The organism is Pseudomonas sp. NY11955, assembly GCF_048068035.1.
Classification (GTDB): Bacteria; Pseudomonadota; Gammaproteobacteria; order Pseudomonadales; family Pseudomonadaceae; genus Aquipseudomonas.
Genome location: NZ_JBLUPS010000002.1, coordinates 1 through 56,557, shown reverse-complemented (window position 1 = coordinate 56,557; position 56,557 = coordinate 1). Strand labels below are relative to the sequence as shown.

Below are 56,557 nucleotides of genomic sequence, written 5' to 3'. Positions count from 1 at the left end.
AACCACCGGCCGACGCCCTGATATTCGCCATTTCCACCGACAACAACGTGCGGCTACAGAAGCTGCGCGCCAACGAATGCCAGGTCGCGCTGTACCCCAAACCCGAAGATGTGCCGTCGATCAAGGCCGACCCCAAGCTCAAGGTCGCCGAGACCGAGGCCTTGGTCACCGGTTACATCGCCATGAATACCCAGCACAAGTACCTCAGCGATGTACGCGTGCGCAAAGCCATCAATATGGCGTTCGACCGCCAGACCCACATCGACCAGCTGTTCGGCAAAGGCAACGCGCTGGTAGGCGTGAACCCCTACCCGCCTTCCATGCCTGGCTACAACACCGCCAACCAGAACGCGCCCCACGACCCAGCCAAGGCTCGCGCACTGCTCAAGGAGGCCGGTGTGCCGGAAGGCACGGTCATCACCCTGTTCACCCGCAACGGTGGCGGTCAAACCAACCCCAACCCGCGTTTGTCCGCCGAGATGCTGCAAGCCGACCTGAAACAGGTCGGCCTGACGCTGGACATCCGCGTAATGGAATGGGCCGAAATGCTGCGCCGCGCGAAAAACGGCGAAGCCGACCTGGTATCCACGGGCTGGGCTAGCGACAACGGCGACCCGGACAACTTCCTCACCCCGCTGCTCAGTTGCGACGCCGCCAAAACCGGCGAGAACTACGCCCGCTGGTGCAACTCGAAATTCCAGGAACTGATTACCCGCGCCCGCGAGGTCATCGACAACGACGAACGTGCAAGGCTCTATAGCGAGGCATTGAAGGTGTACGATGACGACCAACCCTGGATCAGCATGGCCCACCCGAAGCTGTTCACCGCCATGCGTGACAACGTGGAGGGCTACGTGATCAGCCCTCTGACCAACAACAACTTCGCCACCACCAAGGTGAAGTAGAACAACAACGATCGCCGGCACCCCACACGGGCACCGGCGGCACCGCCGTTCCGGGCTGATCGCCCCACGGCCTGATGAGGTAACCCTGACAATGTTGAGTTTTATTGCCCGGCGCCTTGGCCTGCTGATACCGACCTTTTTCGGCATCACCTTGCTGACCTTCGCGCTCATACGCCTGATCCCCGGCGACCCGGTGGAAGTGATGATGGGCGAGCGCAGGGTCGACCCCGAAATGCATGCCCAGGCCATGGAGCGCCTGGGCCTGAACAAGCCACTGCCGGTCCAGTACCTGGACTACGTCGGCAAGCTGGCCCAAGGTGACCTGGGTGAATCGCTGCGCACCCGCGAAAGCGTGTGGAGCGAGTTTCTCACCCTGTTCCCGGCCACCCTCGAACTGGCCTTCGCCGCCCTGCTGTTCGCCGGCATCGTCGGCCTGCTGGCCGGGGTGATCGCGGCACTCAAGCGCGGTTCGCTGTTCGACCACGGGGTCATGGGCATATCCCTGGCCGGCTACTCGATGCCGATCTTCTGGTGGGGCCTGATCCTGATCATGTTCTTCTCGGTGAGCCTGGGCTGGACCCCGGTGTCCGGGCGCATCGACCTGCTCTACGACATCGAGCCGAAGACCGGTTTCATGCTGATCGACACCCTGCTCAGCGACGAAGAAGGCGCGTTCAAGGACGCGGTGATGCACCTGATCCTGCCGGCCATCGTGCTGGGCACCATCCCGCTGGCGGTAATCGCCCGCATGACCCGCTCGTCGATGCTCGAAGTGCTGCGCGAAGACTACATCCGCACCGCCCGGGCCAAAGGCCTGTCGCCGGCCCGCGTGGTGTTCGTGCACGGCCTGCGCAACGCCCTGATCCCGGTACTGACCGTGTTCGGCCTGCAAGTCGGCACGCTGCTGGCCGGTGCTGTGCTGACCGAAACCATCTTTTCCTGGCCGGGCATCGGCAAGTGGCTGATCGAAGCCATCGGTGCCCGTGACTACCCCGTGGTCCAGAATGGCATCCTGTTGATCGCCTGCCTGGTGATTCTGGTCAACTTCGTCGTGGACATCCTCTACGGCCTGGCCAACCCACGCATCCGTCATCAGCGCTGAGACCCTTGCCATGACTAGCCCGATTGCAAAATCCGTGTCGCCGGCCAGCCCGGTGGACCAGAGCCTGCTCTACCCCTCGCCGTACAAAGAATTCTGGCAAGCCTTCGCGCGCAACAAAGGCGCGGTGATGGGCCTGGCCTTCATGTGCCTGGTGGTGTTCTGCGCGCTGTTCGCGCCCTGGGTCGCCCCGCACGACCCGAGCGAGCAGTACCGCGACTTCCTGCTGACCCCGCCGGTGTGGCTGGAAGGCGGCACCTGGCAGTTCATCCTCGGCACCGACGAACTTGGCCGCGACCTGCTTTCGCGGCTGATTCAGGGCGCACGGTTGTCGCTGCTGATCGGCCTGTCGTCGGTCGTGATGTCGCTGATCCCAGGCATTCTCCTCGGCCTGCTGGCCGGTTTCTTCCCGCAACTGCTTGGCCCGTCGATCATGCGCCTGATGGACGTGATGCTGGCGTTGCCATCGCTGCTGCTGGCCGTGGCCATCGTCGCCATCCTCGGCCCTGGCCTGATCAATACGGTGATCGCCATCGCCATCGTGTCCCTGCCCTCCTACGTGCGCCTGACCCGCGCCGCCGTGATGGGCGAGTTGAACCGCGACTACGTCACCGCCGCACGCCTGGCCGGTGCCGGGCTGCCACGGCTGATGTTCGTCACCGTGCTGCCCAACTGCATGGCGCCGCTGATCGTGCAGGCTACCCTCAGTTTCTCCTCCGCCATCCTCGACGCCGCCGCACTGGGTTTCCTCGGCCTCGGCGTGCAGCCGCCTACCCCCGAGTGGGGCACCATGCTGGCTTCGGCCCGAGACTACATCGAGCGCGCCTGGTGGGTGGTGAGCCTGCCCGGTCTGACCATTCTGCTCAGTGTGCTGGCAATCAACCTGATGGGCGACGGCCTGCGCGATGCGCTGGACCCGAAACTCAAGAACGCCGCCTGAGGAGAACGCCATGTCACTGTTGCAAATCAACAACCTCAACGTGCGCTTCGGCGACGCCAATGCGGTACCGGTAGTCGACGGCCTGGACCTGGCGGTGGAAGCTGGCGAAATCCTGGCCATCGTCGGCGAGTCCGGCTCGGGCAAATCGGTCACCATGATGGCCTTGATGGGCCTGATCGACGCCCCCGGTCGCATCACCGCCGACACCCTGTCCTTCGCCGGCACCGACATGCTCAAGCTCAGCGGGCGCCAGCGACGCAAGGTGGTAGGCAAGGATATCGCCATGGTCTTCCAGGACCCGATGACCGCGCTCAACCCCAGCTACACCGTGGGCTTCCAGATCGAAGAAGTGCTGCGCCAGCACCTGGGCCTGAAGGGCAAGGCCGCGCGCCAGCGTGCCCTCGAACTGTTGAAAAAGGTCGAGATCCCGGCTGCGGAAAGCCGCCTGGATGCCTACCCGCACCAGCTGTCCGGCGGCATGAGCCAGCGTGTGGCGATTGCCATGGCGATTGCCGGCGAGCCCAAGCTGTTGATTGCCGACGAACCGACCACCGCGCTGGACGTGACCATTCAGGCGCAGATCATGGAGCTGCTGGTGAACCTGCAGAAGGAGCGCAATATGGCGCTCATCCTGATCACCCACGACCTCGCCGTGGTCGCCGAAACCGCCAGGCGGGTGTGCGTGATGTACGCCGGCCAGGCCGTGGAAGTGGGCCAGGTGCCTGAACTGTTCGACGTGCCTGCCCACCCTTACAGCGAAGCCTTGCTGGCGGCGATCCCCGAGCACAGCATCGGCGCCGAACGCCTGGCCACCCTGCCTGGCATCGTCCCTGGGCGCTACGACCGCCCCGTCGGTTGCTTGCTGTCGCCGCGCTGCCCGTACGTGCAGGACAATTGCCGGCGCCAGCGCCCGCCCCTCGACCCACAGGCCCACAGCCTGGTGCGTTGCTTCTACCCGCTGAACCAGGAGGTGGCGTGATGGCCGTCGTTCTATCCGCCCGGGAGCTTACCCGGCATTACGAAGTCTCCCGCGGGCTGTTCAAAGGCCACGCGCTGGTCCGTGCGCTCAATGGCGTGTCGTTCGAACTGGAAGCCGGCAAGACCCTGGCCGTGGTGGGCGAGTCCGGCTGTGGCAAGTCGACCCTGGCCCGCGCCCTGACCTTGATCGAAGAGCCATCGTCCGGCTCGCTGCAAATTGCCGGCACCGAGGTCAAGGGCGCCAGCAAGGCTGAGCGCAAGCAACTGCGCCGCGATGTGCAGATGGTGTTCCAGAGCCCCTACGCCTCGCTCAACCCACGGCAGAAGATTGGTGACCAGCTGGCCGAGCCACTGTTGATCAATACCTCGCTGAGCAAGGCCGAGCGCCGCGACAAAGTGCAGAAAATGATGGAACAGGTGGGCCTGCGCCCGGAGCACTACCAGCGTTACCCGCACATGTTCTCTGGCGGCCAGCGCCAGCGCATTGCCCTGGCCCGGGCGATGATGCTGCAACCCAAGGTGCTGGTGGCGGACGAGCCGACCTCGGCGCTGGACGTGTCGATCCAGGCGCAGGTGCTGAACCTGTTCATGGACCTGCAAAAAGAGTTCAACACCGCGTACGTGTTCATCTCTCATAACCTGGCGGTGGTGCGGCATGTGGCCGATCAGGTGCTGGTGATGTACCTGGGGCGGCCGGCTGAAATGGGGCCCAAGGAGGACATCTACGAAAAGCCGTTGCATCCCTATACCCAGGCGCTGCTGTCGGCGACACCGGCGATTCACCCGGACCCGCTGAAGCCGAAGATGCGCATTGTCGGGGAGCTGCCCAACCCGCTGAACCCGCCGGATGGGTGTGCGTTTCACAAGCGTTGCCCGTATGCGACGGAACGGTGTGCCAAGGAGGTGCCGGCTTTGCGGCTGGTGAGTACCCGGCAAGTGGCTTGCCACTATGCCGAGCAGTTTCTCTAACCTCTAGATGGCCGGGGGCGCTTTGCGCCCCATTCGCAGCACAAGGCTGCTCCTACAGGGGCGATCACAGGGGACATCGCGATCGCCCTTGTAGGAGCAGCCTTGTGCTGCGAATGGGCCGCGCAGCGGCCCCAGAATCTCAATGCATGAAGAACCAGATCAGAATGATCACCGGGATCGGCACCCCAATCATCCACAGCAGTATCGAGCGCATGGCCTTTCTCCTTGTTCGAGGTCTGGACTGGATCGGTGCAGCACCCATGCCAAATGTGTCAAAAAATGACATCGCCTCGAATCAAGGTCTTAGCAGCCAATCCCACCCACCCTATCGTGCAAAATGCGGATTCGCCCCATTTCGACAAGGGCGTTCTGCATTACCGCCTGCCAATACGAGCCCCGTGCTCAGGCAGGCTTGAGTTTGGCGAGCCTATCAAGCAGACCGTCCAACACCCCCGACAGCGCAATCGATTCAAGATGGCCTGTGCAGAAGCGATCCAACCTGACGTGATAAATCAGCAGCCTTCGTACTTCGCTCAGCGACGCATTGTTGATATGCCTGAGCGATACCGTCTTGCCCAGTGTGTCTTTATAAGCGCTCTGCCAATCGAAGGCTGCGACAAAACCCGTACCGTTCATGGCATAAAGCAGACGCTCGAGGCTCCTCGTCCACTGCAAAGACTGGGCACCTATCTCTTCCAGTGCCTTGGTATCGGGCTTGCACTCAAGAATGATGTCTACCATTGCAGAAGTAACCGCCGGTCTCAGGGGCATGGCCATTCACCTACAAATGAAGAAAGCGTGCTGCGGTAAGATTGGGTAAATCTTCACTCGACTCATAGACTTTATACACATGCCCTGGTAGCGGCCATTGCGTGCCCATGTCCACAAGGTCATACGTACTCATGATCAGATGCTGCATGCCATAATCGAACAATACTTCTTCTTCCTCTGGAAAGTCAGAAATCTCTGCAATTTCTTTTCCAACATGGCTACTCATGTAGAAACGAATTGCCATCGTTGAACCATAAATAGTCGAAACCTTTGACGTACTGGTATAGGCCAACTCATGGGTACTACCACCCACCCGGTACAGCGACTCAAAGCCCTCAAAAGGCCTAACACCTCGAAACAGACGCCCTCCCTCTTGCGACACAAAATTATTCAAATTCGCCAACCCTGTGGATATCGCTTCAAACATAGCCTGTAGCGCCAGATAATCAGGGTCCGTTACGTCGTCCCTGCGCAATGTTGAATTGATATGGCTTGAACTACGTGTGTACCTTTTAATAGCACCGAATTGCCTGTCGGTCAGGCCAAGCGCGTGGGCCTTGGGATAACGCTTTATTTCATGAGTTAGCCGCAAGCGCTTCTGCAGTTTCTTCAGATGTGCAGGGATATCGGGCGGAGCGATGTAGTCGCTCGTGAGCGATTCGAAAAGGGCCAGAGCCGCTGAGCCTTGGCTGGGTTCGACCAGGATATGGGCCTCTGGCAAAACCACGCGTGCAGCGCAACTGAGTGATGCAAAAAAAGCCTGCCTAAGCACATAGGTGAAGGCGACGTCTTGAGTATCGAACCCCAACAGCATTGCGTTGGCCACTGTAAAGTTGCCCACGCTACCGGCCCCCAACCGCGCAGTCTCATAAGCGGCCCAAACCAATCGACCGTCGAGCGCCTCTCGACCACACTCGAAAACCACAAGGCGCTTGAAAGGCTGGTTGATTAAAGGTGCAGATATCCAGCATGGCAGATGCGGATGCATATCGACGGCCCGCTGCGCATGCGCTTGTACAAGACTGACACCTCGATTCATCAGGTATTGAACGATTGGATACTGGTTTTCCGATGCGGCCTCATAATCCCCGGGCAACGTGACGACCAGCAGGTAATCAACAGAAAAATCAATATCGGAAAACTCGCTTTCTTCTAAACTCAGGTAGCGAGTATCAGCATGAACATGATCTACCGTTACTTGACCTAACCGGTTCATACCCAGTTCCCACCGTCGGACATTCAAGGATTGTAATTCGTCTGCTTACAGTCAGTAAGCCTATCGAAGCGCCACTACTTTTCAACTATCTGTTCTAACAGTTGACAAAGATGCTCAAACTCCCCACCCCATCTTTCAGCGGTCTTGAATGTTTTTTGAGGGTTCCGGTGACAGCCCGCGGGACAATGAAGCTGTTCGCGCTTGTCACGCCGCCCGATGCCCATGCACTATCCCTCCATGAGCCCAATAACCCACCACGACGGCCCGCAACAGACCCCGGTCACCGCCGACACCGTCATGCGCTATCACCTGTGCTGGAAGCTTCGCGACCTGGACGGGGTAATGGCGCTCTATCACCCCGACGTCCAGTACCACGACTTCTTCCAGAACCGCGTGCTCGGCTTCGGCGAGCTGCGCGACTACGTGCATGCCTGCCTGCCCCGCCAGGCCGGCGAAGACATCGTCCACAGCGACCGCATCCGCGTCGATGGCTGCACCGCGTTCATCCAGTACCAGGTCACGGTCCAGGGTGGCGACGGCCTGGTGGCTTTCCAATCCAGTGAGGCGATCACCGTGAAGGACGGGCTGATCTGGCGGGTCAACGAATACGCCACGCTGGTCCGCCAGAACGGCACAGGCCATGCCAGCAGCGGCCCGCGCCCGGCCACCAGCCGCCTTGGGCTGTCACCCCGGCAACTGTCGACCATGGCCCAGGACCTCGAACACTATTTCCAGCGCCAGTGCCCCTACCTGGACCCGGAGCTGGACCTGCAGCAAGTCGCCGATGCCAGTGGCTACAGCCGCAACCAGATCTCCTACCTGCTGAACCAGGTGCTGGGGCAAAGCTTCTACCGCTACGTCAACCAGGCCCGTCTGCAGCACCTGATGGCCAGCCTCGACGACGACCGCGTCGAGGCGACGATCGACGAGTTGGCCTTCAGCGCCGGCTTCAACTCGCTGTCGGCGTTCTACAAGTGCTTCCGTGAACACACCGGGCTCACGCCCAAGGCCTACCTGAAGCAAATTTCCCTGCGTGCACGCACGTAAGACAGCCGCCTAGCGACATCACTAGGATCGCCCACAGACCCTGACGGATGTGGAGCCGAACCCGATGCAACCCCTGCGCACCCTAAGCCTGTGGATGGACCAGCTCGACGAGCCGCTGTGCGCCCGCCCGGCCCTGCGCGAAGACCTGGCGGCGGATGTGTGCATCATCGGCGCCGGCTATACCGGTTTGTGGACCGCCTACTACCTCAAGCGCCAAGCGCCGCAGCTGAACATCGTGGTGATTGATGCCAACATCGCCGGTTTCGGCGCCTCGGGGCGCAACGGTGGCTGGTTGATGGGCAACCTGCTGGGCGAAGACCGCCTGCTCGCCACCCTGTCGCCGCAACAGCGCCGCGCCAGCATCGACCTGCTGCACGGCATCCCGGATGAAGTGCACAGCGTGCTGCAACGCGAAGGCATCGACTGCGACTACCGCAAAGGCGGCGTGCTGTATTGCGCAGCGCGCTACCCGGAACAGGAGCGCAGCCTGCGCGCCTACCTCGACGACCTGTATCGCCAAGGCATGACCGAGGACGACTACCGCTGGCTGCGCCCCGAGCAACTGGATGCCCAGCTGCGGGTCAGCAACGCCTACGGCGCCATCTACAGCCCGCACACCGCCACCATCCAGCCGGCCAAACTGGTGCGCGGTCTGGCCCGGGCAGTGGAAGCGCTGGGCGTACCCATTTACGAAAACACGCCGGCCATCGACTGGCAGACGGGTGAGGTGCGCACCCCACTGGCGCGGGTTCGCTGCCAGTGGATGGTGCCCGCCGTAGAAGGTTACGCCGCCAGCCTGCCGCCACTGGGCAAACACCAACTGCCGGTACAGAGCCTGCTGGTGGCCACCGAACCGCTACCGGAGAGCACCTGGGAGCAGATCGGCCTTAGCCAGGGCCAGGCCTTCAGCGAAAGCAGCCGCCAGGTCACCTACGGCCAGCGCACCGCCGACAACCGTCTGGTGTTCGGCGCCCGCGGTGGGTACCGCTTCGGTGGCCGCCTGCGGGAAAACTTCAACCTCGACGAACACGAAGTGGAGCTGCGCCGCTACCTGTTCAGTGAACTGTTCCCGCAACTCAAGCACGTGCGCATCACCCACTCCTGGGGCGGCAACCTGGGCATGGCGCGGCGCTTCCGCCCGCACATGCTGTGCGACCGCCAACGTGGAATCGCCTTGGCGGGTGGTTACGGCGGCGAAGGCGTGGGCGCCACCAACCTGGGCGGGCGCACCTTGGCGGCGCTGATCCTAGGCCAACACAACGAACTGACCGCACAGCCATGGGTCCTCGACAACCGCCCGGTTTCCAGCCTGGCCAGTTGGCCGCCCGAGCCCTGCCGCTGGCTGGGCTACAACGCAATCATCCAGAGCTTCGTCCACGAGGACCGGACCCTCGCCAACCCCGCCAGCGCGCCCTGGAGGCGGCGCCTGGCCAGCTCGCTAGCGGACTTCATGGAAGGCTTCATGCACTGATTCCCCTATCACTCGCACAGGATCCACCGGTCATGAGCATCACCCAGTTCAAGAACACCGACAGCGCCGTGCTGGACAGTTCCAACCCAGTCGCGGTGCCGCTCGGCGAACCCATTGCAGTGGCCTCGGTCACCAGCGTGGAGCGCAGCGATGGCGTCGAAACCGGCATCTGGGAATGCACCCCGGGGCGCTGGCGGCGGCAGATCGTGCAACAGGAGTTCTGCCATTTCATCAAAGGCCGTTGCACCTTCACCCCCGACGGTGGCGACACCCTGTTCATAGAAGCCGGAGACGCACTGATGCTACCGGCCAACAGCACCGGCACCTGGGACATCCAGGAGACCGTGCGCAAGACCTACGTGCTTATTTTCTGATCCGCTGATCGCCTGCCTTCGATAACAACAGACAAAGCAAGGTACCCCGACATGCGCACGCTCCTCCTCGCACCCCTGATACTGGCCGCCAGCGTGGCCAGCGCCGCCGAAACGGTGAAGATCTACAACTGGTCCAGCTACGTCGCCCCCGACACGCTGAAGAACTTCCAGCAAGCCAGCGGCATCGTGCCCACCTACGACGTGTACGACAGCAACGAAACCCTCGACGGCAAGCTGATGACCGGCAATTCCGGCTACGACGTGGTGTTCCCCTCCAACCACTTCATGGCCCGGCAAATCCAGGGCAAGGCCCTGAAACGCCTGGACAAGTCGCAATTGCCCAACTGGCACAACCTCAATCCAGTGCTGCTCAAGGCGCTGGAGGTGAACGACCCCGGCAACCAGTACGGCTTCCCGTACCTGTGGGGCAGTACCGGCATCGGCTACAACATCGACAAGGTCAAGGCAGTGCTCGGCGACAACGCGCCGCTGGACTCCTGGGACCTGATCTTCAAGCCCGAATACATGAGCAAGCTGAAAAGCTGCGGCGTCGCGGTGCTGGACAACGGCCCCGAGCTGCTGCCCATCGCCCTGCACTACCTGGGCCTGCCGCACCACAGCCAGAACCCGGCGGACTACGACAAGGCCAAGGCACTGCTGATGCAGGTGCGGCCGTACATCAGCTACTTCCACTCATCGAAGTACACCGGCGACCTCGCCAACGGTGATATCTGCGTGGTTGTAGGTTTCTCGGGGGATGTGCTGCAGGCGAAGAACCGTGCCGAAGAGGCGAAGAACGGGGTGAAGGTGGGCTATTCGATACCCAAGGAGGGCGCGCCGATGTGGTTCGACATGGTGGCCATGCCGGCCGATGCGCCGGATGAGAAGGCTGGGTACGCCTATATGAATTACCTGCTGCAGCCAGAAGTGATGGCCAACATCAGCAACCATGTGCAATACGCCAACGGCAACCTCAAGGCAGACGGGTTGGTGGACCCGGCGATGAAGGGCAACACGATGATTTACCCAAGCGATGAGGTGATGGGCAAGCTGTATGCGCTGGAGGCGATGCCGGCGAAGATCGACCGCATCAGGACGCGGATCTGGACCAGCATCAAAGCCGGAAACTAGCGCTTCACGCGATCCCTGTAGGAGCAGCCTTGCGCTGCGAAGAGGCCGGTGATAACTCAGAGCAATTGGGTGTTATCACTGGCCTCTTCGCAGCGCAAGGCTGCTCCTACAGGGCGCCATGGCATTCCAGGATCAGTGGTGCTCGCGGGTAGCGCGGAACTTGATGTCCGGCCAGCGCTCTTCCATCAGCGACAGGTTGACCCGGGTCGGCGCCAGGTAGGTCAGGTGCCCGCCACCGTCGATGGCCAGGTTTTCCATGGCCTTGTTCTGGAATTCCTCGAGCTTCTTCTTGTCGTCGCAGCTGATCCAGCGCGCCGACCACACGGTGATCGGCTCGTAGGCGCACTCGACCTTGTATTCTTCCTTCAAGCGGCTGGCGACCACGTCGAACTGCAGCACACCGACCGCACCGAGGATGATGTCGTTGCTACGCTCCGGGAAGAACACCTGGGTGGCCCCTTCTTCAGCCAGCTGCTGCAAGCCTTGACGCAGCTGCTTGGACTTCAGTGGGTCCTTCAGGCGTACGCGACGGAACAACTCCGGGGCGAAGTGCGGAATACCGGTGAAGCCCAGCGCCTCGCCTTCGGTGAAGGTGTCGCCGATCTGGATGGTGCCGTGGTTGTGCAGGCCGATGATGTCACCGGCAAAAGCCTCTTCCAACTGCTCACGCTCGGAGGAGAAGAAGGTCAGCGCATCGCCGATACGCAGGTCCTTGTTCAGGCGCACGTGGCGCATCTTCATGCCCTTCTCGTACTTGCCCGAGCAGATGCGCATGAAAGCGATACGGTCGCGGTGTTTCGGGTCCATGTTCGCCTGGATCTTGAACACGAAGCCGGTGAACTTCTCTTCCACAGGCTCGACGGTGCGCTCGTGGGCAACACGGCCCAGCGGGCGCGGCGCCCAGTCGACCACGGCATCGAGCACATGGTCGACACCGAAGTTGCCCAGCGCGGTACCGAAGAACACCGGGGTCAGCTGACCGTTGATGAATTCTTCCTGGTTGAACTCGTGGCAGGCGCCCTGCACCAGCTCCAGTTGTTCGACGAAGGAATCGTACTGGTCGCCCAGGTGGGCGCGGGCTTCGTCCGAGTCCAGCTTCTGGATGATCTTGGCTTCGGTACGCTCATGGCCGTGGCCCGGGGTGTACACCACGATGTAGTCACCGGTCAGGTGATACACGCCTTTGAAGTCGCGGTAGCAACCGATCGGCCAGGTGATCGGCGCGGCCTTGATCTTCAGAACGGCTTCGATCTCGTCGAGCAGTTCGATCGGGTCGCGGATGTCACGGTCGAGTTTGTTGATGAAGCTGACGATTGGCGTGTCGCGCAGGCGGCACACGTCCATCAGGGCAATGGTACGCGGCTCTACACCTTTACCGCCGTCGAGCACCATCAGCGCCGAGTCCACCGCGGTCAGGGTGCGGTAGGTGTCTTCCGAGAAGTCTTCGTGGCCGGGGGTGTCGAGCAGGTTGATCATGTGCTCGCGGTACGGGAACTGCATCACCGAGGTGGTGATGGAGATGCCGCGCTGCTTCTCCATTTCCATCCAGTCGGAGGTGGCGTGGCGGTCGGACTTACGCGACTTCACGGTACCGGCGACGGCAATGGCCTTGCCCATCAGCAACAGCTTCTCGGTGATGGTGGTCTTACCGGCGTCGGGGTGGGAAATGATTGCGAAAGTGCGGCGCTTCGCGACTTCGGCGGCCTGGTTGGTCATGGGAAATCGCCTGACTGGGGGATTCAAAAAGGGGCGATATCATACCTGAAGTTGGGCCCAGACCAAAACTTGCTGAACCAGTGACACCTGTTCCGGCCCTTTCGCGGGCACGCCCGCTCCCACAGGTTCTGCAAAAGGCTGAGGACAATAGGGAGCCCTGTGGGAGCGGGCGTGCCCGCGAAGGGGCCGGCACAGGCACAACAAATTCAACAGACAATCGCTTTATCACGACAGATGGCCACAGGGCAGTTATTTCAACGCCTACAGTGCATTAAGCCGCTGTTTTTTCTCGCCAAAAAACCCACCACCCAGTGATTAACGCTGGCCAAATGCCGCCTCAGATGGGAACCTTTACGCCCACGGAGACGTCCACTCCCCTGCAACCCGCTTCGGTTGGGGATTGGTTTCATCAGCATTTTCGGGCCCGACGGGGTTCGGCTCATGGCCTGATCGCAGCCTTCGGCATGCGTCACGCTGCTACTCGCGAACACACCATCCGCCGCCAGGACTGGCCGGCAAAAAAGAAGTGTGCTCGCCGACAACACAAGGAGTCCGCCTGTGGCTAAACGCTACGGTAAAGGGCTGTTGGGATGCGCCACCGTGCTCGTCATCCTGGCCCTGCTGATCCACTGGATCGGCATCGACACGATCGTGCGCTATCGCGACGATCTTGGGTTCTACCTGCAAGCGCACCTGGTACTGGTGCTGGCTTCGATGGCGGCGGCATTGGCCGTGGGCATCCCCGCTGGCATTGCGCTCAGTCGACCGCACCGGGTCGACAAAGCCGAGCGCTTCATGCAGTTCTTCAACGTTGGCAACACCATTCCCCCTCTGGCCGTTCTGGCCATCGCCCTGAGCATTCTGGGCATCGGCGCCGGGCCTGCGATCTTCGCGCTGTTCCTCGCCTCCCTCCTGCCCATCGTGCGCAACACCTACGAGGGCCTGAAAAACGTCCCCGCCTCGCTCAAGGAAGCCGCCACCGGCATCGGCATGACCCCGCGTCAGCAACTGTGGCAGGTGGAGCTGCCCAATGCCGTGCCGATCATCGTCGGCGGCGTACGCGTGGCCCTGGCGTTGAACGTAGGCACCGCGCCACTGGCGTTCCTGATCGGTGCCAACAGCCTGGGCAGCCTGATCTTCCCTGGCATCGCCCTGAACAACCAGCCGCAGCTGCTGCTGGGTGCCGCGTGCACCGCACTACTGGCACTGGTGTTGGATGCGGCGGTGAGTTTCTCCAGCAAGCGCTGGTTGGAACGTGGCCTGGCCCAACAAGGATAGGGAACCTATGAAGAAGAGAATCGCCTTGCTACTGGGCGCGGCCCTGCTGTTCGCAGGATTTGCCCAGGCAGCGGAAAAGCCGCTGATCCGCGTCGGCGCGCGGGTGTTCACCGAACAGACCGTGCTTGCCGAAATTACCGCGCAATATCTGCGCGCCAACGGCTTCGACGTGCGCGTTACCACCGGTCTTGGCAGCAACATCGCACGCCAGGCCCAGGAAACCGGCCAGCTCGACCTGATGTGGGAATACACCGGCGTGTCGCTGGTGTCGTACAACCATATCGACGAGCGCATGCCCAGTGCCGAAGCCACCTTCGCCAGGGTGAAGGCGCTGGACGCGAAGAAGGACCTGATCTGGCTGACCCCGTCGAAGTTCAGCAACACCTACGCGCTGGGCCTGCCCAAGCAAGTGGCCGAGGCCTACCCGCAGGTCAACACCATCAGCGACCTCAACCAAGTGCTGCGTGATGAAAGCCAGCGTACCCACCTGGTGGCGCTGGACACCGAGTTCGCCAACCGCCCCGACGGCCTGGTCGGTCTGCGCGAGATGTATGGCCTGCCGCTGGACCGGCGCAACATCCGCCAGATGGACGGCGGCCTGGTGTACACCGCCATGCGCAACAACCAGGTGTTCGCCGGCCTGGTGTACACCACCGACGGCCGCCTGAACGCCTTCGACCTCAAGCTGTTAGAGGACGACAAGCACTACTTCCCCGACTACACCGCCGCCCCGGTGGTACGCAAAGCCGTGCTCGACGCCAACCCGCAACTGGCCGGCCTGCTCAAGCCGCTGGCCGAGCAGTTGGATGACGAAACCATGCGCCAGCTCAACGCCAAGGTCGACGTCGAACACCAGAACCCGACCGCCGTGGCCGCCGCCTTCCTGCGTGAGCACCCACTGAACAGCGAGGGCCAGCCATGAACCTGATCGATACCTTCAACCACCTGGACTGGGCCCAGGTGCTGCAGTTGACCTGGCAGCACATCATGCTGGTGGGCATCGCAGTGGGCCTGGCGATTCTTGTCGGGGTGCCGCTTGGCATTCTCATGACTCGCTTTCCGGCACTTGCCGGTCCATTGCAGGCCAGCGCCACGGTGCTGCTGACCATCCCTTCCATTGCCCTGTTCGGCTTGCTGTTGCCGTTCTACTCCAAGTTCGGCCAAGGCCTTGGACCCCTGCCGGCGATCACTGCCGTGTTCCTGTACTCGCTGCTGCCGATCATGCGCAACACCTACCTGGCCCTGACCAATGTCGAGCCCGGCATCCGTGAAGCGGCGCGCGGCATCGGCATGACCTTCGGCCAGCGCCTGCGCATGGTCGAGCTGCCCATTGCCGTGCCAGTGATCCTCGCCGGTGTGCGCACCGCCGTGGTGATGAACATCGGCGTCATGACCATTGCCGCCACCATCGGCGCCGGTGGCCTGGGCGTGCTCATCCTCACCTCCATCAGCCGCAGCGACATGTCGATGCTGCTGGTCGGCGCCGTGCTGGTCAGCCTGCTGGCCATCATCGCCGACCTGCTGCTGCAAACCCTGCAACGTGCCCTGACTCCAGAAGGACTGCGCTCATGATCGAACTGAAGAACCTCAGCAAAACCTTCAACGTCAACGGCAAGGACGTCAAAGCCGTCGACGCGGTAAACCTCACGGTCAACGAAGGGGAAATCTGCGTGTTCCTCGGCCCCTCGGGCTGCGGCAAGAGCACCACGCTGAAAATGATCAACCGCCTGATCACGCCGACCTCCGGCCAGGTGTTCATCAATGGTGAAGACACCACCGGGCTGGACGAAGTGACCCTGCGCCGGCACATCGGCTACGTGATCCAACAGATTGGCCTGTTCCCCAACATGACCATCGAAGAGAACATCACCGTGGTGCCGCGCTTGCTCGGCTGGGACAAGCAAAAGTGCCACGAACGCGCCCGCGAGCTGATGCACATGATCAAGCTCGAACCCAAGCAGTACCTGCAGCGCTACCCACGCGAGCTGTCCGGTGGCCAGCAGCAGCGCATTGGCGTGATCCGCGCCCTGGCAGCCGAAGCGCCGGTACTGTTGATGGACGAGCCGTTCGGCGCGGTCGACCCGATCAACCGCGAAATGATCCAGAACGAGTTCTTCGAAATGCAGCGGGCGCTGAACAAGACGGTGATCATGGTCAGCCACGACATCGACGAAGCGATCAAGCTGGGCGACAAGATTGCCATCTTCCGTGCCGGCAAGCTGTTGCAGCTGGACCACCCGGACACCCTGCTGGCGCACCCGGCGGATGAGTTCGTCAGCAACTTCGTTGGCCAGGACAGCACCCTCAAACGCCTGCTGCTGGTGCGTGCCGAGGATGCGGCGGACAACGCGCCGTCGGCCAGCCCGGAAACGCCTGTGAGCGATGCGCTGGAACTGCTGGATGAACATGACCGCCGCTATGTGGTGGTGACCGATGCGCAGAACAAGGCACTGGGCTATGTGCGCCGGCGCGACATGCATCGCCAACAAGGCACCTGTGGCGACTTCCTGCGGCCGTTCAATGCCACGGCATCGCATGACGAGCATTTGCGCATCCTGCTGTCGCGGATGTACGAGTTCAACCGGGCGTGGTTGCCGGTGCTGGATGCCGAGCAGGTGTTCCTGGGCGAAGTGACGCAGGAGTCGATTGCGGCTTACCTGAGTTCGGGTAGGTCGCGAGGGGCGAAGACCAGTATTGTTTCGCCAGCTGAGGCGGTGGTTTCGTAGAAAGCCGGGGGCGCTTTGCGCCCCATTCGCGGGCCAAGCCCGCTCCTACAGGTTTTGCGCAGGCCTTGAAGTTAGCGCAGAACCTGTAGGAGCGGGCTTGTCCCGCGAATGGGGCGACGCGGTATCAGAACCCTACACTGGCCTGCACATAGAAGGTCCGCGGCTCACCCACATAAATGCCGGCATTGTTGTCGCTGGAGCGGGTGAAGTACTGCTTGTCGAACAGGTTCTTAACCCCTGCCGCCAGCTTCAGGTTGGACATTTCCGGCCCGAACTCATAGCCACCACGGGCATGCCAGGTCACGTAACCCGGAATGTCGCCAAACTGCCCATCAGCACTCGGCTCGGTGATGTAGTCGCCATTGAAGCTGCCGTCGGCATTGATCCCGGTGCCCGGCGCACGCTGCTTGGACTGGGCGTAGGCATCCAGGTTCCAGGTCCAGCGGTTGACCGCGTAACGCACCCCGGCAGTGGCCACCTGGCGTGAATAGAACGGCAAGTCCCGGCCCTTGAAGCCCGGAATGTCACCTTCATAGGTTGCACGGGTATAGGTGTAGCCACCACTCACCGACAGCCCGTCCAGGCGCGGGTCCAGCCCAGCCAGGTCATAGCGCACCGAGGCCTCGATACCCTGGTGCTTGGTCGCCCCGAGGTTGGTCCAGCCCACGTCGTTGCTGATGTACTGCAGCTCGTCATCGAAGTCGATGTAGAACGCGGTCAGCTCACCGGCAAAGCCGCCATCGTCATAACGCGTGCCGATTTCGTAGGTCTTGGCCTTTTCCGGCTCCAGGCCATTGGCCGTGTTGTTGCCGGTGCCGCCCTGGCCCAGCTGGAAGTACTGCAGGCTGCCGAACGAAGTCTCGTAGTTGGCGAACACTTTCCAGGCATCGGAGATGTGGTACATCACGCTCAGCGCCGGCAGCGGCTCGTTGCTGGTGATGCTGCGCTTCTTCTCCGGCACCGGGCGGTTGTTGGCATCCAGCACCGGGCGGTCGCGCCAGTCGGTGTTGATGTGCTCGAAACGGATGCCCGGGGTGATGGTCCAGTTGCCCACGTCGATCTTGTCGTCGATGTAGTAGGCGCTCGCCTCGGTGCCGCCGCTGCGGTCCTGGAACACGTGGCCATCGGAAGTCGGGGTATACGTCGGTACGTTGTCGATCAGTGCCAGACGTGTCGATTGCTCGCGCATCGCTTCTTTCAGGTAGCGATAACCCACGCTGACTTCCTGGGTGGTGGGGCCCGCGAAGAAGATCCGCGACACGCGGGGTTCGATGGCAAAGGTGTGGTAGTTGCGCGGGTACGACGACAGGGTCTTCATGTCCCGCGAGGCGATGGCGCTGCCGCGGAAGCTGTCGGTGTAGTAGGTCAGCACTTCGAACTGGGTGGCATCGTCGAGCTGACGCTGCCATTTGAACGACACGTCCTTGCGCCGGCCGGCAAAGTAGTCGTAGTCGCGCAGCGACTGGTACGGGTTGCTGTCGTACTGGGCCTGGGTCAGGCCACCGGGCATGTCGGCACGGCCATCGTAGTAATGGAAGTTGAGCCAGAACTCATCGACGTCGGTAGGCGCCCAGTGGGTCTTGAGGATGACGTCATCGATGTCGTTGCCGTTGTTGCTTTCGCGGTAACCGTTGCCGTTCACCCCGGTGTACAGCAACGCCACGCCCATGCCGTTGTCCGCCGTGCCGCCGACGAAGGCCGATTCAGTGTGTTTCCAGCCACCATGCTGGGAGGTTTCCAGGGTAGTGGACAGCTCTGCCGAGGCCTTTTCCGGAATCGCCCGGGTCACGAAGTTGATCACCCCACCGACGTTCTGCGGGCCATAGCGCACCGAGCCGGCACCACGCACCACGTCGATGCTGTCGAGGTTGCCCGAGGAGATTGGCGCCATCGACAGCTGCGGTTGGCCATACGGCGCAAAGGCGGCCGGGATACCGTCGATCAACACGGTGGAGCGCGGCGACAGACGCGAAGTCAGGCCGCGCACGCCCACGTTCAGCGACAGGTCACTGCCGCCAGTGCCGTTGGAATCCTGCACCTGCACGCCGGGGATACCACGGAGCACGTCGCGCACGTTCATCGCGCCCTTCTCCACCATCGCCTCGCGGCGTACCACGGTACGTGCGCCGGGGTGGTTCTGCACCACGCTCTGCTGAGCATCGCCCAACCAGTCACCGACTACCTTGATGTCGGTGGGCGCCAGCTCCAGGCTGCCGCTGCCCAGCTCAAGGGTAGTCGGCAGCGGCTTTACCACGACGGTGTCCTGGGACATCTCGAAGGTCAGCCCGCTGCCTTGCAGCAACTGTTGCAGCGCCTGCACCGGCGCCAGGTTGCCCGACACCGCCGGGGCCTGTTTGCCGGCGACCAGCTCGGGGCTGAAGAACAGCTGCAGGCTGGTCTGCTGGCCGAGCTGGTTCAGCGCCGAACCCAACGGCTGGGCCTGGATCTGGATGGTGTTGCCGGCGTCTGCGGCCTGGCTGTTGACGGCCACGGCACTGACCGCCAGGGCCAGCGCCAGGGCGCGGAAGCGTGGGAAAGGCTTGTTGTTGTTCACGTCGTCGAAACATCCTGGAATGCGAAATAAACGCTAACCGCATGCAAATGGAAATGCTTGGCAGTTGCAGCTGGCGAGGAAGACGAACGAGCGAAAAAAAACCTGAATCTATTTTGCGATTATTTCGCGGGAGCCATCTTCATGAGCCTTGATGGCCACCGGCAGGATGCTCGGCAAGGCCCGCAGCAGGGCGTCGGTATCGTCGGTACTGAAGGTGCTGGACAGGCGCAACTGGGCGACTTTGCCGGGGGCGACCCGCAGGGGCTGGCTGCGATAGCGCGAAGCTTCGGCCACCACTTCGGCCAAGGTGGCGTTGTCGAACACCAGCTTGCCCTGGCGCCAGGCCGTCACGGCAGCGGCATTGACTGCATAGGGTGCTGCCACCACGCCTTGTGCATCTATATGCGCACCCTGCCCGGCCGTCAGCTGTGCCAGCGAGGCGCCCTTGCCCTGCACCCGCACCGAACCCTGCTCCACCGCCACACGGGTGCTGGCTGGGTCCAGGCGGACATCGAAGCGAGTACCGGTCACGGTCACACTGCCTTGGGCAGTGTCGATCACAAATGGCCTGCTGCTGTCATGGGCGACGTTGAACATCACCTCACCGGCACTCAGGCGGATATGCCGCTGGCCGGCACTGAAGTCGACCTGCACCTGCGTACTGCCATTGAGCTCCAGCTGCGAGCCATCCGGCAGTTCGACTTGGCGGCGCTCATTGAAGGCCGTCTGCAAGCTGCCCTGGTGGTTCAGTTGCTGGTAGTGCCAACCGCCCCAACCCAGGCCCAGCGCCAATAGCGCGACACTGGCGGCCAAGGCCTGGCGCATGAAACGTCTACGTGGCAGCTGCCGCACCGGGTCTGGTTGGCACAGCGCTTCCAGGCGCTGGCGCGGAATGAAGCTGGCGGCCTGCCACACGCGGTTGAGGTGTTCGTACTCTTCCCGGTGACGTTCGTCGCTCGCCAGCCAGGCGCGCAACTGTTTCTGCAGCCCGGCATCCCGAGGCGCATCCTGCACGCGGGCAAACCATGCGGCCGCCTGCTCGCGGACGGTATCGGTACCGTGCTGTTTCATCGAAAAGGTCTCCTGACTCATCATGCCGACACATCCAGGTGCTCACGCAAATGCCGGAGCGTGCGGATCATATACTTTTCGACCATGTTCTTGCTCAACCCCATGCGCTCGGCGATCTCGGCCTGGGTCAGGCCCTCAAGCTTCTGCCAGATGAACACCTGCCGGCAGTTGAGCGGCAACTCGGCCAACGCCCGCTCGACGCTGTCGGCCAGCTCCAGGGCATGCACGTAGGCCTCCGGGTCGCCACTGCCGCTACTGCCCTCGTCGAAAGCGTCCAGCTCCAGGGCCTGGCGGCGGTCTTCGCGGCGGAAGCCATCCACGGCAATGTTGCGGGCGGTCTGGTGCAAGTAGGCGCGCGGCTGCTCAACCTGCTCGCGCGGGTTTTCCAGTACCCGGACGAAGGCATCGTGGGTGAGGTCCTCGGCCTGCTGACGACTGCGCAGTTTGCGCGTCCAGGTGCCGATCAGCTCATGGTAGTGGTCGAGGAAGCCTTTGTGTCCGGACACGGTCGGGGTCATCAGGGAGGCGGATAGGGTGCGAATAGTAATGTTTCTCATCAAAACCAGCAAATCCGCCAGTCGGTAACAAAAAATTTATCGTTACGTTCATGCACGTGAGTACCAGGAAATCGTGGCCATAAATATGAACACCTGCGGCGTTTTCGCGGGCGCGCCCGCTCCCACAAGAACCGTGTGATGCCTGTGGGAGCGGGCTTGCCCGCGAAGGGGGTGACGCGGTCCATTCCACAATTTTTTACGCTTGAAACACCCTGGGGAACATCAGCCGGTCACATGGGTCGGTTATTCAAATGGCTGGTCGTCGATCCACTTCGATCACGCCCGGATTGCCTGTTGATTCTGCATTCTTCACGCCCTAAAGTGCGCGCCGAACGTCCATGCTGGAAACGATCCATCCGGCTCAAGTACTGAGTAGGCGAACCAAAGTGGGGATACGGAGGACGTTCAGTTTGCAGCCACTTAATCTTTCAGTTTGCCCATGGAGTCCCTGAGCATGTCGATCCAGGTCGAAGACTATTTCGCGCGTGACACCTTCCAGAAAATGAAGGCGTTCGCCGACAAGCAGGAAACCCCGTTCGTACTCATCGATACCCAGATGATCAGCCAGGCCTATGACGACCTGCGCGCCGGTTTCGAATTCGCCAAGGTGTATTACGCGGTCAAGGCCAACCCGGCCGTGGAAATCATCGACCTGCTCAAAGAGAAAGGTTCGAGCTTCGACATCGCCTCGATCTACGAGCTGGACAAAGTACTGGGCCGTGGCGTCAGCGCCGACCGTATCAGCTACGGCAACACCATCAAGAAGTCCAAGGACATCCGCTACTTCTACGAGAAGGGCGTGCGCCTGTACGCCACCGACTCCGAAGCCGACCTGCGCAACATCGCCAAGGCCGCACCGGGTTCGAAAGTGTATGTGCGTATTCTGACCGAAGGCTCCACCACGGCTGACTGGCCGCTGTCGCGCAAGTTCGGCTGCCAGACCGACATGGCCATGGACCTGCTGATTCTCGCCCGCGACCTGGGCCTGGTGCCTTACGGCATCTCCTTCCACGTAGGCTCGCAGCAGCGTGACATCAGCGTGTGGGACGCCGCCATCGCCAAGGTCAAGGTGATCTTCGAGCGCCTGAAAGAAGAAGACGGCATCGAGCTGAAGCTGATCAACATGGGTGGCGGCTTCCCGGCCAACTACATCACCCGCACCAACAGCCTGGAAACCTACGCTGAAGAAATCATTCGCTTCCTGAAGGAAGACTTCGGTGACGAGCTGCCAGAAATCATCCTGGAGCCAGGCCGTTCGCTGATCGCCAACGCCGGTATCCTGGTCAGCGAAGTGGTGCTGGTCGCGCGCAAGTCGCGCACTGCCGTCGAGCGCTGGATCTACACCGACGTGGGCAAGTTCTCCGGCCTGATCGAAACCATGGACGAAGCCATCAAGTTCCCGATCTGGACCGAGAAGAAAGGCGAAGCCGAAGAAGTGGTCATCGCCGGCCCGACCTGCGACAGCGCCGACATCATGTACGAAAACTACAAGTACGGCCTGCCGCTGAACCTGGCCATCGGCGACCGCCTGTACTGGCTGTCGACCGGCGCCTACACCACCAGCTACAGCGCAGTGGAATTCAACGGCTTCCCGCCGCTGAAGGCTTACTACCTGTAATGCACAACGGGGCCGCAAGGCCCCGTTTTCATTTCCTCCAGGCCTACGCGGTCGCTGTAGGAGCAGCCTTGTGCTGCGAAGAGGCCATCACTGTCTTTCGCCATGCCGGCCTCTTCGCAGCACAAGGCTGCTCCTACAGAGACCGCGCTGCCCTGAAACATTTGTGGAGTCATGCCTCGCGCCGTTCGATCTCCTCGGCATACCGTGCCGCAAAGGCCATCAGCACCGGCCCCGCTTTCTGCAAAGTCACCAACGCAGCGCGCAAAAAGTTCATGTTCCCCTCAACCCGCGCCCGCTCCAGCCACTGACCTGCCTCGGCCACCTGCCCGCGCTCGACCAGCACCAGCGCTAGGCTGAACATCCCGCGAAAATCCCCCGCATCAGCCGAACGCCGATACCAACGCACCGCCCGCGCCGGGCTGGGCGCCGTGGCAATGCCTTGCTCCAGGTAACGCCCATACAGGTTCATCGACTTGGCATGCCCCATTTGTGCAGCCTTCTCATAGCACATCAGTGCCTGGGTTTGATTGGCCGGCACACCACGCCCGGTCGCCAGCAGGTTGCCCAGGTTGTACAGGCCCCAGTCCAGCCCGGCATCGGCTGCGCGGGCATAGTGAATGGCCGCCTGGGTCAAACTCGGCTCGCCGCCCCAGCCATGCTCCAGGCAACGCCCGAGCATGTTGTGCGCCATGGCGCTGCCGCCCTGTGCAGCGATGCCGAACCAACGCCGGGCGACGGTGGCATCCTCCTGGATACCACGCCCATCCAGCAGGATCTGCCCCAGCAGCAACTGCGCCTCGACCGCGCCCTGCCCCGCTGCCGCCAGGATCGCCTGGGCGGCCTTGCCCGGGCTTTCCTCGAGCATGGCCTGCAGCCCGGCCACATCCACCACTTCCTCACGTCGCAACTGGTAGGACACGGCTCAGACCTCGGCCCAGCGGCGCAGCAGGTTGTGGTAGGTACCCGTCAGCTGCAACAGCGAAGGATGGTCCGGCACATCGGCGGTCAGTTGCTGGATGGCGTTGTCCATCTCGAACAACAGCGCCCGCTGGCTGTCTTCGCGCACCAGGCTCTGGGTCCAGAAAAACGCCGCGTAACGCTGGCCACGGGTCACCGGGTTGACCTTGTGCAGGCTGGTGCCGGGGTACAGCACCAGGTCACCGGCGGCCAGCTTGACCTGCTGCACGCCATAGGTGTCCTGGATCACCAGCTCACCGCCGTCGTAGCTGTCCGGGTCGCTGAGGAACAGCGTGGACGACAGGTCGGTGCGCACCCGCTCCGGGCTGCCCTTGGGCTGGCGCAGGGCGTTGTCGATGTGGAAACCGAAGTTACCGCCTTCGCGGTAGCAGTTGATCAGCGGTGGGAACACCTTGTGCGGTAACGCCGCAGACATGAAACGCGGGGTTTTCCACAGGCGGTCGATCAATGCGCTGCCAATCTCCTTGGCCAGCGGGTGCCCTTCCGGCAACTGCAGATTGTGCTTGGCCTTGGCCGACTGGTAACCCGCCGTGACCTTGCCATCGGCCCAGTCGGCCTGCTCCAGCGCCTCGCGGATACGGGCCAGTTCATCAGCGTCGAACAGGCCAGGGATGTGAAGCAGCATGGCGGCAGCACCGTTAGGAAATGTAAAGGCGCCAATGATATTGATTCCCTTTTGCGCTACACAAGCCCCATTCGCCGCTTAAGACGTTTCAGCTGTATGAAACCGTAAAGGCAAATTGTAAAGATTGTAAATTCTTCACGAATGGTAACGACTCTCAATTGTTAGTCACAATTGCTTACATTAGTATCCGCCGCCTCAACACCTTGGGGAAGGTCCTTAGCAATGCGCCAGTACGTACCATCTGCTGTGAGTTCGCCACGCCTGCTTGCGTCCGCCATCGGCGTCGCCATCTCTGCTGCCTCGACTGCTCAATTTGCGCTTGCAGATGACCAGGCTGGTGATTCCGTCATTTCATTGGACGCAACCAGCGTCAACGCAGCGCAAGATGTCACCAGCTACAAGACCGACAGCGCCAGCTCCAAGAAATACACCGCGCCTCTGCGTGAAACGCCTAAAAGCGTGACGGTAATCCCGCAACAGGTCATTCGCGACACAGGCGCGACGTCCTTGGTGGATGCTCTGCGTACTACACCCGGCATCACTTTTGGTGCTGGTGAAGGTGGCAACCCGGCAGGTGACCGGCCCATCATTCGTGGCTTCAACGCCGAAAGTGACGTTTTTGTTGATGGCATGCGCGATGTAGCATCGCAGAGCCGCGAAATCTTCAACGTCGAATCGATCGAAGTCAGTAAAGGGCCAGGCTCCGCATTTACCGGTGCAGGATCGACTGGGGGTAGCCTGAACCTGGTTACCAAAACCGCAAAACTCGGTGATAGCTACAACGGCGGCTTCACCTGGGGCTCTGACCAGACCAAACGCACTACGCTGGATCTGAACAAGCAGCTGACCGACACTTCCGCGTTTCGCTTGAACCTGATGAAACACGAAGCCAACGTCGCAGGCCGTGATGATGTGGATGTGAGCCGCTGGGGTGTAGCGCCGTCGTTCGCCTTTGGTCTTGGCACCGATACCCGGGTCACCGTGGGTTACTACCACCTGAAAACCGACGACATGCCAGACTATGGCATCCCTCTGAATCGTAGTGCTACTCGCAGCAAGTACGATGTAGATGGCCCTGCCCACGTTGACCGTGACAATTTTTATGGTCTGAATGGGCGCGACTATCGCAAGACCAGTAACGACAGTGGCACCATTCGTATTGAACATGACCTTAACGACAACCTGACTCTGTCCAATAGTTTCCGGATGTCGCGCTCGACACTCGACTATATCGTCACCAACCCGGACGACAGTAAAGGCAACGTAGCCAACGGCACGGTCTATCGTTCCACTAAGAACCGTAACTCGACCTCCAAGGGCTGGGTCAACCAAACCGACTTGAGCGCCAAGTTCAATACCGGGTTCATCGAACATAGCCTGGTGACAGGTCTTGAGTTCACCTACAGCGACACTCATAACCGAGGTTACGTCATTACTTCGGCCGCAGGTACAGGCACCGTTTGCACCCCAGCCCTGCTTGCTTCGGGCGACTGCACCAGCCTCTATGACCCATCCCCGGATGACAGCTGGTCCGGCACTATCACCGATAGCCCGGCCTACACAGACACCGATACCAAAACCAGCGCTGCTTACGTCTTCGACACGCTGACGTTCAACGAACAGTGGTCACTGAACCTTGGTCTGCGTTATGACGACTACCAAACCAAATCGAGCGGTTACAGCACTGGAGGCCGTGGCTCGGTCGCCGGTGATTTCTCTCGCGAAAACAATGCACATCTGTGGAACTATCAGGTTGGCGTAGTTTATAAGCCATTGCCCAACGGTAGCATCTACGCCGCCTGGTCGACCTCCAGCAACCCATCTGGCGAAAGCAGCGGCAACGGCGGCCTGGAACTCGCGGTCAACAACAGCAACCTAGATCCAGAACGTAACCGCAACTACGAAATTGGCACTAAGTGGGACTTCTTCGACGACAACCTGTCGTTGACAGCTGCCTTGTTCCGCACCGACAAAACCAATGCACGCGTCACCGATCCTGACAACGCCACCTATCAAGTCCTGGACGGAGAGCAAAGGGTTCAAGGTGTTGAGCTGACCTACTCGGGCAACCTGACCAGCAAGTGGAAGGTCTACGGTGGCTACACCTACATGGAAAGCGAGATCGTGAAAACGTCTACCGCCGCTAACGAAGGCAACCACATGCCTAGCACGCCGCGTAACAACTTCACCTTCTGGTCGACCTACGACATCATCCCTCAGCTGACCGTTGGCGCCGGGGCTACTTTTGTTGACTCGCGCTTCGGTGATGAAGCCAACTCCGTCGAAGTGCCTTCCTACTGGCGCTATGACGCTATGGCAACCTATCGCCTGACGAAAAATGTTGATTTGCAATTGAATGTGCAAAACCTGACTGACAAACGTTACTTCGATCAGGTCTTCGCTCCGCATTACGCTCACGTGGCACCTGGTCGTACCGCACTCATGAGCGCCAACTTCCACTTCTAAAAAAGTTACCCCGAGCCCCGTTCACTCTTGTGAGCGGGGCTTTTGCGTATCAAGGCATAATGCATACCGCGCAGTCTGCGGCAGTAAGACAAGGTGATCGATGTGGTGAAGAAGACGCTGTTCCAATTGCACTGGTTCTTTGGCATCACCGCAGGCCTGGTGCTGGCCTTGATGGGCATTACCGGGGCCTTGTATTCGTTCCAGGAAGAACTGCTGCGCGCATTCAATGCCGACGTGCTCAAGGTGCAAGTGCGCGCCGAAGGCGTGCTGCCGCCAGCCGAGCTGGTCCAGCGCGTCGAGGCCCAGCAACACGACAAGGTGTCGATGCTGTGGGTCGACGTGCGTGAAGGCAACGCCGCACGCATCTTCTTCATGCCGCCACCGGGCGAACGCCGTGGCGAGCTGCGCTATGCCGACCCGTACACCGGTGAACTCAAGGGCGAAGTGGCCGGGCAAGGCTTCTTCAACCTCATGCTCAACCTGCACCGCTTCCTGGCCATGGGCGACACCGGCCGACAGATCACCGGTGCCTGCACCCTGATGCTGGTGTTCTTCTGCCTGTCCGGCCTTTACCTGCGCTGGCCGCGCAAGGCGCTGGACTGGCGCACCTGGCTGACCTTCGACTGGGCCAAGAAAGGCCGCGCCTTCAACTGGGACCTGCACGCCGTGGCCGGCACCTGGTGCCTGCTGTTCTATCTGCTGTTCGCCCTGACTGGGCTGTTCTGGTCCTACGAGTGGTACCGCGAAGGCCTGAACAAGCTGCTGGCCGACGCGCCCGCCGCCGGCCAGCAACAAAAGCGCGGCGAAGGCCGTGGCCGCCACGGGCCGCAAAAGGTCGACAAGAACGCCCCGCCGCTGGTGGTGGACTACGACGCCATCTGGGCCAGCCTCAAGGACGCCGCCGGCCCGGGCCTGGCCGCCTACAACCTGCGCCTGCCACCCGCTGGCGGCCAGCCGGCCAACCTGTTCTACCTGCAGGACAACGCCGACCACCCGCGCGCCTTCAACACCCTGGTGCTGGACCCGGCCAGCGGCCAGGTGAAAAGCCATGACCGCTACACCGACAAGTCCTTCAAGGCCCAGCTGCTGCAGAGCGTCTACGCCCTGCACGTCGGTGAATACTTCGGCCTGCCGGGGCGCATCATCGTCACCGTCGCCAGCCTGACCATGCCACTGTTCTTCGTCACCGGCTGGCTGCTGTACCTCGACCGCCGCCGCAAGAAGCGCCAGGTACGTGAAGCCCGTGGCAATGTCGCCAGCAACAGCGGCAGTGGCGACAGCTGGCTGATCGGCTTTGCCAGCCAGAGCGGCTTCGCCGAACAACTGGCATGGCAAAGTGCGGGGCAATTGCAAGCCGCCGGCCTGCCGGTGCAAGTGCGTGCCCTGGCCGAGCTGGGTGAAAACGACCTGCGCCAGGCCCGCCGCGCGCTGTTCGTGGTCAGTACCTTCGGCGATGGCGAAGCCCCCGACAGCGCCCGCGCCTTCGAGCGCAAGGTGCTGGGCCAGCCCTGGGCGCTGAACGACCTCAACTATGCCCTGCTCGCCCTCGGCGACCGCCAGTACCCGCACTTCTGCGGCTTCGCCCGCCGCCTGCAGGCGTGGTTGGGCGAGCGCGGTGCCAGCAGCGCCTTCAGCCCGGTGGAAGTGGACAACGCCGACCAGGCCGCCCTGCAGCAGTGGCAGCAGGAACTGGCGCAACTGACCGGCGCCCAGCCGGTGGCCGCGTGGCAGCCGCCAAGCTTTGGCAACTGGTCGCTGGTACGCCGCGAACTTTTGAACCCGGGCAGCCAGGGTCAACCGGTGTACCTGCTGGGCTTGCAACCGCAAGAGCCTGCCAGCTGGGAGGCTGGCGACCTGGTAGAGATCCTGCCGCTCAATGGGCAGCCACGAGTTGACGCGTTCCTGAACGGCATGGCACTGGACGCCGGGGCCAAGGTGCAGGTCAATGGCCTTGGCGAAACCCTCGCCCAAGCCCTCGCCGGTCGTCAATTGCCAGGCCGTCGTGATCACCTGATCGGCTTGCAGCCGCAGGCGCTGGTAGATGCACTGGTGCCGATCGGCAGTCGTGAATACTCGATTGCCTCCATCGCCAGCGATGGCGTGCTGGAGCTGATCGTCCGCCAGGAGCGCCATGCCGATGGCAACCTGGGCCTGGGTTCGGGCTGGCTGACTGAATATCTGCCGCTGAACGGCACGCTGAGCCTGCGCCTACGGCGTAACAGCGGGTTCCACCTGCCGGAGTCAGCTGCACCGATGATCCTGATCGGTAACGGCACGGGCCTGGCCGGCCTGCGTAGTCTGATCCGCGCACGGGTTAATGCCGGCGAGCAGCGTAACTGGCTGCTGTTTGGCGAGCGTAACCGGGCACATGACCTGCTGTGTGGCGGCGAGTTGCAAGGCTGGCTGGACCACGGCGACCTGGCACGGCTGGACCTGGCGTTCTCGCGGGATCAGGCCGAGAAGGTGTATGTGCAGGATGTGTTGCTGCAGCAGGCTGAGGAACTCAAGCGTTGGGTGGCGGATGGCGCATGCGTGTACGTCTGCGGCAGTCTGCAAGGGATGGCTGCGGGGGTGGATGCAGCGCTCAACGGCATTCTCGGTGAGGCCACTGTGCAGCAGCTGATCGAGGATGGGCGGTATCGGCGGGATGTGTACTGATCTGATATTGATGTAAAGGCTACTGGCCTCTTCGCAGCACAAGGCTGCTCCTACAGGTGTAGCGCATACCTTGTAGGAGCAGCCTTGTGCTGCGAAAGGGCCGGTACCGGCTGTCAGTGCAACTCGAAGGTATCGGCATCCAGGTTGGCCGGGAACTTGGCCCGGTACGCCGCCAGTTCCGCCGCACTCAACACAGCAGTAAACACCCCGTCCGCCTCCCCGGCACTGAGCAGGCTCTCGCCCTGGAAGTCCAGCACCTGGCTGTCACCCGAATACGCAAAGCCTTTGCCATCCGTGCCCACCCGGTTCACCGCTGCCACATAGCACAGGTTCTCGATACCCCGCGCCGGCAGCAGCCGGTTCCAGTGCTGGCGGCGCGCAGCCGGCCAGTTGGCGGTGTACAGCAGCAGGTCGGTGTCCTGGGCATCGCGGCTCCACACCGGGAAGCGCAGGTCGTAGCAGATCAACGGGCGAATTCGCCAACCTTTGACCTCGAACTGCACCTGCCGCTCGCCTGGGGTGTAATGCTTGTGCTCACCCGCCATGCGGAACAGGTGGCGTTTGTCATAGTGCAGAATCTCGCCATCCGGGCGCGCCCACAGCAAGCGGTTGCGGTGGCTGCCATCGGCGGCCTGGATGATCACACTGCCGGTAATCACCGCGTTGTACTTCTTCGCCTGGGCCTTCAACCATTTGTAGGTCGGGCCGTTCTCTGGCTCGCACAGGCTTTCCGACTGCATGGAAAAACCGGTGGTGAACATTTCCGGGAGGATCACCAGGTCCACCTCCCCCACCTGCTCCAGCAGCACCTCGAAGTGCGCATAGTTGGCCTCGCGGTCGTGCCAGGCCAGGGTGGTTTGCACCAGGGCGACTCTCAGGTTCGGCAGTGTGCTCAGATCGCGCATAGTCTTTCCGCTGCCTGACGCAGCGTCTCCTCTCGTTTGGCAAAGCACAGGCGCACCAGGCGTTGCTCGGGGATGGGGTGCTGGTAGAACACTGATACCGGGATGGTCGCCACGCCGTGCTCGCGGGTGAGCCACAGCGACATGTCGACGTCGTTCAGGTCGGGGCGGATCTGCGAGTAGTCCACCAGCTGGAAATAAGTGCCCGCCGTGCGGGTGAAACTGAACCGCGAACCGTCCAGCAAGCCGCAGAACAGGTCGCGCTTGGCCTGGTAAAAGGCCGGCAACTCATCGATATGCTCAGGGTGCTCGGCCATGAAGTCGGCCAGTGCGCACTGCAGTGGCGTCACCCCGCAGAAATTGACGTACTGGTGCACCTTGCGCAGCTCTGCGCTCAGCGCTGGCGGGGCGACCACATAGCCGGTCTTCCAGCCGGTAACGTGGTAGGTCTTGCCGAACGAGCTGACCACGAAGGCGCGTTGATACAGCTGCTCGTGGGCCAGCACGCTGGCGTGGCGAACGCCGTCGTAAACCAGGTGCTCGTAGACTTCATCGCTGACCAGGTAGATATCGCGGTCGGCAATCAGCGTTGCCAGCTGATCGAGGTCTTCACGGGTGATCAGCGCGCCACTGGGGTTGTGCGGCGAGTTGAGGATGACCATGCGCGTGCGCGGGCTCAGGGCATCGCTGAACTTCTGCCAGTCGATGCGGAAGTCGCCGTCGCTCAATTGCACATGCACGCAGCGGCCACCGGCCAGTTCCACCGAAGGCTCGTAGCTGTCATAGCACGGGTCGAAGACGATCACCTCGTCACCGGCATGCACCACCGCCTGGATGGCACAGAAGATCGCCTCGGTGGCGCCGGGGGTGATGGTCACCTCCTGGTCGGCATCCACCCTGGCGCCGTACAGGCGCTCGGCTTTGGCCGCCACCTGTTGGCGCAGGGCCGGCAGGCCGGTCATTGGCGAATACTGGTTATGCCCGGCAGCCACATGCCGGCCTACTGCATCGAGCAGCGCCTGCGGGCCGTTGAAATCGGGGAAGCCTTGCGACAGGTTGAGCGCGCCGGTCTGCACGGCGAGCTGGGACATGGTGGTGAAGATGGTCGTGCCGACATTCGGCAGTTTGCTGCGGATCATGGAGCCCTCTTTCCTGGGGTGTATCCGGCACGGGGTGGAGTCCGAGCATAGCGGATCGAGCGGTCAGGAAAAAGGTTGAAACAATGGGGGTATTGCGCTGGGTCAAAGGCCCTCTTCGCGGGCTCGCCCGCTCCCACAGATACTCCACAACGCTGGAGGGCTTTGCAGTAACTGTGGGAGCGGGCACGCCCGCGAAGAAGTCGACGCGGAATCAGCGCTTGTCGCGACGCTTCTTCTCGGCCTTCTTGTGGTGCGACATCAGGCGGCGTTTCTTGTTGACCTGGCGATCGGTGAGGGTGTTTTTCTTGCCCTCGTACGGGTTCTCGCCACCTTTGTACTCGATGCGAATCGGCGTACCGACCAGCTTCAGCACACGGCGGTAGGTGTTTTCCAGGTAACGCGAGTACGACTTCGGAATCTTCTCGGTCTGGTTGCCGTGGATCACGATCAGTGGCGGGTTGGCACCACCCAGGTGAGCATAGCGCAGCTTGATGCGGCGACCGTTGACCAGCGGCGGCTGGTGCTCGCTGACGGCATCTTCGAGGATCTGCGTCAGGCGGCTGGTCGGCCAGCGGGTGACCGCCGACTTGAACGCAGCCTGCACCGACTTGTACAGGTTGCCCACGCCCGTGCCGTGCAAGGCGGAGATGAAGTGGATGTCGGCGAAGTCGACGAAGAACAGCCGGCGCTCCAGCTCGGTCTTCACGTAGTCGCGCTCGCCCGGCTGCATGCCATCCCACTTGTTCAGGGCGATGACGATGGCGCGGCCGGCTTCCAGGGCGAAGCCCAACAGGTTCAGGTCATGGTCGACCACACCTTCGCGGGCGTCCATGACGAAGATCACCACGTTGGCGTCCTTGATCGCCTGCAGCGTCTTCACCACCGAGAACTTCTCGACTTCCTCGTGGATCTTGCCGCGCTTGCGCACGCCGGCGGTGTCGATGAAGGTGTACTTCTCGTCATCGCGCTCGAACGGGATATAGATACTGTCGCGGGTGGTGCCCGGCTGGTCGTACACCACCACGCGCTCTTCGCCGAGCATGCGGTTGACCAGGGTCGACTTGCCCACGTTCGGGCGGCCGATGATGGCGATCTTGATGCCATCTTTTTCGCTTGGGCCAGGGATGCGCACGGCCTCTTCGCCTTCGGCGACTTCAGCGTCCAGTGCTTCTTCGACCTGGTCACGCGGCACGTGGCCGAGCACGGCTTCCATCAGCGCGTTGATGCCGCGGCCCTGGGAACCGGCCACCGGAATGGCGTTGCCCATGCCCAGTGGCGAGAACTCGGCGCGGGCGACGTCGGCGTCAATGTTGTCGATCTTGTTGGCGACCAGAATCGCCTCTTTGTTGCGCTTGCGCAGGTGCTCGGCAATCATCTGGTCAGCGGCGGTCATGCCGGCGCGGGCATCGACCAGGAACAGCACATAGTCGGCTTCTTCGATGGCCATGAGCGACTGCTCGGCCATTTTCTCGTCCATGCCCACTTCGTCACCGGTGATACCGCCGGTGTCGATCAAAATGAAGGAACGACCCTGCCAGGTGGCGTCACCGTACTGGCGGTCACGGGTCAGGCCCGACAGGTCACCGACGATGGCATCGCGGGTTTTGGTCAGGCGGTTGAACATGGTGGATTTGCCGACGTTCGGGCGGCCCACCAGGGCTATTACGGGAACCATCGGCTCTCCACTCTCGAATTCTTGAAAATGCAAAGGCCGCTGCAAGGCAGCGGCCGGAGTACGGGCGGCGTGTCCTACGCCGCGGCTTGAAGCCCGCCAAGGCTTCAAGCATAGCTTCAGCGGACGGTCAGTGCCTCGAGCTTGCCGCTGTTGCCGAAGACATAGATGGTGTCGCCGACCACAAGTGGGCGGGCGCGCAGGCCATCGCTGTCGATGCGCTCACGGCCGACGAAGCGGCCATCGACCTGGCTCAGCAGGTGCAGGTAACCTTCGAAGTCACCTACCGCTACGTAGCTGGAAAACACTTCCGGCGCCGACAACTGACGGCGGGCCATGGTGTCGTTGGTCCACAGGGCGCTGGAAGTGCGCTCGTCGACGCTTTCCACGGTACCCGACGCTTCGCTGACGTAGACATTGCCGAAACCTTGGGCGACGCCCACGTAGCTGGAAGCATCGCGCTGCCACAGCACACGGCCGCTTTCCAGGTCCAGGCCCGCTACACGGCCCTGGTAGGTGCTGACGTACAGGGTTTCACCGGACAGCAGCAGGCCGCCGTCGATGTCCACCACACGGTCCAGCTCGGAACGGCCCTGCGGGATGGCCACGCGGCTTTCCCACACCGGCACGCCGTTGTTGATATCCACCGCGACCACCTTGCCAGTGGACAGGCCGGCAATGGCCAGACGGTTGGTGGCGATCGGCGCACCGGTGCCACGCAGGGTCAGTACGGCCGGGGTGTTTTCGTAGATCCAGCGGCGGTCGCCAGTGGCGGCATCCAGGCCGATCAGGCGGTCATCCTGGGTCTGCACCACCACCACATCACCGTTGTTGGCAGGCGGGGCCAGCACTTCGCTGGTCACGCGGGAGCGCCAACGCTCCTCGCCGGTGCTGGAGTCCAGGGCAATGACTTCACCCTTGAGGGTTCCGAGCATGACCAGGCCGTAGCCTACGCCGACAGCGCCGGAAACCTGCAGCTCCAGGTCCTTCTTCCACACCACGTCGCCGGTGATGCGATCGAGGGCGAAGACTTCGCCATTGACGTCGGAAGCGTAGATACGGTCGTTTTCGATGGCCGGTACCAAGGTGTTGTAGGTTTCACCCTGGCCGTCACCGATCGAACGGCTCCACTGCTTCTTCAGCACCACTTCTTCGGTGAACTTGGTCAGCTCGGCCGGGGGCAGTTCCTTCTTGCTGTTGCTGCTGCAACCTGCGGCCAGTACGGCCAGGGTCAGCACTGCTGCATGTTTCCAACCGATCACTTACGCGTCCCCTTTAGCCAGGTCATCCAGCTTCAATTGCAGGCCACCGACCGCCGCGTCATCGGACAGCGCAGCCTTGGCTTTTTCGTAAGCACTGTGCGCGTCGTTGGCGCGACCCAGCTGTACCAGCAGGTCACCCTTCAACTCTTCACGGCTGGCCAGGAAGGCTTTGTCGGCGTCGCCGTCGAGCAGCTTGAGGGCTTCCTCGGCCTTGTTCTGGGCGGCCAGCACACGCGCCAGACGCTGGCGCGAAATTTCGCCCAGGGTCACGTCGGCCGGCTTGTCCAGCACGCTTTTCAGCTCGGCGGCAGCATCGTCGAGCTTGCCGGTCTCGACCGCTACCTTGGCCACGAACAGGCTGCCGTATTGGGCATAGGCGGTGCCGCCGAACTCGCTCTTGAGCTTGCCGGCCAGTTCCGCGACCTTGGTGGCGTCTGGCTGGCCAGTCGGCGTCAGGCTGGTTTCAAGCAAAGCCTGATACAGCTGCGAGGCACCTTGCGACTGGTTGTTCTGGTACTTGTGCCAGGTGTTCCAGCCCAGCACCACCACGCCCGCCAGCAATGCGCCGGTCAGCAGCGGCTTGCCGTTGCGGTTCCACCAGTCCTTGACCCCTGCCAGGTCATCATCATCGGTACTCGACACCCCAATACTCCTTTTCGCCTATTCGCTTGTTGAACCGCGTTACGCCTGCGCGATCGCGGTTTCCAGGTGCTCTGCAAGAGCATCCCAGGCAATGTTCTGTTGTTCGCCCTGGCCACGCAGGGGCTTCAAGCCGATTTCTTGCTTGGCCAGTTCGTCGTCGCCGAGGATCAGGGCGAACAGCGCACCGCTCTTGTCGGCTTTCTTGAACTGGCTCTTGAAACTGCCACCACCGGCGTTGACTGCCAGGCGCAGGCCCGGCAGGCGGTCGCGCAGGCTTTCGGAAAGGCGCAGGCCAGCCAGCTCCGCCTGCTCGCCAAAGGCGCACAGGTAAACGTCGATCTGACGGCTGATGGACTCCGGTACCTTGCCCAGGGTTTCCAGCAGCAGGATCAAGCGCTCGATGCCCATGGCGAAGCCAACGCCCGTGGTCGGTTTGCCGCCCATCTGCTCGACCAGGCCATCGTAGCGGCCACCGGCACACACGGTGCCCTGGGCACCGAGCTTGTCGGTCACCCACTCGAACACGGTCTTGCTGTAATAGTCCAGGCCACGCACCAGCTTGGTGTTGATCACGAACGGAATGCCGGCGGCGTCCAGACGGGCCTTGAGGCCCTCGAAGTGCACGCGCGACGCTTCGTCCAGGTAGTCTTCCAGCTTCGGCGCGCCCACCAGCACCGCCTGGGTGTTCTGGTCCTTGCTGTCGAGAATGCGCAACGGGTTGCTCTTCAGGCGACGCTGGCTGTCTTCGTCCAACTGCTCCAGGCGCGCCGAGAGGAACTCGACCAGCGCGTCGCGGTAGCGTGCACGGGCCTCACTGGTACCCAGGCTGTTGAGCTCGAGCTTGACCGCGTCCTGGATGCCCAGCAGGCCCCACAGGCGCCAGGTCAGCATGATCAGCTCGGCGTCGATGTCCGGGCCGTCCAGGTTGAACACTTCCACGCCAATCTGGTGGAACTGGCGATAGCGGCCTTTCTGTGGGCGCTCGTGGCGGAACATCTGGCCGATGTACCACAGTTTCTGCACCTGGCCGTTGCCGGTGATGCCATGCTCGAGCACGGCGCGCACGCAGGCCGCGGTGCCTTCAGGGCGCAGGGTCAGCGAATCGCCGTTGCGGTCCTCGAAGGTGTACATCTCTTTTTCGACGATGTCGGTCACTTCACCGATCGAGCGCTTGAACAGCTCGGTGAACTCGACGATCGGCGTGCGGATCTGGCTGTACCCGTAGGTATCCAGCAGGCCGGCCACGGTGCCTTCGAAGTAGCGCCACAGCGGCGACTGTTCTGGCAGGATGTCGTTCATGCCACGGATGGCTTGCAGCGATTTGCTCACGAAAAGTCCTTACGAATTCTGTGTGTCAGCCACGGACGATCAGCGCCGCGTCGGCTTCGGCCTTTTCGGCCGCTTTCTGGCGGATGAGTTTTTCCAGCTCATCGACCAGGTTGTCATTGGTCAGCTTCTGCGCAGGCTTGCCGTCAATGTAGATCAGGTTCGGCGTACCACCGGTCAGGCCTACATGGGCTTCCTTGGCTTCGCCCGGGCCGTTGACCACGCAACCGATCACCGCCACGTCCAGCGGCACCAGCAGGTCTTCAAGGCGCCCTTCCAGCTCGTTCATGGTCTTGACCACATCGAAGTTCTGCCGCGAGCAGCTCGGGCAGGCGATGAAGTTGATGCCACGCGAACGCAGGTGCAGCGACTTGAGGATGTCGTAGCCGACTTTCACTTCTTCGACCGGGTCGGCCGCCAACGAGATACGAATGGTATCGCCAATGCCTTCGGCCAGCAGCATACCGAGGCCGACGGCGGATTTCACCGTCCCTGAACGCAGGCCACCGGCTTCGGTGATGCCCAAGTGCAGCGGCTGCACGATCTGCTTGGCCAGCAGGCGGTAGGCTTCGACGGCCATGAACACGTCGGAGGCCTTGACGCTGACCTTGAAGTCCTGGAAATCCAGGCGGTCGAGGTGCTCGACGTGGCGCAGCGCCGACTCGACCAGCGCGGCCGGGGTTGGTTCGCCGTACTTCTTCTGCAGGTCTTTTTCCAGGGAGCCGGCGTTGACCCCGATACGGATCGGGATACCGCGGTCGCGGGCGGCATCGACCACGGCGCGCACACGGTCTTCACGGCCGATGTTGCCCGGGTTGATGCGCAGGCAATCGACGCCCAGCTCGGCGACCCGCAGGGCGATCTTGTAGTCGAAATGGATGTCGGCAACTAGCGGCACGCTGACCAACTGCTTGATCTTGCCGAATGCCTCGGCGGCGTCCATGTCCGGCACCGATACCCGCACGATGTCCACGCCGGCATCGACCAGGCGCTGGATTTGCGCCACGGTGGCGGCCACATCGTTGGTATCGGTGTTGGTCATGCTCTGCACCGCGATGGGCGCATCGCCACCCACCGGCACATTGCCGACCCAGATTTTGCGGGATTCGCGACGTTTGATCGGAGATTCGCCGTGCATGACTTACTGTCCCAACTTCAGGCGAGCGGTCTCGCCACTGGTGAACGGGGCAACATCGACGGGCTGGCCGTTGTAGCTGACCTGGGCGCCACGGGCAAAGCCCAGGCGCACCGCGAACGGCGGCTTGCCGGTCAGCTCGAGGTTGTCCCCCTTGCGCTTGATGGCGCTGAACAGCACCTTGCCGTTGCCGTCGCTGACCTGGGTCCAGCAGTCGGCGGTGAACTGGATGGCGACCTTGGCACTGCCGGCCGGTACTGCCGCAGGCTCGGCGGCGGCCACGGTCGGCGCAGGTGCGGCGGGCGCAACGGCGGCCGGTGCTGCTGGGCTAGCCGGTGCTACCGAGGCAGGCGCAACAGCAGGTGCGGGTTGCACAGGTGGCTGCTGAGCCGGTACCGCAGCAGGTGCTTCGGCAACGGCTGGCGCCGAGCTTGCCGGCGCCTGTTCAGCCGTGGCGGCAGGCTGCTCGACAGCGCCCTGTTCCAGGGCCAACGGTGCGCTCTCGGCTTGCTGGCCTACGGAAACGGCCTGGTCTTCAGGCTCATCGAGCGGGTGAATTTGCGTGGTGCCGTCGGCGCTTTCGACCTCGACGTGCTCCAGGGCAATCTTTGCCAGGTCCTTGCCACGCAGGCTGCCCTGATCCTGCCACCAGACGAAGCCACCACCGACCACGGCCACCAGCAACAGCAGGCTGACGCCGCGCAGGATGTTGTGCGACAGGCGCACCGGCTCTTCGATACGGCCCAGCGAATGCACTTCGCTGCCTTTGGCGTGGGTACCGGTGTAACGGTCGAAGGCGTCTACCAGGGCGGCCTGGTCGAGGTCCATCAGCTTGGCATAGGCGCGAATATAGCCACGCGCGAAAGTATGCCCGGGCAGCTTGTCGAAGGCGCCGGTTTCCACGTGGTTCAACGAACTGACAGTGAGGTTGAGCTTGCGGGCCACCTCGGCTTGGGACCAGTCCCGTTTCTCACGGGCCAGGCGCAAAAGCTCACCGGGGTTCTGGCCAGGCGCTACGGCTACTTCGGGATGCGCGGCGTTCATCGTTGCTCCGACAGGTATTGCTGATATTCCGGCGTACCGGGATAAAGTCGTTGTAATTGCTGGCCCATTTCGGCCAGAGCGCCTTGCTCGTCGAACACCCTGGCAAGGCGGCTGCCCAGCAGCAGGCTACGGGCGTCGTGGTCGCTCAACTGGCTGAAACGATCGTAGTAGTCCCGGGCCGGCACATAATGCCTGTTTTCGTAGGACAACTCAGCCATTTCCAACAACGCTTTCGGTTGCCGCTGGTTGAGTTGCAATGCTTTCAACAAATACGCGTGCGCCTGGTCGCGGCGTTCAAGCTTCAGGGCGGTCAGGCCCAGGTTCTCGTACACGCGTGAGCGCTCAGGATACAGGGTATCGGCACTGGCCAGGCGAAACATCTGCTTGGCCTCGGCAAATCGCCCCTGAGCATAAAGGAAACTGCCGTAATTGTTGCGAATTCGCGTGTTGCCGTCGCTTATCTGCAGGGCCTTGCGAAAGTGCGCTTCAGCCAGCGACGGCTCGCCTTCGGCTTGAAACACCAGTGCCAGCGCGGCGTGGGCGTCGGCATCCTGGCCATCCAGCGCCAGGGCTTTGCCCAGCGGCGCCTTGGCCTGTTCGGTCAAACCCTGTTGCAAATAACCCAGGCCAAGCTGCACATAGGCCCGCCCCGCCTCCGCCCTGCCCTGGCGACTGGCCAGGGGATCGCCCGCGCCGCCCGACACGCAGCCGGCCAGCAGCGAAAGCGCAAGGATCGACAGCGCGGCGCGCAGGCTCATGGGCATGGTCCTGGTCAGTGGCTGGCGGCGCTGTCCTGCAGCTCGACGTCTGCGGATAGCTGGCGAACAGCGATGTAGCGCTCACTGCGGCGGGTGCGGTCGTTGACCTGGCCGACCAGTTGCCCACAGGCAGCGTCGATATCGTCGCCACGGGTGGTGCGGGTGGTGACGTTGAAACCACCGTGGTGCAACAGGTCCTGGAAGCGACGAATGGCGTTGTTGCTCGGCCGCTCGTAGCCCGAATGCGGGAACGGGTTGAACGGGATCAGGTTGATCTTGCAGGGAACGTCGCGCAGCAGTTCGATCATCTGCGCGGCATGCTCAGGCTGGTCGTTGACGTCCTTGAGCAGGGTGTACTCGACGGTGAGCACGCGCTTGCCGCCCAAGGTGGACATGTAGCCCATGCAGGATTCCAGCAACACCTTCAGCGGGTACTTCTTGTTGATCGGAACCAGCTGGTTACGCAGCTCGTCGTTCGGTGCGTGCAGCGACAGGGCCAGCGACACGTCGATGTGCTTGGCCAGTTCGTCGATCATCGGCACCACGCCCGAGGTGGACAGGGTGACGCGACGCTTGGAAATGCCATAGCCAAGGTCATCCATCATGATTTTCATGGCGGCGATGACGTTGTCGAAGTTCAGCAAGGGCTCGCCCATGCCCATCATGACCACGTTGGTAATGGCGCGGTCGACTTTGGCAGGGACGGTCCCGAAGGATTTGTTGGCAAGCCACACCTGGCCGATCACTTCGGCGGCGGTGAGGTTGCTATTGAAGCCTTGCTTGCCGGTGGAGCAGAAACTGCAGTCCAGGGCACAGCCGGCTTGCGACGATACGCACAGGGTGCCGCGATCGTCGGTAGGGATATAGACGGTCTCGACGCAGCTGCCAGAGGCAACGCGGATCACCCACTTGCGGGTACCGTCGGCGGAAATGTCTTCACTGACCACTTCCGGTGGGCGAATCTCGGCAACGGCCTCGAGCTTTTCGCGCAAGACCTTGCCTACGTTGGTCATGGCCGCAAAGTCGGACACGCCAAAATGGTGAATCCATTTCATCACCTGGCCGGCACGGAAGCGCTTCTCCCCGATAGAGTCGAAGAATTGTTCCATTTCCGGCTGGGTCAGACCCAACAGGTTGATTTTGCCAGTAGATGTCGTCATGGATTCACCCTCACCCGTAAGCTTTCGCTTAGCGAGTGGTTACCTCGGTAGCAGCGAAGAAGTAAGCGATTTCGCGAGCAGCGGCAGCTTCGGAGTCCGAACCGTGAACGGCGTTGGCGTCGATCGACTCGGCGAAGTCAGCGCGGATGGTGCCGGCAGCAGCTTCTTTAGGGTTGGTAGCGCCCATCAGCTCACGGTTCAGAGCGATGGCGTTTTCGCCTTCCAGAACCTGAACAACCACTGGGCCGGAAGTCATGAAGGCAACCAGGTCACCGAAGAAGCCGCGCTCGCTGTGCTCAGCGTAGAAGCCTTCGGCTTCGGCTTTGGACAGTTGCTTGATTTTCGAGGCAACGATTTTCAGGCCGGCTTCTTCGAAGCGAGTGGTGATCTTGCCGATGACGTTCTTGGCAACGGCGTCAGGCTTGATGATCGAGAAAGTACGTTGAACAGCCATGGAAAACTCCAGAATATGAGTGACACGAAAAATTAAACCCGCGAATTATACGCGGGTTCTGGGGGATTGCCTAACCTGCAAGTGACGCTTAGTCGGCTTCGTCGATCCAGGCAGCCTGGATGGCCTCGAGCACTTTCTCACCGCCGCGTGACGGATCGTCGCTGAACTCTGGCAATGCCAGCACCCAGCGGTGCAGGTCGACGAAATTCACATAACGAGGATCGACCTCAGGCTTGCTTTCTGCAAGCTGGATTGCGATCTCAAGTACATCAACCCATTTCAGACTCATGTACAGGCCCTCAGTGTGGTGCTTCGGCAGCGTGGTTGAGCGAATACTTGGGGATCTCGATGGTCAGGTCTTGGTCAGCGACGACCACCTGGCAGCCAAGGCGCGACTGCGCCTCCAGGCCCCAGGCCTTGTCCAGCATGTCCTCTTCCAGCTCGTCGGCTTCCTCGAGCGAGTCGAAGCCCTTGCGCACGATGCAATGGCAAGTGGTGCAAGCCTTGACGCCGCCGCAGGCGCTTTCCATCTCGATGTGATGATCGTGGGCCAGCTCCAGGATGTTGGTCCCGGTCGGCACCTCCACGGTCAGCCCTTCCGGGCAGAACTTCTCATGCGGCAGGAATGTCACCAGCGGCATCGATTACTCCTCGATCTCATTCAGGTTGCGCCCGGCCAGTGCGGCTTTGACCGTCGAATCAAGGCGACGGGCGGCAAATGCATCGGTCACCTGCGACAGACGCTTGGTCTGTTGCTCGATGGCAGCGCCATCGGTGCCGGCCAGCAAATCACGTAGTTCTTGCATCTGGAATTCGATGGCGTCGCGCTCGTCGCTGCTGAGCAGGCGTTCGCCATCGGCGTCCAGGGCGCCCTGTACCGCTTCGAGCAGGCGTTCGCCGTCCACCTGGTGCTCGCGCAACTGGCGGGCATGCTTGTCGGAACCTGCGTGTTCGAAGGAGTCCTTGAGCATGCGGGCGATTTCGCCGTCGGTCAGGCCGTAGGACGGCTTGACCTGGATGCTGGCTTCCACGCCCGAACCCAGTTCGCGGGCGGCGACACTGAGCAGGCCATCGGCATCCACCTGGAAGGTGACGCGGATTTTCGCCGCACCGGCGACCATCGCCGGAATGCCCCGCAGCTCGAAACGGGCCAGCGAGCGGCAGTCGCTGATCAGTTCGCGCTCGCCCTGCAGCACGTGGATCATCATGGCCGACTGGCCATCTTTATACGTGGTGAACTCCTGAGCGCGGGCCACTGGAATGGTGGTGTTGCGCGGGATCACCTTCTCCATCAGCCCGCCCATGGTCTCAAGGCCAAGCGACAGCGGGATGACATCAAGCAGCAGCAGCTCGCCGCCTTCGCGGCGGTTGCCGGCCAAGGTGTCGGCCTGGATGGCGGCACCGATGGCCACCACCTGGTCAGGGTCGATCGAGGTCAGCGGGGTGCGCCCGAACAGCGCGCCCACCGCTTCACGCACACGCGGTACACGAGTCGAACCGCCTACCATGACCACGGCACTGACTTCTTCCAGCTCGACGCCGCTGTCGCGCACGGCGCGGCGGCAAGCCTTGAGGCTGCGGGCGACCAGCGGCTCGATCATGGCTTCGAAGCCGGCGCGGCTGAGCTCGCCCTGCCAGGCGCCGTGGCTGACGCTGACAACGTCGGCGTCGGTCAGCGCTTCCTTGGCGGCACAGGCGGTTTGCAGCAGTGCACGCTGGGTGGCCGGATCGAGGTCGGACGACAAGCCAGCCTGCTCGATGATCCAACCGGCAATGGCGTGGTCGAAGTCGTCACCGCCCAAGGCGGTATCACCACCGGTGGCCAGCACTTCGAATACGCCGGCGGTCAGGCGCAGGATGGAAATATCGAAGGTACCGCCGCCCAGGTCATAGATGGCCACCACGCCCTCGGCGTTCTGGTCCAGGCCATAGGCTACGGCAGCCGCGGTCGGCTCGTTGAGCAGGCGCAGCACGTTCAGGCCAGCCAGGCGCGCAGCGTCCTTGGTAGCCTGACGCTGGGCGTCGTCGAAATAGGCCGGCACGGTGATCACCGCACCTACCAGTTCGCCACCCAAGGTCGCTTCGGCACGCTCGCGCAGCACCTTGAGGATATCGGCAGACACTTCCACCGGGCTCTTCGGCCCCTGCACGGTGTCGATGAACGGCATGTGCGACTCGCCGCCAACAAAGCGATACGGCAGCTGCTCGCCCAGTTGCTTGACGTCGGCCAGCCCGCGCCCCATCAGGCGCTTGACCGACAGCACGGTGTTCAACGGGTCGCTGGAAGCGGCATCACGCGCGGCCTGCCCCACTTCGCTGCGCCCTTCGAGGTAGCGCACCGCGGACGGCAGAATGACGTTACCCTGCGCGTCAGGCAGGGGCTCGCTGCGGCCGCTGCGTACCGCGGCGACCAGAGAGTTGGTGGTACCCAGGTCGATCCCCACCGCCAGGCGGCGCTGGTGCGGCTGTGGGCTTTGACCGGGTTCGGCAATCTGCAGTAGGGCCATGCTTATCTGAATACCTTAGGTGCCATCACGGGCAGCACCGGGTTAATCGTCGAGGCGCTCTTCCAGTTGGCGCACTTCTTGGGCGAGCTTGTCGAGGAACTGCATGCGGCGCATCAGGCGCTCGGCCTTGTCGCGCTCGCCTGGGGCATCCCAGCAGGCGGCAAAGTCCTCGTTCAGTGTGTCCTGGGCGGCCTTCAGGCGCTTCTTGAACACACCGACACCGTCAAGGTCGGCTTCGTCCTGCAGTTCTTCGAGCTCTTCGCGCCACTGCATCTGCTGCAACAGGAAGTCGGGGTCGTGGACCGTGACTTCCTGGGGCACTTCATGGCCACTGATGGCCAGCAGGTAGCGCGCACGACGCGGCGCACTGCGCAGCGTCTGGTAGGCGTCGTTGAGGGCTGCGGATTTTTCCAGCGCTATACGCTGCTCACGCTCGGAGGCGTCGGCAAAGCGATCAGGATGGACTTCGCGGGCCAACTCGCGATAGCGAGTGGCCAGCTTGTCGAGATCCAGACGGAAGCTTGGCTGGAGGTCAAACAATGCGTAATGACAAGGAGTACCCACAGCCAGCCTCAAACGTTGAAGCTTTCGCCGCAGCCACACTCACCGCGCACGTTGGGGTTGTTGAACTTGAAACCTTCGTTCAACCCTTCCTTGACGAAATCCAGCTCGGTGCCGTCGAGGTAGACCAGGCTCTTGGGATCGATGATCACCTTGACGCCGTGGTTCTCGAACACCTGGTCTTCGTCCGCCAGTTCGTCGACGAACTCCAGCACGTAGGCCAGGCCCGAGCAACCGGTGGTGCGCACGCCCAGGCGAATGCCCTCACCTTTGCCGCGCCCGTCGAGGGAGCGGCGAATGTGGTTGGCGGCGGCTTCTGTCATGCTGATAGCCATCAGAACTCCTTACCTCGCAGGCGACTTAGATCAAGCCTTTCTTCTGCTTGTAATCGCGCACGGCTGCCTTGATGGCATCTTCGGCGAGTACCGAGCAGTGGATCTTGACCGGCGGCAACGCCAGTTCTTCGGCCAGCTGGGTGTTCTTGATGGTTTCGGCTTCGTCCAGGGTCTTGCCCTTCATCCACTCGGTGGCGAGGGAGCTGGAAGCGATGGCCGAACCGCAGCCGTAGGTCTTGAACTTGGCGTCTTCGATGACGCCTTGCTCGTTGACCTTGATTTGCAGACGCATTACGTCACCGCACGCTGGGGCGCCGACCATGCCGGTACCGACATCCGGGTCCTCGGCATTCATCTTGCCGACGTTGCGTGGGTTTTCGTAGTGGTCGATGACCTTTTCACTGTATGCCATGGTGCAATTCCTTCCTCATCAGGGAGCCGCTCTTGCCGGCGACTGCTTAGTGGGCGGCCCACTCGATCTTGGAGATGTCAACGCCGTCTTTGTACATGTCCCACAGCGGCGACAGCTCACGCAGTTTGTTCACGGCCTCGCAGACTTTCTGCGCGGCGTAGTCGACTTCTTCTTCGGTGGTGAAGCGGCCGAAGGAGAAGCGGATCGAGCTGTGCGCCAGCTCGTCGTTACGGCCCAGAGCGCGCAGTACGTACGAAGGCTCCAGCGACGCGGAGGTGCAGGCCGAGCCGGACGATACGGCGATGTCTTTCAGCGACATCAGCAGCGACTCGCCTTCGACGTAGTTGAAGCTCAGGTTCAGGTTGTGCGGTACGCGGGCAGTCTGACTGCCATTGACGTACAGCTCTTCAAGGTCAGAAACCTGCTTGAAGAAGCGGTCGCTCAAGGCCTTGATGCGTGCGTTTTCCGCAACCATTTCCTGTTTGGCGATGGCGAACGCTTCGCCCATGCCGACGATCTGGTGGGTCGGCAGGGTGCCCGAACGCATGCCGCGCTCATGGCCACCACCGTGAATGATGGCTTCCAGGCGGACACGCGGCTTGCGGCTGACGTACAGCGCGCCGATGCCTTTCGGGCCGTAGACCTTGTGCGCCGAGAACGACATCAGGTCGACTTTGAGCTTTTGCAGGTCGATTTCGACCTTGCCGGCCGACTGGGCGGCATCGACGTGGAACAGGACGCCGCGCGAGCGGGTCAGCTCACCGATGGCGGCGATGTCGTTGATCGAGCCCACTTCGTTGTTCACGTGCATCAGCGAAACCAGGATGGTGTCGTCGCGCAGCACCGCTTCTACCATGGCCGGGGTGACGATGCCGTCTTCGCCTGGCTCCAGATAGGTAACCTCGAAACCTTCACGCTCCAGCTGGCGAGCGGTATCCAGGACCGCCTTGTGTTCGATCTTGGAGGTGATGATGTGCTTGCCTTTGGTCTGATAGAAGTGCGCGACACCTTTGAGTGCGAGGTTGTCGGACTCGGTGGCACCGCTGGTCCAGACGATTTCGCGCGGATCGGCATTGATCAGCTCGGCAACCTGGCGACGACCGTTCTCGACCGCTTCTTCGGCTTTCCAGCCGAAGACGTGGGAGCGCGAAGCCGGGTTACCGAAGTTCCCGTCGACCAGCAGGCAGTCGGCCATCTTTTGGGCCACGCGTGGGTCGACCGGGGTGGTCGCGGAGTAATCGAGGTAGATCGGCAACTTCATTTGTCTCTCCTATCAGGCGGTGGCGTCGCTCGTCGTCCCAAGGGGATCAATCGACGGCGGACGTCTCAATCTTGTCCAGCTGGGCGGTTCGGCCTGCGACACGACGCAGGTCCTGGCGCTGGGCGACTTCCTGCACCTCACGGCGCATGACGAGGTCGGCCAGGCTGATGCCGCTGAGGAATTCATGGATCTGCTGGCTGAGGTCGCACCACAGGTGGTGGGTCAGGCAGGTATCACCGGCATGGCAGTCCCCGAGACCCTGGCAGCGGGTGGCATCGACCGATTCGTTGACCGCATCGATGACCTGGGCCACCTGGATGGTTTCCATGCCCCGCGACAGCTGGTAGCCACCGCCTGGACCGCGCACACTGGAGACCAGGCTGCTGCGGCGCAGCTTGGCGAACAGCTGTTCCAGATAAGAGAGGGAAATGCCCTGGCGCTCGGAAATATCGGCCAAAGACACCGGCCCATGCTGCGCGTGCAACGCCAGGTCAAGCATGGCAGTCACGGCGTATCGGCCTTTGGTAGTCAGTCGCATGGCTATTGGGTACCACGGGAGTTTCGGGATGTGTGCGAGTATGCGATTCCCGAGCATTTAAGTCAACTATTAGACCTAGTGCTTTAGTCGGGTTTGCATCGGGGAGGCGGCCGCGATTGTAGCAGACGAGGGGCGTGAGCACACGCCCCGTATGTCACTATGATTTCAGCACGGCGCAATCAATGCGACTGAGTGTCGCGCTGGGCCACCTGGGCAACTTCGGTGAAGTCGTCTTCCGGCAAGGCCGGCAGCTCCTTGGCGCAGTAGTCACTGCCCATCTTGGTCAGTGCGCCACACATACCCTCCAACCGCTCGTCGACGGCCTGCAGGTGGTCGAGCATCTGGCCGATGGCCCGCGCCACCGGGTCGGGCATGTCGCCGCTGACACCGTAGGCATCGAAGCCGATCTTCTCGGCCATGGCCTTGCGCTTGGCCTCGACTTCGGTGTCCTCGCTCTTGACGATGATCCGCCCTGGGATGCCCACCGCCGTGGCGCCGGCGGGCACCGCCTTGGTCACCACCGCGTTGGAGCCGATCTTGGCCCCGGCACCGACAGTGAACGGGCCGAGCACCTTGGCCCCCGCCCCTACCACCACACCGTTTTCCAGGGTCGGGTGGCGCTTGCCCTTGTTCCAGCTGGTGCCGCCCAGGGTCACACCTTGATAGAGGGTGACGTCATCGCCGATCTCGGCGGTTTCGCCAATGACGATGCCCATACCGTGGTCAATGAAGAAGCGCCGGCCAATCGTGGCGCCGGGATGGATCTCGATGCCAGTCAGCCAGCGGCCAAAGTTCGACACCAACCGGGCCAGCCACTTGAAATCACGCTTCCACAGGGCATTGCCCAGGCGGTGCAGCCAAATGGCATGCATGCCGGGGTAGCACGTGAGCACCTCGAAGGCATTGCGCGCTGCCGGGTCACGGTGGAATACGCTTTGAATATCTTCACGCAGGCGTTCGAACATCTGTCAGTCCTTCCGTTTATGCGGCTCGCCCCGGACCACTTTCTGGGTCTCGGTGAGGATGCCGCGCAAAATGCTCATTTCCGAACGCTCGACCGCCACCCGCCCATATAGCCGGCGCAAGCGCGGCATCAGGTGCTTGGGCTTTTCCGGGTCGAGGAAGCCGATGCCCACCAGGGTTTTCTCCAGGTGGTCGTAGAACAGCTCCATTTCGTCCATGGTCGCCAGCTCGGTGGCGTCAACCTTCTCGACTTTTTCCGGTGCCTCGCCGGCAGCCAGCCAGGCCATGCGCACCTCGTAAGAGAGCACCTGCACGGCAGCGGCCAGGTTCAGCGAACTGAAGTCGGGGTTGGAGGGAATGTGCACGTGGAAGTGACATCGCTGCAGTTCTTCGTTGGTCAGGCCGGCGTGTTCACGCCCGAATACCAGGGCGATTTCCTCGCCACCATTGGCATGCTCCACCGCCTTGGCGCCGCACTCGCGCGGGCCGATCAACGGCCAGGGAATGCTGCGCTCGCGGGCGCTGGTGCCCATCACCAGGTTGCAGCCGACCAGGGCCTGCTCAAGGCTGTCGACCACCTGGGCGTTATCCAGCACATCGTCGGCGCCCGAAGCACGGGCACTGGCATCCACGGCGGGGAATTCTTTCGGCTGCACCAGCACCAGACGCGACAAGCCCATGTTTTTCATGGCACGCGCAGCGCCGCCGATGTTGCCGGGGTGGCTGGTATTGACCAGAACAACACGAATATTTTGCAGCAAGGTGTTGTGCTCACAGATGCAGGAATCAGGGCCTTCGATCTTACAGAACCGACAGACGTAACGCCATGAAAGCAAATGTGACACTTCTGCCGCCAAAGTTTTCTGCTAGAATGATCGGCTTTCTTCTTTAACATCTCCAGGTGACCCGCCCATGCAGCCTATGCTGAATATCGCCCTGCGCGCCGCTCGCAGCGCCAGTGAACTGATTTTCCGCTCCATCGAACGCCTGGATAGCATCAAGGTGGACGAGAAAGAGGCTAAGGACTACGTTTCCGAGGTTGATCGCGCCGCCGAGCAGAGCATCGTCAACGCCCTGCGCAAGGCCTACCCGAACCACTCCATCCAGGGCGAGGAAACCGGCCTGCACGCGGGTAGCGGCGAAGAAGGCAAGGATTACCTGTGGATCATCGACCCGCTGGACGGCACCACCAACTTCCTGCGTGGCATCCCGCACTTCGCCGTCAGCATCGCCTGCAAATACCGTGGCCGCCTTGAGCACGCCGTCATCGTCGACCCGGTTCGCCAGGAAGAATTCACCGCCAGCCGTGGCCGTGGCGCCCAGCTCAATGGCCGCCGCCTGCGCGTCAGCTCGCGCACCAGCCTGGAAGGCGCCCTGCTGGGCACCGGTTTCCCGTTCCGTGACGGCCAGATGGCCGACATGGACAACTACCTGGGCATGTTCCGCGCCCTGACTGGCCAAACCGCCGGCATCCGCCGCGCAGGCTCCGCCAGCCTGGACCTGGCCTATGTGGCCGCTGGCCGCTTCGACGCCTTCTGGGAGTCGGGCCTGTCCGAATGGGACATGGCAGCTGGCGTGCTGCTGATTCAGGAAGCGGGCGGCCTGGTGAGCGACTTCAACGGTGGCCACGACTTCCTCGACAAGGGCCACATCGTCGCCGGCAACATCAAGTGCTTCAAGGCCGTGCTGACCGCTATCCAGCCGCACCTGCCAGAAAGCATGAAGCGCTAAACGCTGATTGCTGGAATGCAAAAAGCACCCTTCGGGGTGCTTTTTTTGTGCCTGACAGTTTTGTAAAGCCTTCTGATCGGCGCCGCACCTGCGTAGGAGCAGCCTTGTGCTGCGAAGAGGCCGGCAAGGCTAAAGATCCTCTTCGCTGCAATGGCCCATTCGCAGCGCAAGGCTGCTCCTACACCGATTCCGAGCACGCCTTGATGGCTTGGCTCAGGCAACATCGATCACTGGCCAGCTTCACTCAGGATCAACTTGCCATTCTTGTCCAGCGGAATGGTGTAGGAGCAGCCTTGTGCTGCGAAGAGGCCGGCAAGGCTAAAGATCGTCTTCGCTGCAATGGCCTCTTCGCAGCGCAAGGCTGCTCCTACACCTATTCCGCGCACGCCTTGATGGCTTGGCTCAGGCAACATCCATCACTGGCCAGCTTCACTCAGGATCAACTTGCCATTCTTGTCCAGCGGAATGGTCGAGCCCGGCTCACGGTCCATCTTCACCTTGCCTACCTGGTCGCCAATGGAGTAGGTGACGTTGTAGCCCACCACCTTCTCGCTGATGTCGTTGACCGTGTTGCAACGGGTTTGTGTGGTGGTGTAAGTGTCACGCTCCTGCATGCCCTCCTGCACCTTGTTACCGGCATAACCACCGCCAACCGCACCCGCCACGGTGGCGATCTTCTTGCCAGTACCGCCACCGATCTGGTTACCCAGCAGGCCGCCGGCAATGGCACCCACCACGGTACCTGCGATCTGGTGCTGGTCCTTGACCGGTGCCTGGCGCGTCACGGCGACGTCCTTGCAGACCTCGCGCGGGGTTTTTACCTGCTGTTTGATCGGTTGCACGTCGGTGACCTGCGCATACTCAGGCCCCTTGTTGACCAAGCTGTAGGTCGCGACAGCACCTCCGGCAGTCACACCGACAGCACCCAGTACCGCACCCACCAGCATTGATTTGTTCACATGAACCTCCTGATCATACGTGCGGGTCCCACCCGCTTCTCCCAGCCTTGGAGCAAAAAAAAAGGCGCGAGTTCAATACTCGCGCCTTTCGGGCCGCCAAACGGCTTGAAACAGAAGCTTACGGACGTTCGTCCACACCCTCTGCCTTGGCCGGCGGGATCAGGTCTTCACTGTTCAGGTTCAGCCAGATCAGTACCACGTTGGCGATGTAGATCGACGAGTAGGTACCGGCCATGACGCCGATGAACAGGGCCAGCGAGAAGCCGAACAGGTTGTCACCACCGAAGAACAGCAGCGCGGCAATGGCCAGCAAGGTCGAAACCGAGGTGGCAATGGTACGCAGCAGGGTCTGGGTGGTGGAAACGTTGATGTTCTCGATCAGCGAGGCCTTGCGCATGACGCGGAAGTTCTCACGCACCCGGTCGAACACGACGATGGTGTCGTTCAGCGAGTAGCCGATGATCGCCAGCACCGCTGCCAGCACCGTCAGGTCGAAGGTGATCTGGAAGAACGACAGAATACCCAGGGTCACCACCACGTCGTGGATCAGCGAAACGATCGCGCCCACGGCGAACTTCCACTGGAAGCGGAAGGCCAGGTAGATAAGGATGCCGCCCAAGGCCAGGAGCATGCCCATGCCGCCCTGGTCGCGCAGCTCTTCACCCACCTGCGGGCCGACGAACTCGACGCGCTTGAGCGTGGCCGGGTTGTCGCCGCCAGCCTTCTGCAGCGCGGCAGCCACCTTGTTACCCAGTTGCGGGTCATCGCCCGGCATACGTACCAACAGGTCGGTGGTAGCGCCGAAGCTCTGCACCACGGCCTCGTGGAAGCCGGAGTCGACCAGCTCGGCACGCACGGCCTTCAGGTCGGCCGGGCGCTCGTAGGTCAGCTCGATCAGCGTACCACCGGTGAAATCCAGGCCAAAGTTCAGGCCCTTCTGCCACCAGCTGAACAGCGCCAGCACGGTGAGGAGCACGGTAATGGCGAATGCGACATTGCGCACGCCCATGAAGTTGATGGTTTTCATCGCAGCTCCCTCAAACCCACAGCTTCTTGATGTCACGCCCGCCGCAGGTCAGGTTGACCATTGCACGGGTCACCATGACGGCGGTGAACATCGAGGTGAAAATCCCGAGGGACATGGTGACCGCAAAGCCCTTGACCGGGCCGGTACCCATGGCGAACAGGATGCCGCCCACCAGCAGGCTGGTCAGGTTGGCGTCGATGATCGCGGTGTAGGCGCGGTTGAAACCTTCGTGGATGGCGCGCTGTACCGACATGCCGGCTTTCAGCTCTTCGCGAATACGCGAGAAGATCAGCACGTTGGCGTCCACCGCCATACCCATGGTCAACACGATACCGGCAATACCCGGCAGGGTCAGGGTAGCGCCCAGCAGCGACATCAGCGCCAGCAGCAACACCATGTTGCCCGCCAGGGCGATGGTGGCGATCACGCCGAAGCCACGGTAGATGGCGATGATGAACAGCGAGACGAACAGCATGCCCCACAGCGACGCATCGATACCCTTGGTGATGTTGTCGGCACCCAGGCTTGGGCCAATGGTACGTTCTTCAGCGAAGTACATTGGCGCGGCCAGACCACCGGCACGCAGCAGCAGGGCCAGTTCGGACGATTCGCCCTGGCCGTTCAGGCCGGTGATGCGGAACTGGCTGCCCAGCGGCGACTGAATGGTCGCCAGGCTGATGATCTTCTTCTCTTCCACGAAGCTTTGTACGGCAACGTCTTTCTCGACGCCGTCGACGGTCTGCTTGACGTAGCGGGTGACCGGTTTCTGCTCGATGAAGATCACCGCCATGCTGCGGCCGACGTTGCTACGGGTAGCACGGCTCATCAGCTCGCCACCGTGGCCATCCAGGCGGATGTTCACCTGTGGGCGGCCATGCTCGTCAAAGCTGGCCTGGGCATCGGTAACCTGGTCGCCGGTAATGATCAGGCCGCGCTCGACCGGGGCGGAACGGCCGCCCTCACGGAACTCGAACACCTCGGTAGTGGCCTTGGACGCGCCCGGCTCGGCACCGAAGCGGAACTCCAGGTTGGCGGTTTTACCCAGGATACGCTTGGCTTCGGCAGTGTCCTGCACGCCTGGCAGCTCGACCACGATACGGTTGGCGCCCTGACGCTGTACCAGCGGCTCAGCCACGCCCAGCTCGTTCACGCGGTTGCGCACGGTGGTGAGGTTCTGCTTGATCGAGTACTCGCGGATCTCGGCGACTTTCGCCTGGGTCAGCGCCAGTCGCAGCACCGCCAGCTCGTTGCGCTCGGTGGTGGTCAGGTCGAAATCATTGAAATTCTTGCGGATCAGGGCACGCGCCTGTTCGCGGGTTGCATCGTCAGCGAAGCCCAGCATGATGCCGCCATCCTGCTGAGGCAGGCTGCGGTAGCGGACGCGCTCTTTGCGCAGCAAGGTCTTGACCTCGCCTTCGTAGACTTTCATGCGGGCAGTCATGGCCTTGTCCATGTCCACTTCCAGCAGGAAGTGCACACCACCGGACAGGTCCAGGCCCAGCTTCATCGGGCTTGCACCCAGGTTGCGCAGCCATTGCGGGGTAGTCTGGGCCAGGTTCAGGGCCACGACGTAATCATCGCCCAGCGCCTTGCGCACGACATCCTTGGCTGGCAGCTGGTCTTCCTGGTTGGTCAGGCGGATCAGCCCGCTGCCCTTCTCACCCAGGCTTGCGCCCTTGACGGCGATCTTGGCATCGACCAGCGCCTTGCTGACGCGATCGAGGTCGGCCTGGTTCACCTGCAGCGCCGAACTGGCACCGCTGATCTGCACCGCCGGGTCATCCGGGTAGAGGTTGGGAGCGGAATAAATGAAACCGACCACCAGTACCAGCACGATCAGTGCATATTTCCACAGAGGGTATTTGTTCAGCATCACGCCGCCCGTTCAAGACGCGGGGCGCGTTGCGCGCCCCGACTGGAAAATAAAACCGGTAACTCAGATAGCCTTGAGCGTACCTTTTGGCAGGGTCGCAGCGATTGCGCCCTTCTGGAACTTCAGCTCCACGGTGTCCGACACTTCCAGCACCACGAAGTCATCGGAAACCTTGACGATCTTGCCGGCGATGCCGCCGTTGGTGACAACTTCGTCACCCTTTTGCAAGTTGCTCAGCAGGTTCTTCTGCTCTTTGGCACGCTTGGCCTGCGGGCGCCAGATCATCAGGTAGAAGATGACCAGGAAACCGACCAGGAAGATCCACTCGAAGCCGGTACCAGCTGGGCCAGCGGCAGGTGCTGCAGCGTCCGCGTATGCGGCGTTGATGAAGAAGCTCATTGGGCACTCCTAATGTAATTTTCTAATAATGTGTGCGAATAGTCAGCCCAAGGGCGGTACAGGAAGCCCGCGCTTGGCGTAGAAGGCGTCGACAAAGGCGGCCAATTTACCCTGTTGAATAGCCTCGCGTAAACCGGCCATCAAGCGCTGGTAATGGCGCAAGTTGTGGATGGTATTCAGCATGCTGCTCAGCATTTCGCCGCACTTGTCCAGGTGATGGAGATAGGCGCGCGAGAAGTTGGTGCAGGTGTAGCAGTCACAGGTCGGATCCAGCGGCGATTCATCGTGGCGATGGAACGCATTGCGGATCTTGATCACCCCTGTATCGACGAACAGATGACCGTTGCGCGCGTTACGCGTCGGCATCACGCAGTCGAACATGTCGACGCCGCGGCGCACACCCTCAACGAGATCTTCCGGTTTGCCTACCCCCATAAGGTAACGAGGTTTGTCAGCAGGCATCTGGTCAGGCAGATAATCCAGCACCTTGATCATTTCGTGCTTGGGCTCGCCCACCGACAGGCCGCCGATGGCCAGGCCATCGAAACCGATGTTTTCCAGGCCTTCGAGCGAGCGCATGCGCAGGTCCTGGTACATGCCACCCTGGACGATACCGAACAACGCAGCGGTGTTGTCGGCGTGGGCATTCTTCGAGCGCTGGGCCCAGCGCAGCGACAGCTCCATGGAGGTGCGCGCCACATCGTGCTCGGCCGGGTACGGGGTGCACTCGTCGAAGATCATCACCACGTCCGAGCCCAGGTCACGCTGCACCTGCATCGACTCTTCCGGGCCCATGAACACCTTCGAGCCGTCGACCGGCGAGGCGAAGGTCACGCCCTCTTCCTTGATCTTGCGCATGGCGCCCAGGCTGAACACCTGGAAACCACCGGAATCAGTCAGAATCGGGCCTTTCCACTGCATGAAATCGTGCAGGCCGTTGTGCTTCTTGATCACCTCGGTGCCTGGGCGCAGCCACAGGTGGAACGTGTTGCCGAGGATCATCTCGGCGCCGATGGCCTCGATATCGCGTGGCAGCATGCCCTTGACCGTGCCGTAGGTACCCACCGGCATGAATGCCGGGGTTTCCACGGTGCCACGTGGGAAAGTGATGCGACCACGACGGGCCTTGCCGTCGGTGGCCAGCAGTTCGAAGGACATTCGACAGGTGCGACTCATGCTTGATCCTCGGGGCCGCGTGGCGCCGGATTGCGGGTGATGAACATGGCATCACCGTAACTGAAGAAGCGGTACCCGTGCTCGACCGCTGCCGCGTAGGCGGCCATGGTCTCGGGGTAGCCGGCGAAGGCCGAAACCAGCATCAGCAGCGTGGACTCCGGCAGGTGGAAGTTGGTGACCAGGGCGTCGACCACATGGAACGGCCGGCCCGGGTAGATGAAGATGTCGGTGTCGCCACTGAAGGCCTTGAGCACGCCATCGCGCGCGGCGCTTTCCAGCGAACGCACACTGGTGGTGCCGACCGCGATCACTCGGCCACCACGGGCGCGGCAGGCCTCGATGGCATCAACCACATCCTGGCCCACTTCGAGCCACTCTTTATGCATGTGGTGGTCTTCGATCTTGTCGACCCGCACCGGCTGGAAGGTACCGGCGCCCACGTGCAGGGTGACGAAGGCCCGCTCGACGCCCTTGGCGGCGATCTTTTCCAGCAGCGCCTCGTCGAAGTGCAGACCTGCGGTAGGCGCGGCGACCGCCCCGGCACGCTGGGCGTACACGGTTTGGTAGCGTTCACGGTCGGCGCCCTCGTCGGGGCGGTCGATGTAAGGCGGTAGCGGCATGTGGCCGACGCGATCGAGCAGCGGCAGCACTTCTTCGGTGAAGCGCAGCTCGAACAGCGTATCGTGGCGCGCGACCATTTCGGCCTCGCCACCGCCATCGATGAGGATGACCGCACCCACTTTCGGCGCTTTGCTGGCCCGCACATGGGCCAGCACCCGGTGGCTGTCGAGCACGCGCTCGACCAGCACTTCCAGCTTGCCGCCGGAGGCTTTCTGGCCAAACAACCGCGCCGGAATCACCCGGGTGTTGTTGAACACCATCAGGTCGCCGGGGCGCAGGTGGTCGAGCAGGTCGGGGAATTGCCGGTGCGAAAGCGCGCCGGTCGGCCCATCGAGCACCAGCAGACGGCTGCCATGGCGCTCGGCCAACGGGTGGCGGGCGATCAGGGAATCAGGGAGTTCGAAGGAGAAATCGGCGACGCGCATGATGATGTTCGGTTCGGCAGGGCCGGGAAGTTTAGCCCAATGTGTGAAAATTGACCATGAAAGCCGATTGACCGACCAGCGGCAGCTCTCTATACTGCGCGCCACTGCCCTGATGGCGGAATTGGTAGACGCGGCGGATTCAAAATCCGTTTTCGAAAGGAGTGGGAGTTCGAGTCTCCCTCGGGGCACCATAATTTTCCTTGTAAATCAAGGACTTAGAAAAGGGGTAGAAAGAAATTTCTACCCCTTTTTCTATCCAAAAAATCTACCCTTCTCATACCCTTTTCTTGGGAAAAACCGCCTCCCGGTGGCGTCCGCTTCGGCTTCGCTCTGCACACCTGAAACGGTGTATTGAAGCTATCCTTCTTATCCAGACCGTTTGACGTGCTGCGGCTCTGCAGCAGTGCGGGAAAGGGTCAACCATGGATCGAATGTGTCTCATACTCAGGTGAGGATTAGCCTAAGAATGATTATCAGACCATTTACTATTTAGATTGCCACTAAGCTCTGCAAAAACCTCTACATAAAAAGCGACAAAAAGCATGATTGCAAAATGACATGCCATGGGTTAGTGTTTGTGTTATTTCGCTGGGTTCATCGGTGTAGGTAACTAATATGTTTGGGCACTATAAAAATAGACAGAAGCATTACGAAATAGTCAAACAGATATTATGGCAAGACTATAAAGTTGATAACGAGTTGAATCCAAATTTTATTTCGCTATCCGATTATAAAAGCATAGTTGATGAAGCTGTTCGTGATGAGATAAATGATGAAGAGGTCGCATTAAAAGTTGTGACCAGATATTGTGTTAACTTGGCAGCCAATGGCCATATACAAGATGCAAAACAATTAGCTCCAAGAGTTCTATTTGCTGCTGAGTATTTTTTAGATCGCGGCTTAATATCAAAAAAAATCTGGAATTACGTGAATACAGGGCTATCAAGTTATGTTCTGCCTACCAAAGACTGAATACAACATATTGGCCTGCTAGGTCGTTTTTAGCGGTTGAAGTTGGGCGGCGGCGAAAACTGAGTGCAACACCTGACCTTTCCGGTACGGTGCTGTCCCTATGTCTTATTCCGAACTCAGCGTTGAAGAGCGCGCCACCATTCAAATCGGTCATG

55 protein-coding genes and 1 tRNA gene (1 of these 56 cut by a window edge) are annotated in these 56,557 nt (G+C 61.8%); 20 read left to right on the top strand and 36 right to left on the bottom strand.

Annotated features, from left to right (window positions below; genetic code table 11):
- The 6 genes from ACNFBR_RS03315 to ACNFBR_RS03290 form a co-directional block, all read left to right on the top strand.
- On the top strand, positions 1-905 hold the 3' portion of the coding sequence (locus tag ACNFBR_RS03315; RefSeq protein ID WP_416733654.1) for an ABC transporter substrate-binding protein. It extends 706 nt beyond the left edge of the window; the window shows 905 of its 1,611 coding nt (coding positions 707-1,611); its start codon lies beyond the left edge, outside the window; its stop codon occupies positions 903-905.
- Between the two features lie 91 nt (positions 906-996).
- Positions 997-2,007, top strand: a complete 1,011-nt coding sequence (locus ACNFBR_RS03310) for an ABC transporter permease subunit (RefSeq protein WP_012316108.1) — start codon at positions 997-999, stop codon at positions 2,005-2,007.
- Positions 2,008-2,017: 10 nt separating this feature from the next.
- On the top strand, positions 2,018-2,944 hold the full coding sequence (locus ACNFBR_RS03305; RefSeq protein ID WP_416733653.1) for an ABC transporter permease subunit: 927 nt from the start codon (positions 2,018-2,020) through the stop codon (positions 2,942-2,944).
- A 10-nt stretch (positions 2,945-2,954) separates the two neighbouring features.
- Positions 2,955-3,923, top strand: coding sequence for an ABC transporter ATP-binding protein (locus tag ACNFBR_RS03300; RefSeq protein WP_416733652.1), 969 nt, complete (start codon positions 2,955-2,957; stop codon positions 3,921-3,923).
- Positions 3,923-4,891, top strand: a complete 969-nt coding sequence (locus ACNFBR_RS03295) for a peptide ABC transporter ATP-binding protein (RefSeq protein ID WP_416733651.1) — start codon at positions 3,923-3,925, stop codon at positions 4,889-4,891. The genes ACNFBR_RS03300 and ACNFBR_RS03295 overlap by 1 nt, the downstream gene beginning before the upstream one ends.
- A 146-nt stretch (positions 4,892-5,037) precedes the next feature.
- Positions 5,038-5,307, top strand: a complete 270-nt coding sequence (locus tag ACNFBR_RS03290) for a hypothetical protein (RefSeq protein WP_416733650.1) — start codon at positions 5,038-5,040, stop codon at positions 5,305-5,307.
- Here the strand turns inward: ACNFBR_RS03290 and ACNFBR_RS03285 are convergent.
- Together ACNFBR_RS03285 and ACNFBR_RS03280 are read right to left on the bottom strand one after the other, a co-directional pair.
- Positions 5,294-5,662 (bottom strand): DUF6508 domain-containing protein, encoded by a 369-nt coding sequence (locus ACNFBR_RS03285; protein WP_416733649.1) that lies wholly within the window; start codon positions 5,660-5,662, stop codon positions 5,294-5,296. The genes ACNFBR_RS03290 and ACNFBR_RS03285 overlap by 14 nt on opposite strands.
- 10 nt (positions 5,663-5,672) lie before the next feature.
- Positions 5,673-6,878 (bottom strand): ADP-ribosyltransferase domain-containing protein, encoded by a 1,206-nt coding sequence (locus tag ACNFBR_RS03280; protein WP_416733648.1) that lies wholly within the window; start codon positions 6,876-6,878, stop codon positions 5,673-5,675.
- A gap of 222 nt (positions 6,879-7,100) precedes the next feature.
- Between ACNFBR_RS03280 and ACNFBR_RS03275 the strand changes: the two genes are divergently transcribed.
- The 4 genes from ACNFBR_RS03275 (at position 7,101) to ACNFBR_RS03260 (ending at position 10,901) form a co-directional block, all read left to right on the top strand.
- Positions 7,101-7,925 (top strand): helix-turn-helix domain-containing protein, encoded by an 825-nt coding sequence (locus tag ACNFBR_RS03275; RefSeq protein ID WP_416733647.1) that lies wholly within the window; start codon positions 7,101-7,103, stop codon positions 7,923-7,925.
- Between the two features lie 64 nt (positions 7,926-7,989).
- Positions 7,990-9,396, top strand: coding sequence for an NAD(P)/FAD-dependent oxidoreductase (locus tag ACNFBR_RS03270; protein ID WP_416733646.1), 1,407 nt, complete (start codon positions 7,990-7,992; stop codon positions 9,394-9,396).
- A gap of 32 nt (positions 9,397-9,428) precedes the next feature.
- Positions 9,429-9,770, top strand: a complete 342-nt coding sequence (locus tag ACNFBR_RS03265) for a cupin domain-containing protein (RefSeq protein WP_416733645.1) — start codon at positions 9,429-9,431, stop codon at positions 9,768-9,770.
- Between the two features lie 51 nt (positions 9,771-9,821).
- Positions 9,822-10,901, top strand: coding sequence for a polyamine ABC transporter substrate-binding protein (locus ACNFBR_RS03260; RefSeq protein WP_416733644.1), 1,080 nt, complete (start codon positions 9,822-9,824; stop codon positions 10,899-10,901).
- 132 nt (positions 10,902-11,033) lie between these two features.
- Here the strand turns inward: ACNFBR_RS03260 and ACNFBR_RS03255 are convergent, their stop codons facing one another.
- The gene (locus ACNFBR_RS03255; RefSeq protein WP_416733643.1) at positions 11,034-12,617 is read right to left on the bottom strand and encodes a peptide chain release factor 3; all 1,584 of its coding nucleotides are present in this window, start codon (positions 12,615-12,617) and stop codon (positions 11,034-11,036) included.
- A 558-nt stretch (positions 12,618-13,175) separates the two neighbouring features.
- On the opposite strand from ACNFBR_RS03255, the gene ACNFBR_RS03250 reads away from it, so the two are divergent.
- Genes ACNFBR_RS03250 through ACNFBR_RS03235 form a run of 4 tightly spaced genes read left to right on the top strand, consistent with a single transcriptional unit; the run spans position 13,176 to position 16,621 of the window.
- The gene (locus ACNFBR_RS03250) at positions 13,176-13,895 is read left to right on the top strand and encodes an ABC transporter permease (RefSeq protein ID WP_416733642.1); all 720 of its coding nucleotides are present in this window, start codon (positions 13,176-13,178) and stop codon (positions 13,893-13,895) included.
- 7 nt (positions 13,896-13,902) lie between these two features.
- Positions 13,903-14,817, top strand: a complete 915-nt coding sequence (locus ACNFBR_RS03245; protein WP_416733641.1) for a glycine betaine ABC transporter substrate-binding protein — start codon at positions 13,903-13,905, stop codon at positions 14,815-14,817.
- Complete coding sequence (locus tag ACNFBR_RS03240; RefSeq protein WP_416733640.1) at positions 14,814-15,467, top strand: ABC transporter permease; 654 nt, start codon at positions 14,814-14,816, stop codon at positions 15,465-15,467. Before ACNFBR_RS03245 ends, ACNFBR_RS03240 begins: the two co-directional genes overlap by 4 nt.
- Entirely contained in the window at positions 15,464-16,621 is a 1,158-nt protein-coding gene (locus ACNFBR_RS03235; RefSeq protein ID WP_416733639.1) for a betaine/proline/choline family ABC transporter ATP-binding protein, read from the top strand. The genes ACNFBR_RS03240 and ACNFBR_RS03235 overlap by 4 nt, the downstream gene beginning before the upstream one ends.
- A gap of 124 nt (positions 16,622-16,745) precedes the next feature.
- Here the strand turns inward: ACNFBR_RS03235 and ACNFBR_RS03230 are convergent, their stop codons facing one another.
- From ACNFBR_RS03230 to ACNFBR_RS03220, 3 genes are all read right to left on the bottom strand, one after another.
- Positions 16,746-19,175: a TonB-dependent siderophore receptor gene (locus ACNFBR_RS03230; protein WP_416733638.1), complete on the bottom strand. Its 2,430-nt coding sequence runs from the start codon at positions 19,173-19,175 to the stop codon at positions 16,746-16,748.
- 108 nt (positions 19,176-19,283) lie between these two features.
- Entirely contained in the window at positions 19,284-20,246 is a 963-nt protein-coding gene (locus ACNFBR_RS03225) for a FecR family protein (protein WP_416733637.1), read from the bottom strand.
- 20 nt (positions 20,247-20,266) lie between these two features.
- Positions 20,267-20,764 carry a sigma-70 family RNA polymerase sigma factor gene (locus ACNFBR_RS03220; protein WP_416734022.1) on the bottom strand — a complete coding sequence of 166 codons (498 nt, stop codon included), beginning with the start codon at positions 20,762-20,764 and terminating at the stop codon, positions 20,267-20,269.
- 493 nt (positions 20,765-21,257) lie between these two features.
- On the opposite strand from ACNFBR_RS03220, the gene ACNFBR_RS03215 reads away from it, so the two are divergent.
- A complete protein-coding gene (locus ACNFBR_RS03215) occupies positions 21,258-22,421 on the top strand; it encodes a type III PLP-dependent enzyme (protein ID WP_016713187.1) in 1,164 nt (387 codons plus the stop codon).
- Positions 22,422-22,590: 169 nt separating this feature from the next.
- On the opposite strand, the gene ACNFBR_RS03210 is transcribed toward ACNFBR_RS03215, so the two are convergent.
- A complete protein-coding gene (locus ACNFBR_RS03210) occupies positions 22,591-23,340 on the bottom strand; it encodes a tetratricopeptide repeat protein (RefSeq protein ID WP_416733636.1) in 750 nt (249 codons plus the stop codon).
- Between the two features lie 3 nt (positions 23,341-23,343).
- Entirely contained in the window at positions 23,344-24,024 is a 681-nt protein-coding gene (locus ACNFBR_RS03205; protein ID WP_416733635.1) for a Fe2+-dependent dioxygenase, read from the bottom strand.
- Positions 24,025-24,246: 222 nt separating this feature from the next.
- Here ACNFBR_RS03205 and ACNFBR_RS03200 point away from each other — a divergent pair, with 222 nt between their 5' ends.
- Both ACNFBR_RS03200 and ACNFBR_RS03195 read left to right on the top strand, forming a co-directional pair.
- Entirely contained in the window at positions 24,247-26,490 is a 2,244-nt protein-coding gene (locus tag ACNFBR_RS03200) for a TonB-dependent receptor (RefSeq protein WP_416733634.1), read from the top strand.
- A gap of 102 nt (positions 26,491-26,592) precedes the next feature.
- Positions 26,593-29,148 carry a PepSY domain-containing protein gene (locus ACNFBR_RS03195; protein ID WP_416733633.1) on the top strand — a complete coding sequence of 852 codons (2,556 nt, stop codon included), beginning with the start codon at positions 26,593-26,595 and terminating at the stop codon, positions 29,146-29,148.
- Between the two features lie 113 nt (positions 29,149-29,261).
- Here the strand turns inward: ACNFBR_RS03195 and ACNFBR_RS03190 are convergent, their stop codons facing one another.
- The 21 genes from ACNFBR_RS03190 to trmJ all read right to left on the bottom strand — a co-directional run bounded on the left by ACNFBR_RS03190 (position 29,262) and on the right by trmJ (position 47,980).
- Positions 29,262-30,053, bottom strand: a complete 792-nt coding sequence (locus tag ACNFBR_RS03190) for an amidohydrolase (protein WP_416733632.1) — start codon at positions 30,051-30,053, stop codon at positions 29,262-29,264.
- Positions 30,041-31,189: a pyridoxal phosphate-dependent aminotransferase gene (locus ACNFBR_RS03185; RefSeq protein WP_416733631.1), complete on the bottom strand. Its 1,149-nt coding sequence runs from the start codon at positions 31,187-31,189 to the stop codon at positions 30,041-30,043. The genes ACNFBR_RS03190 and ACNFBR_RS03185 overlap by 13 nt, the downstream gene beginning before the upstream one ends.
- A gap of 211 nt (positions 31,190-31,400) precedes the next feature.
- A complete protein-coding gene (gene der, locus ACNFBR_RS03180) occupies positions 31,401-32,864 on the bottom strand; it encodes a ribosome biogenesis GTPase Der (RefSeq protein ID WP_416733630.1) in 1,464 nt (487 codons plus the stop codon).
- A gap of 116 nt (positions 32,865-32,980) precedes the next feature.
- Positions 32,981-34,123: an outer membrane protein assembly factor BamB gene (gene bamB / locus ACNFBR_RS03175; RefSeq protein WP_416733629.1), complete on the bottom strand. Its 1,143-nt coding sequence runs from the start codon at positions 34,121-34,123 to the stop codon at positions 32,981-32,983.
- Positions 34,124-34,765, bottom strand: coding sequence for a tetratricopeptide repeat protein (locus tag ACNFBR_RS03170; protein ID WP_416733628.1), 642 nt, complete (start codon positions 34,763-34,765; stop codon positions 34,124-34,126). It abuts the gene before it with no gap.
- A 39-nt stretch (positions 34,766-34,804) separates the two neighbouring features.
- On the bottom strand, positions 34,805-36,094 hold the full coding sequence (gene hisS / locus ACNFBR_RS03165) for a histidine--tRNA ligase (protein ID WP_416733627.1): 1,290 nt from the start codon (positions 36,092-36,094) through the stop codon (positions 34,805-34,807).
- A 25-nt stretch (positions 36,095-36,119) separates the two neighbouring features.
- Entirely contained in the window at positions 36,120-37,229 is a 1,110-nt protein-coding gene (ispG, locus tag ACNFBR_RS03160; protein WP_021781776.1) for a flavodoxin-dependent (E)-4-hydroxy-3-methylbut-2-enyl-diphosphate synthase, read from the bottom strand.
- A 3-nt stretch (positions 37,230-37,232) separates the two neighbouring features.
- Positions 37,233-38,270 (bottom strand): RodZ domain-containing protein, encoded by a 1,038-nt coding sequence (locus ACNFBR_RS03155; RefSeq protein WP_416733626.1) that lies wholly within the window; start codon positions 38,268-38,270, stop codon positions 37,233-37,235.
- Positions 38,267-39,028 (bottom strand): type IV pilus biogenesis/stability protein PilW, encoded by a 762-nt coding sequence (pilW, locus tag ACNFBR_RS03150; RefSeq protein ID WP_416733625.1) that lies wholly within the window; start codon positions 39,026-39,028, stop codon positions 38,267-38,269. The genes ACNFBR_RS03155 and pilW overlap by 4 nt, the downstream gene beginning before the upstream one ends.
- A gap of 14 nt (positions 39,029-39,042) precedes the next feature.
- Positions 39,043-40,188 carry a 23S rRNA (adenine(2503)-C(2))-methyltransferase RlmN gene (rlmN, locus tag ACNFBR_RS03145; protein WP_416733624.1) on the bottom strand — a complete coding sequence of 382 codons (1,146 nt, stop codon included), beginning with the start codon at positions 40,186-40,188 and terminating at the stop codon, positions 39,043-39,045.
- A gap of 28 nt (positions 40,189-40,216) precedes the next feature.
- Entirely contained in the window at positions 40,217-40,642 is a 426-nt protein-coding gene (gene ndk / locus ACNFBR_RS03140; RefSeq protein WP_012316140.1) for a nucleoside-diphosphate kinase, read from the bottom strand.
- Positions 40,643-40,730: 88 nt separating this feature from the next.
- Positions 40,731-40,931, bottom strand: coding sequence for a Fe-S cluster assembly protein IscX (gene iscX, locus ACNFBR_RS03135; protein ID WP_003248529.1), 201 nt, complete (start codon positions 40,929-40,931; stop codon positions 40,731-40,733).
- A 10-nt stretch (positions 40,932-40,941) separates the two neighbouring features.
- Positions 40,942-41,283, bottom strand: coding sequence for an ISC system 2Fe-2S type ferredoxin (gene fdx / locus ACNFBR_RS03130; RefSeq protein WP_198750245.1), 342 nt, complete (start codon positions 41,281-41,283; stop codon positions 40,942-40,944).
- Positions 41,284-41,286: 3 nt separating this feature from the next.
- Entirely contained in the window at positions 41,287-43,149 is a 1,863-nt protein-coding gene (gene hscA / locus ACNFBR_RS03125) for a Fe-S protein assembly chaperone HscA (RefSeq protein ID WP_416733623.1), read from the bottom strand.
- Positions 43,150-43,191: 42 nt separating this feature from the next.
- Entirely contained in the window at positions 43,192-43,713 is a 522-nt protein-coding gene (gene hscB, locus ACNFBR_RS03120; protein ID WP_070096330.1) for a co-chaperone HscB, read from the bottom strand.
- 8 nt (positions 43,714-43,721) lie between these two features.
- The gene (gene iscA, locus ACNFBR_RS03115) at positions 43,722-44,045 is read right to left on the bottom strand and encodes an iron-sulfur cluster assembly protein IscA (RefSeq protein ID WP_003248536.1); all 324 of its coding nucleotides are present in this window, start codon (positions 44,043-44,045) and stop codon (positions 43,722-43,724) included.
- Between the two features lie 25 nt (positions 44,046-44,070).
- Positions 44,071-44,457, bottom strand: coding sequence for a Fe-S cluster assembly scaffold IscU (iscU, locus tag ACNFBR_RS03110; protein WP_003248539.1), 387 nt, complete (start codon positions 44,455-44,457; stop codon positions 44,071-44,073).
- Between the two features lie 46 nt (positions 44,458-44,503).
- Positions 44,504-45,718: an IscS subfamily cysteine desulfurase gene (locus tag ACNFBR_RS03105; RefSeq protein ID WP_012270592.1), complete on the bottom strand. Its 1,215-nt coding sequence runs from the start codon at positions 45,716-45,718 to the stop codon at positions 44,504-44,506.
- A gap of 46 nt (positions 45,719-45,764) precedes the next feature.
- The gene (iscR, locus tag ACNFBR_RS03100) at positions 45,765-46,256 is read right to left on the bottom strand and encodes a Fe-S cluster assembly transcriptional regulator IscR (RefSeq protein WP_008092572.1); all 492 of its coding nucleotides are present in this window, start codon (positions 46,254-46,256) and stop codon (positions 45,765-45,767) included.
- Positions 46,257-46,435: 179 nt separating this feature from the next.
- Positions 46,436-47,221: a serine O-acetyltransferase gene (gene cysE / locus ACNFBR_RS03095; protein ID WP_016501401.1), complete on the bottom strand. Its 786-nt coding sequence runs from the start codon at positions 47,219-47,221 to the stop codon at positions 46,436-46,438.
- Positions 47,222-47,224: 3 nt separating this feature from the next.
- Positions 47,225-47,980, bottom strand: coding sequence for a tRNA (cytosine(32)/uridine(32)-2'-O)-methyltransferase TrmJ (trmJ, locus tag ACNFBR_RS03090; RefSeq protein WP_416733622.1), 756 nt, complete (start codon positions 47,978-47,980; stop codon positions 47,225-47,227).
- A 151-nt stretch (positions 47,981-48,131) separates the two neighbouring features.
- Between trmJ and suhB the strand changes: the two genes are divergently transcribed.
- Positions 48,132-48,950 carry an inositol-phosphate phosphatase gene (gene suhB / locus ACNFBR_RS03085; RefSeq protein ID WP_003248548.1) on the top strand — a complete coding sequence of 273 codons (819 nt, stop codon included), beginning with the start codon at positions 48,132-48,134 and terminating at the stop codon, positions 48,948-48,950.
- Positions 48,951-49,177: 227 nt separating this feature from the next.
- Here the strand turns inward: suhB and ACNFBR_RS03080 are convergent, their stop codons facing one another.
- The 7 genes from ACNFBR_RS03080 to queA all read right to left on the bottom strand — a co-directional run bounded on the left by ACNFBR_RS03080 (position 49,178) and on the right by queA (position 55,430).
- Entirely contained in the window at positions 49,178-49,309 is a 132-nt protein-coding gene (locus tag ACNFBR_RS03080; protein ID WP_416733621.1) for a hypothetical protein, read from the bottom strand.
- A gap of 57 nt (positions 49,310-49,366) precedes the next feature.
- On the bottom strand, positions 49,367-49,909 hold the full coding sequence (locus tag ACNFBR_RS03075; RefSeq protein WP_041166378.1) for a glycine zipper 2TM domain-containing protein: 543 nt from the start codon (positions 49,907-49,909) through the stop codon (positions 49,367-49,369).
- Positions 49,910-50,027: 118 nt separating this feature from the next.
- Positions 50,028-50,936, bottom strand: coding sequence for a protein translocase subunit SecF (secF, locus tag ACNFBR_RS03070; protein ID WP_016713214.1), 909 nt, complete (start codon positions 50,934-50,936; stop codon positions 50,028-50,030).
- Positions 50,937-50,946: 10 nt separating this feature from the next.
- Positions 50,947-52,809 carry a protein translocase subunit SecD gene (gene secD, locus ACNFBR_RS03065; protein ID WP_060501849.1) on the bottom strand — a complete coding sequence of 621 codons (1,863 nt, stop codon included), beginning with the start codon at positions 52,807-52,809 and terminating at the stop codon, positions 50,947-50,949.
- A gap of 63 nt (positions 52,810-52,872) precedes the next feature.
- A complete protein-coding gene (gene yajC / locus ACNFBR_RS03060) occupies positions 52,873-53,208 on the bottom strand; it encodes a preprotein translocase subunit YajC (RefSeq protein WP_416733620.1) in 336 nt (111 codons plus the stop codon).
- 42 nt (positions 53,209-53,250) lie between these two features.
- A complete protein-coding gene (gene tgt / locus ACNFBR_RS03055; protein WP_077068621.1) occupies positions 53,251-54,366 on the bottom strand; it encodes a tRNA guanosine(34) transglycosylase Tgt in 1,116 nt (371 codons plus the stop codon).
- Positions 54,367-54,380: 14 nt separating this feature from the next.
- Complete coding sequence (gene queA / locus ACNFBR_RS03050) at positions 54,381-55,430, bottom strand: tRNA preQ1(34) S-adenosylmethionine ribosyltransferase-isomerase QueA (protein ID WP_416733619.1); 1,050 nt, start codon at positions 55,428-55,430, stop codon at positions 54,381-54,383.
- A 106-nt stretch (positions 55,431-55,536) separates the two neighbouring features.
- Between queA and ACNFBR_RS03045 the strand changes: the two genes are divergently transcribed.
- Positions 55,537-55,621, top strand: a tRNA-Leu gene (locus tag ACNFBR_RS03045).
- A gap of 424 nt (positions 55,622-56,045) precedes the next feature.
- Positions 56,046-56,402, top strand: coding sequence for a hypothetical protein (locus ACNFBR_RS03040; protein ID WP_143129379.1), 357 nt, complete (start codon positions 56,046-56,048; stop codon positions 56,400-56,402).
- Positions 56,403-56,557: the final 155 nt, after the last annotated feature.

What these genes read in the sequence shown, in the direction of transcription:
- ACNFBR_RS03240 (WP_416733640.1), top strand. Translation starts at nt 14,814, where the DNA reads ATGAACCTGATCGATACCTTCAACCACCTGGACTGGGCCCAGGTGCTG.
- queA (WP_416733619.1), bottom strand. Translation starts at nt 55,430, where the DNA reads ATGCGCGTCGCCGATTTCTCCTTCGAACTCCCTGATTCCCTGATCGCC.
- pilW (WP_416733625.1), bottom strand. Translation starts at nt 39,028, where the DNA reads ATGAGCCTGCGCGCCGCGCTGTCGATCCTTGCGCTTTCGCTGCTGGCC.
- ACNFBR_RS03220 (WP_416734022.1), bottom strand. Translation starts at nt 20,764, where the DNA reads ATGACCCCGACCGTGTCCGGACACAAAGGCTTCCTCGACCACTACCAT.
- ACNFBR_RS03300 (WP_416733652.1), top strand. Translation starts at nt 2,955, where the DNA reads ATGTCACTGTTGCAAATCAACAACCTCAACGTGCGCTTCGGCGACGCC.
- ACNFBR_RS03215 (WP_016713187.1), top strand. Translation starts at nt 21,258, where the DNA reads ATGTCGATCCAGGTCGAAGACTATTTCGCGCGTGACACCTTCCAGAAA.
- rlmN (WP_416733624.1), bottom strand. Translation starts at nt 40,188, where the DNA reads ATGACGACATCTACTGGCAAAATCAACCTGTTGGGTCTGACCCAGCCG.
- ispG (WP_021781776.1), bottom strand. Translation starts at nt 37,229, where the DNA reads ATGCACGGCGAATCTCCGATCAAACGTCGCGAATCCCGCAAAATCTGG.
- ACNFBR_RS03265 (WP_416733645.1), top strand. Translation starts at nt 9,429, where the DNA reads ATGAGCATCACCCAGTTCAAGAACACCGACAGCGCCGTGCTGGACAGT.
- ACNFBR_RS03280 (WP_416733648.1), bottom strand. Translation starts at nt 6,878, where the DNA reads ATGAACCGGTTAGGTCAAGTAACGGTAGATCATGTTCATGCTGATACT.
- ACNFBR_RS03105 (WP_012270592.1), bottom strand. Translation starts at nt 45,718, where the DNA reads ATGAAGTTGCCGATCTACCTCGATTACTCCGCGACCACCCCGGTCGAC.
- ACNFBR_RS03255 (WP_416733643.1), bottom strand. Translation starts at nt 12,617, where the DNA reads ATGACCAACCAGGCCGCCGAAGTCGCGAAGCGCCGCACTTTCGCAATC.
- ACNFBR_RS03260 (WP_416733644.1), top strand. Translation starts at nt 9,822, where the DNA reads ATGCGCACGCTCCTCCTCGCACCCCTGATACTGGCCGCCAGCGTGGCC.
- yajC (WP_416733620.1), bottom strand. Translation starts at nt 53,208, where the DNA reads ATGAGCTTCTTCATCAACGCCGCATACGCGGACGCTGCAGCACCTGCC.
- iscX (WP_003248529.1), bottom strand. Translation starts at nt 40,931, where the DNA reads ATGAGTCTGAAATGGGTTGATGTACTTGAGATCGCAATCCAGCTTGCA.
- der (WP_416733630.1), bottom strand. Translation starts at nt 32,864, where the DNA reads ATGGTTCCCGTAATAGCCCTGGTGGGCCGCCCGAACGTCGGCAAATCC.
- hscA (WP_416733623.1), bottom strand. Translation starts at nt 43,149, where the DNA reads ATGGCCCTACTGCAGATTGCCGAACCCGGTCAAAGCCCACAGCCGCAC.
- ACNFBR_RS03275 (WP_416733647.1), top strand. Translation starts at nt 7,101, where the DNA reads ATGCACTATCCCTCCATGAGCCCAATAACCCACCACGACGGCCCGCAA.
- secD (WP_060501849.1), bottom strand. Translation starts at nt 52,809, where the DNA reads ATGCTGAACAAATACCCTCTGTGGAAATATGCACTGATCGTGCTGGTA.
- ACNFBR_RS03285 (WP_416733649.1), bottom strand. Translation starts at nt 5,662, where the DNA reads ATGCCCCTGAGACCGGCGGTTACTTCTGCAATGGTAGACATCATTCTT.
- ACNFBR_RS03225 (WP_416733637.1), bottom strand. Translation starts at nt 20,246, where the DNA reads ATGAAACAGCACGGTACCGATACCGTCCGCGAGCAGGCGGCCGCATGG.
- iscR (WP_008092572.1), bottom strand. Translation starts at nt 46,256, where the DNA reads ATGCGACTGACTACCAAAGGCCGATACGCCGTGACTGCCATGCTTGAC.
- ndk (WP_012316140.1), bottom strand. Translation starts at nt 40,642, where the DNA reads ATGGCTGTTCAACGTACTTTCTCGATCATCAAGCCTGACGCCGTTGCC.
- suhB (WP_003248548.1), top strand. Translation starts at nt 48,132, where the DNA reads ATGCAGCCTATGCTGAATATCGCCCTGCGCGCCGCTCGCAGCGCCAGT.
- fdx (WP_198750245.1), bottom strand. Translation starts at nt 41,283, where the DNA reads ATGCCGCTGGTGACATTCCTGCCGCATGAGAAGTTCTGCCCGGAAGGG.
- ACNFBR_RS03190 (WP_416733632.1), bottom strand. Translation starts at nt 30,053, where the DNA reads ATGCGCGATCTGAGCACACTGCCGAACCTGAGAGTCGCCCTGGTGCAA.
- ACNFBR_RS03290 (WP_416733650.1), top strand. Translation starts at nt 5,038, where the DNA reads ATGAAGAACCAGATCAGAATGATCACCGGGATCGGCACCCCAATCATC.
- ACNFBR_RS03305 (WP_416733653.1), top strand. Translation starts at nt 2,018, where the DNA reads ATGACTAGCCCGATTGCAAAATCCGTGTCGCCGGCCAGCCCGGTGGAC.
- ACNFBR_RS03235 (WP_416733639.1), top strand. Translation starts at nt 15,464, where the DNA reads ATGATCGAACTGAAGAACCTCAGCAAAACCTTCAACGTCAACGGCAAG.
- iscU (WP_003248539.1), bottom strand. Translation starts at nt 44,457, where the DNA reads ATGGCATACAGTGAAAAGGTCATCGACCACTACGAAAACCCACGCAAC.
- ACNFBR_RS03205 (WP_416733635.1), bottom strand. Translation starts at nt 24,024, where the DNA reads ATGCTGCTTCACATCCCTGGCCTGTTCGACGCTGATGAACTGGCCCGT.
- ACNFBR_RS03310 (WP_012316108.1), top strand. Translation starts at nt 997, where the DNA reads ATGTTGAGTTTTATTGCCCGGCGCCTTGGCCTGCTGATACCGACCTTT.
- tgt (WP_077068621.1), bottom strand. Translation starts at nt 54,366, where the DNA reads ATGTCCTTCGAACTGCTGGCCACCGACGGCAAGGCCCGTCGTGGTCGC.
- iscA (WP_003248536.1), bottom strand. Translation starts at nt 44,045, where the DNA reads ATGGCTATCAGCATGACAGAAGCCGCCGCCAACCACATTCGCCGCTCC.
- ACNFBR_RS03295 (WP_416733651.1), top strand. Translation starts at nt 3,923, where the DNA reads ATGGCCGTCGTTCTATCCGCCCGGGAGCTTACCCGGCATTACGAAGTC.
- ACNFBR_RS03270 (WP_416733646.1), top strand. Translation starts at nt 7,990, where the DNA reads ATGCAACCCCTGCGCACCCTAAGCCTGTGGATGGACCAGCTCGACGAG.
- ACNFBR_RS03185 (WP_416733631.1), bottom strand. Translation starts at nt 31,189, where the DNA reads ATGATCCGCAGCAAACTGCCGAATGTCGGCACGACCATCTTCACCACC.
- ACNFBR_RS03200 (WP_416733634.1), top strand. Translation starts at nt 24,247, where the DNA reads ATGCGCCAGTACGTACCATCTGCTGTGAGTTCGCCACGCCTGCTTGCG.
- secF (WP_016713214.1), bottom strand. Translation starts at nt 50,936, where the DNA reads ATGAAAACCATCAACTTCATGGGCGTGCGCAATGTCGCATTCGCCATT.
- ACNFBR_RS03245 (WP_416733641.1), top strand. Translation starts at nt 13,903, where the DNA reads ATGAAGAAGAGAATCGCCTTGCTACTGGGCGCGGCCCTGCTGTTCGCA.
- ACNFBR_RS03040 (WP_143129379.1), top strand. Translation starts at nt 56,046, where the DNA reads ATGTTTGGGCACTATAAAAATAGACAGAAGCATTACGAAATAGTCAAA.
- cysE (WP_016501401.1), bottom strand. Translation starts at nt 47,221, where the DNA reads ATGTTCGAACGCCTGCGTGAAGATATTCAAAGCGTATTCCACCGTGAC.
- ACNFBR_RS03155 (WP_416733626.1), bottom strand. Translation starts at nt 38,270, where the DNA reads ATGAACGCCGCGCATCCCGAAGTAGCCGTAGCGCCTGGCCAGAACCCC.